42 protein-coding genes and 1 tRNA gene (1 of these 43 running past the window's edge) are annotated in these 57,671 nt (G+C 67.1%); 37 read left to right on the top strand and 6 right to left on the bottom strand.

What is annotated here, in order from left to right; all coding sequences use genetic code 11:
• Positions 1–87 carry the start of an outer membrane protein assembly factor BamD gene (locus ACYX7E_RS18180; RefSeq protein WP_462082019.1) on the bottom strand. The gene continues 774 nt to the left of window position 1, outside the view, so 87 of the gene's 861 nt are visible here — the first part of the coding sequence; the start codon lies at positions 85–87; the stop codon falls past the left edge of the window.
• 89 nt (positions 88–176) lie between these two features.
• On the opposite strand from ACYX7E_RS18180, the gene rluD reads away from it, so the two are divergent.
• Together rluD and pgeF are read left to right on the top strand one after the other, a co-directional pair.
• Positions 177–1,175, top strand: coding sequence for a 23S rRNA pseudouridine(1911/1915/1917) synthase RluD (gene rluD, locus ACYX7E_RS18175; protein ID WP_462082018.1), 999 nt, complete (start codon positions 177–179; stop codon positions 1,173–1,175).
• Positions 1,172–1,987 carry a peptidoglycan editing factor PgeF gene (gene pgeF, locus ACYX7E_RS18170; RefSeq protein ID WP_462082017.1) on the top strand — a complete coding sequence of 272 codons (816 nt, stop codon included), beginning with the start codon at positions 1,172–1,174 and terminating at the stop codon, positions 1,985–1,987. The genes rluD and pgeF overlap by 4 nt, the downstream gene beginning before the upstream one ends.
• A gap of 136 nt (positions 1,988–2,123) precedes the next feature.
• Here the strand turns inward: pgeF and ACYX7E_RS18165 are convergent, their stop codons facing one another.
• On the bottom strand, positions 2,124–2,624 hold the full coding sequence (locus tag ACYX7E_RS18165; RefSeq protein WP_462082016.1) for a DUF3574 domain-containing protein: 501 nt from the start codon (positions 2,622–2,624) through the stop codon (positions 2,124–2,126).
• Positions 2,614–5,055, bottom strand: a complete 2,442-nt coding sequence (locus tag ACYX7E_RS18160) for a TonB-dependent receptor plug domain-containing protein (RefSeq protein ID WP_462082015.1) — start codon at positions 5,053–5,055, stop codon at positions 2,614–2,616. The genes ACYX7E_RS18165 and ACYX7E_RS18160 overlap by 11 nt, the downstream gene beginning before the upstream one ends.
• A gap of 465 nt (positions 5,056–5,520) precedes the next feature.
• Between ACYX7E_RS18160 and ACYX7E_RS18155 the strand changes: the two genes are divergently transcribed.
• The 9 genes from ACYX7E_RS18155 to ACYX7E_RS18115 all read left to right on the top strand — a co-directional run bounded on the left by ACYX7E_RS18155 (position 5,521) and on the right by ACYX7E_RS18115 (position 20,438).
• Positions 5,521–5,967 (top strand): DUF3574 domain-containing protein, encoded by a 447-nt coding sequence (locus tag ACYX7E_RS18155; RefSeq protein ID WP_462082028.1) that lies wholly within the window; start codon positions 5,521–5,523, stop codon positions 5,965–5,967.
• A gap of 374 nt (positions 5,968–6,341) precedes the next feature.
• Complete coding sequence (locus ACYX7E_RS18150; protein ID WP_462082027.1) at positions 6,342–8,594, top strand: TonB-dependent receptor; 2,253 nt, start codon at positions 6,342–6,344, stop codon at positions 8,592–8,594.
• A gap of 111 nt (positions 8,595–8,705) precedes the next feature.
• The gene (locus tag ACYX7E_RS18145) at positions 8,706–10,295 is read left to right on the top strand and encodes a SulP family inorganic anion transporter (RefSeq protein ID WP_462082014.1); all 1,590 of its coding nucleotides are present in this window, start codon (positions 8,706–8,708) and stop codon (positions 10,293–10,295) included.
• Between the two features lie 103 nt (positions 10,296–10,398).
• Positions 10,399–10,929 carry a DUF4166 domain-containing protein gene (locus ACYX7E_RS18140; RefSeq protein ID WP_462082013.1) on the top strand — a complete coding sequence of 177 codons (531 nt, stop codon included), beginning with the start codon at positions 10,399–10,401 and terminating at the stop codon, positions 10,927–10,929.
• Between the two features lie 44 nt (positions 10,930–10,973).
• Positions 10,974–11,195 (top strand): hypothetical protein, encoded by a 222-nt coding sequence (locus ACYX7E_RS18135; protein WP_462082012.1) that lies wholly within the window; start codon positions 10,974–10,976, stop codon positions 11,193–11,195.
• Between the two features lie 201 nt (positions 11,196–11,396).
• Positions 11,397–13,577, top strand: a complete 2,181-nt coding sequence (locus ACYX7E_RS18130; protein ID WP_462082011.1) for a TonB-dependent receptor — start codon at positions 11,397–11,399, stop codon at positions 13,575–13,577.
• Between the two features lie 184 nt (positions 13,578–13,761).
• Positions 13,762–16,350: an ATP-dependent chaperone ClpB gene (clpB, locus tag ACYX7E_RS18125; protein ID WP_462082010.1), complete on the top strand. Its 2,589-nt coding sequence runs from the start codon at positions 13,762–13,764 to the stop codon at positions 16,348–16,350.
• A 311-nt stretch (positions 16,351–16,661) separates the two neighbouring features.
• Entirely contained in the window at positions 16,662–18,962 is a 2,301-nt protein-coding gene (locus ACYX7E_RS18120) for an EAL domain-containing protein (RefSeq protein ID WP_462082009.1), read from the top strand.
• Positions 18,963–19,151: 189 nt separating this feature from the next.
• Positions 19,152–20,438: an O-acetylhomoserine aminocarboxypropyltransferase/cysteine synthase family protein gene (locus ACYX7E_RS18115; RefSeq protein ID WP_462082008.1), complete on the top strand. Its 1,287-nt coding sequence runs from the start codon at positions 19,152–19,154 to the stop codon at positions 20,436–20,438.
• Between the two features lie 120 nt (positions 20,439–20,558).
• Here the strand turns inward: ACYX7E_RS18115 and ybaL are convergent, their stop codons facing one another.
• Complete coding sequence (gene ybaL, locus ACYX7E_RS18110; protein WP_462082007.1) at positions 20,559–22,301, bottom strand: YbaL family putative K(+) efflux transporter; 1,743 nt, start codon at positions 22,299–22,301, stop codon at positions 20,559–20,561.
• A gap of 1,370 nt (positions 22,302–23,671) precedes the next feature.
• Positions 23,672–26,074 (bottom strand): TonB-dependent receptor plug domain-containing protein, encoded by a 2,403-nt coding sequence (locus ACYX7E_RS18105; RefSeq protein ID WP_462082006.1) that lies wholly within the window; start codon positions 26,072–26,074, stop codon positions 23,672–23,674.
• 460 nt (positions 26,075–26,534) lie between these two features.
• Here ACYX7E_RS18105 and ACYX7E_RS18100 point away from each other — a divergent pair, with 460 nt between their 5' ends.
• The 5 genes from ACYX7E_RS18100 to ACYX7E_RS18080 all read left to right on the top strand — a co-directional run bounded on the left by ACYX7E_RS18100 (position 26,535) and on the right by ACYX7E_RS18080 (position 32,341).
• Positions 26,535–28,412, top strand: a complete 1,878-nt coding sequence (locus ACYX7E_RS18100; protein ID WP_462082005.1) for an ABC-F family ATP-binding cassette domain-containing protein — start codon at positions 26,535–26,537, stop codon at positions 28,410–28,412.
• Positions 28,413–28,534: 122 nt separating this feature from the next.
• A complete protein-coding gene (locus tag ACYX7E_RS18095; RefSeq protein WP_462082004.1) occupies positions 28,535–29,206 on the top strand; it encodes a hypothetical protein in 672 nt (223 codons plus the stop codon).
• Between the two features lie 138 nt (positions 29,207–29,344).
• Entirely contained in the window at positions 29,345–29,665 is a 321-nt protein-coding gene (locus ACYX7E_RS18090; protein ID WP_462082003.1) for an FmdB family zinc ribbon protein, read from the top strand.
• A 225-nt stretch (positions 29,666–29,890) separates the two neighbouring features.
• Complete coding sequence (gene aspS / locus ACYX7E_RS18085; RefSeq protein ID WP_462082002.1) at positions 29,891–31,669, top strand: aspartate--tRNA ligase; 1,779 nt, start codon at positions 29,891–29,893, stop codon at positions 31,667–31,669.
• Between the two features lie 153 nt (positions 31,670–31,822).
• On the top strand, positions 31,823–32,341 hold the full coding sequence (locus tag ACYX7E_RS18080; protein ID WP_462082026.1) for an N-acetyltransferase family protein: 519 nt from the start codon (positions 31,823–31,825) through the stop codon (positions 32,339–32,341).
• A 9-nt stretch (positions 32,342–32,350) separates the two neighbouring features.
• Here the strand turns inward: ACYX7E_RS18080 and ACYX7E_RS18075 are convergent, their stop codons facing one another.
• Entirely contained in the window at positions 32,351–33,280 is a 930-nt protein-coding gene (locus ACYX7E_RS18075) for an AraC family transcriptional regulator (protein ID WP_462082001.1), read from the bottom strand.
• Positions 33,281–33,572: 292 nt separating this feature from the next.
• Here ACYX7E_RS18075 and ACYX7E_RS18070 point away from each other — a divergent pair, with 292 nt between their 5' ends.
• From ACYX7E_RS18070 to ACYX7E_RS17970, 21 genes are all read left to right on the top strand, one after another.
• Positions 33,573–36,773, top strand: a complete 3,201-nt coding sequence (locus tag ACYX7E_RS18070) for an efflux RND transporter permease subunit (protein WP_462082000.1) — start codon at positions 33,573–33,575, stop codon at positions 36,771–36,773.
• Complete coding sequence (locus ACYX7E_RS18065; RefSeq protein ID WP_462081999.1) at positions 36,770–37,945, top strand: efflux RND transporter periplasmic adaptor subunit; 1,176 nt, start codon at positions 36,770–36,772, stop codon at positions 37,943–37,945. The genes ACYX7E_RS18070 and ACYX7E_RS18065 overlap by 4 nt, the downstream gene beginning before the upstream one ends.
• Positions 37,946–38,019: 74 nt before the next feature.
• Positions 38,020–38,640, top strand: a complete 621-nt coding sequence (locus tag ACYX7E_RS18060) for an alpha/beta fold hydrolase (RefSeq protein ID WP_462081998.1) — start codon at positions 38,020–38,022, stop codon at positions 38,638–38,640.
• 183 nt (positions 38,641–38,823) lie between these two features.
• The gene (locus ACYX7E_RS18055; protein ID WP_462081997.1) at positions 38,824–39,543 is read left to right on the top strand and encodes a YebC/PmpR family DNA-binding transcriptional regulator; all 720 of its coding nucleotides are present in this window, start codon (positions 38,824–38,826) and stop codon (positions 39,541–39,543) included.
• A 39-nt stretch (positions 39,544–39,582) separates the two neighbouring features.
• Entirely contained in the window at positions 39,583–40,104 is a 522-nt protein-coding gene (ruvC, locus tag ACYX7E_RS18050) for a crossover junction endodeoxyribonuclease RuvC (protein ID WP_462081996.1), read from the top strand.
• Positions 40,105–40,213: 109 nt separating this feature from the next.
• Positions 40,214–40,804 carry a Holliday junction branch migration protein RuvA gene (gene ruvA / locus ACYX7E_RS18045; RefSeq protein ID WP_462081995.1) on the top strand — a complete coding sequence of 197 codons (591 nt, stop codon included), beginning with the start codon at positions 40,214–40,216 and terminating at the stop codon, positions 40,802–40,804.
• A 29-nt stretch (positions 40,805–40,833) separates the two neighbouring features.
• Positions 40,834–42,798 (top strand): potassium transporter Kup, encoded by a 1,965-nt coding sequence (locus ACYX7E_RS18040; RefSeq protein ID WP_462081994.1) that lies wholly within the window; start codon positions 40,834–40,836, stop codon positions 42,796–42,798.
• Between the two features lie 686 nt (positions 42,799–43,484).
• Positions 43,485–46,604, top strand: a complete 3,120-nt coding sequence (locus ACYX7E_RS18035; RefSeq protein ID WP_462081993.1) for a YadA-like family protein — start codon at positions 43,485–43,487, stop codon at positions 46,602–46,604.
• A 256-nt stretch (positions 46,605–46,860) separates the two neighbouring features.
• On the top strand, positions 46,861–47,550 hold the full coding sequence (locus ACYX7E_RS18030) for an OmpA family protein (RefSeq protein ID WP_462081992.1): 690 nt from the start codon (positions 46,861–46,863) through the stop codon (positions 47,548–47,550).
• Positions 47,551–47,740: 190 nt separating this feature from the next.
• The gene (locus ACYX7E_RS18025) at positions 47,741–48,748 is read left to right on the top strand and encodes an LLM class flavin-dependent oxidoreductase (protein ID WP_462081991.1); all 1,008 of its coding nucleotides are present in this window, start codon (positions 47,741–47,743) and stop codon (positions 48,746–48,748) included.
• Positions 48,749–48,863: 115 nt separating this feature from the next.
• Entirely contained in the window at positions 48,864–49,907 is a 1,044-nt protein-coding gene (ruvB, locus tag ACYX7E_RS18020; protein ID WP_462081990.1) for a Holliday junction branch migration DNA helicase RuvB, read from the top strand.
• A 42-nt stretch (positions 49,908–49,949) separates the two neighbouring features.
• The gene (gene ybgC / locus ACYX7E_RS18015; RefSeq protein ID WP_462081989.1) at positions 49,950–50,408 is read left to right on the top strand and encodes a tol-pal system-associated acyl-CoA thioesterase; all 459 of its coding nucleotides are present in this window, start codon (positions 49,950–49,952) and stop codon (positions 50,406–50,408) included.
• Positions 50,408–51,199 (top strand): protein TolQ, encoded by a 792-nt coding sequence (gene tolQ, locus ACYX7E_RS18010; protein WP_462082025.1) that lies wholly within the window; start codon positions 50,408–50,410, stop codon positions 51,197–51,199. Before ybgC ends, tolQ begins: the two co-directional genes overlap by 1 nt.
• 12 nt (positions 51,200–51,211) lie before the next feature.
• The gene (locus ACYX7E_RS18005) at positions 51,212–51,655 is read left to right on the top strand and encodes an ExbD/TolR family protein (RefSeq protein ID WP_462081988.1); all 444 of its coding nucleotides are present in this window, start codon (positions 51,212–51,214) and stop codon (positions 51,653–51,655) included.
• On the top strand, positions 51,645–52,628 hold the full coding sequence (locus tag ACYX7E_RS18000; RefSeq protein WP_462081987.1) for a cell envelope integrity TolA family protein: 984 nt from the start codon (positions 51,645–51,647) through the stop codon (positions 52,626–52,628). Before ACYX7E_RS18005 ends, ACYX7E_RS18000 begins: the two co-directional genes overlap by 11 nt.
• 134 nt (positions 52,629–52,762) lie before the next feature.
• Complete coding sequence (gene tolB / locus ACYX7E_RS17995) at positions 52,763–54,082, top strand: Tol-Pal system beta propeller repeat protein TolB (RefSeq protein ID WP_462081986.1); 1,320 nt, start codon at positions 52,763–52,765, stop codon at positions 54,080–54,082.
• Between the two features lie 72 nt (positions 54,083–54,154).
• The gene (pal, locus tag ACYX7E_RS17990; RefSeq protein ID WP_462081985.1) at positions 54,155–54,670 is read left to right on the top strand and encodes a peptidoglycan-associated lipoprotein Pal; all 516 of its coding nucleotides are present in this window, start codon (positions 54,155–54,157) and stop codon (positions 54,668–54,670) included.
• A gap of 6 nt (positions 54,671–54,676) precedes the next feature.
• On the top strand, positions 54,677–55,489 hold the full coding sequence (ybgF, locus tag ACYX7E_RS17985) for a tol-pal system protein YbgF (protein WP_462082024.1): 813 nt from the start codon (positions 54,677–54,679) through the stop codon (positions 55,487–55,489).
• Positions 55,490–55,497: 8 nt separating this feature from the next.
• Positions 55,498–56,181: a 7-carboxy-7-deazaguanine synthase QueE gene (gene queE / locus ACYX7E_RS17980; RefSeq protein ID WP_462081984.1), complete on the top strand. Its 684-nt coding sequence runs from the start codon at positions 55,498–55,500 to the stop codon at positions 56,179–56,181.
• A gap of 89 nt (positions 56,182–56,270) precedes the next feature.
• Complete coding sequence (gene queC / locus ACYX7E_RS17975; RefSeq protein ID WP_462081983.1) at positions 56,271–56,939, top strand: 7-cyano-7-deazaguanine synthase QueC; 669 nt, start codon at positions 56,271–56,273, stop codon at positions 56,937–56,939.
• 54 nt (positions 56,940–56,993) lie between these two features.
• A tRNA-Lys gene (locus ACYX7E_RS17970) sits at positions 56,994–57,069 on the top strand.
• Positions 57,070–57,671: the final 602 nt, after the last annotated feature.

Here is a 57,671-nt window from a genome sequence, read left to right as displayed (position 1 = left end):
CTTGATGCGTGCACAGCCCGACGTGGTCAGCACGGCGACAATCAGGATCAACGCCACGCGGAAAGGGAAGGATGAACGTCGGGTCATGGGCGGTCGGGGCATCAGAGGCGCGAAGCGACGATAATAGCAGTCCGGGCCATGCCCCCGGCCCCCTCTCCTGAACCGAAGCCGTCCATATGCCATCACCAGGGCAAGATCCCGCCGCCAGCCGCACCGCCACCGTGCCCGACTCCGCCGCGGGGCGCCGTTTCGACGCTGTGCTGGCCGAGCTGTTCCCGGAATTCTCCCGGGCCCGCCTGTCGGGCTGGATCAAGAGCGGCGACGTCCTGCTCGACGGCAAGGAGGTGCGGCCGCGCGAGCCGGTGCGCGGCGGCGAGGCGGTCAGCCTGAACATCATCCTGGACATGCAGACCGAGGCCGTGCCGCAGGACATCCCGCTGCAGGTCCTGTACGAGGACAGCGAGGTCTTCGTCATCGACAAGCCGGCTGGGCTGGTCGTCCATCCGGGCGCCGGCAACCCCGACGGCACCCTGGTCAATGCGCTGCTGTACCGCGATGCCTCGCTGGCGGCCCTGCCGCGTGCCGGCATCGTCCACCGCCTCGACAAGGACACCTCCGGGGTCATGGTCGTCGCGCGCACCGTACAGGCCCAGACGGCCCTGGTGTCGCAGCTGTCGTCGCGCGAGGTGCATCGCCAGTACCTGGCCGTGGTCGTGGGCGCGCTGGTCTCTGGCGGCACCGCCGATGCCCCGATCGACCGCCATCCGCGCGATCGCCTGCGCATGGCCGTGCGCGAGGACGGCCGCGATGCGGTCACCCACTACCGGCTGCGCGAGCGCTTCCGTGCCCATACTGCGCTGGAGTGCCGTCTGGAAACCGGCCGCACCCACCAGATCCGCGTGCACATGTCGCACCTGAAGCATCCGATCCTCGGCGACCCGCTGTACGGCGGCCCGGTCAAGTTGCCCAAGGGCGCGGACGAGACCGTGGTGCAGACGCTGCGTCAGTTCCGTCGCCAGGCGCTGCATGCCGAGACCCTGGAGTTCGTGCACCCGGCCAGCGGCGAGACGATCCGCTGCACCGCGCCGTTGCCCGAAGACATGCAGCGCCTGCTGAAGGTGCTGCGCGACGATGCCCGCCAGCATGTCGATACCGACGGGGATCGTCGCCGGTGATCGATGCGTCGACGGCGTTGCTGGCGGCGCACGCGCCGTTCCCGGCCAACGTGCGGGCGTTCACCACGCTGCGGCATGGCGCCGGGGTGTCCAGTGCGCCGTTCGACCATTTCAACCTGGGCAATTTCAAGGCGGCAGACGGGGATTCGGCCGAGGCCGTCGCGCGCAACCGCGCGCAGCTGGCGCGCGACTTCGGCCTGCCGTCGCCGCCGCACTGGCTGAGCCAGGTGCATGGCACCCAGGTCGTGCGGTTCGACACACCCAATGAGGGACGGTCCGATGCGGCGCTGTCCGCTACGGGACCGTCCGCTACGGAACAGCCTGAGCCCGAGGCCGATGCCGCGGTGACGTCGACCCCGGGCGTGGTGCTGGCGATCCTGACCGCCGATTGCCTGCCGGTCGTGTTTGCCGCGCGCGATGGCGGCGAAGTCGCGGCGGCGCATGCCGGATGGAAAGGCCTGGCCAACGGCATGCTCGAGGCCACCGTGGCCGCGATGCGGACGCCGGCCTCCGAGGTCGTCGCCTGGCTGGGACCGGCGGCAGGGCCGCAGGTCTATGAGATCGGCCTCGAGGTCTACGAGGCCTTCGTGCAGCGCGATGCCGCCGCGACAGCGGCCTTCGTCGAGACACGTCCGGGCCACTGGCGGGTCGATCTGTATGCGCTGGCGCGGATGCGGCTGCAGGCGGCAGGCCTCGCGGCCGATGAGATCCATGGCGGCGATCTGTGCACGATCTCCGATCCGCAGCGCTTCTTCTCGCATCGCCGCGACCGCCGCAGCGGCCGCATGGCGACGGTGGTCTGGCGGGTCTGACGGCAGCGTGGCGGGGCGTCCCCAGGACGCGTCAGGACAGACGGTGATGCGTGCCGATGGCGCTCCTTCAGGAGCGCCTGTCTTCAGGTGTTGCGCGGCTACATAGAAGCAGGCGGTCATGCCCGCGCGTGGAACCTCAGTCCGGCTTTGGCGACAGTTGCGGGTTGCCCTGGATCCGCTGTTCGGTCCAGTCGGCATCGCGGGCGCGAACCGGTTGCGAGGCCACCAGCACGTGGGTGCCGAAACGCGCATGGAACTGGCGGGCGATGTCCTGCAGGGCCTGTTCGTTGTGCGGGTTGTCGGCATGCAGCACGATCAGCAACCGCGACGGCATCGGTTCCGGGCCGCCGCTGGGACCACGCCATTGGCCGTTGACGTCCAGCCAGGTCAGCCCGTCGGGAAAGCGCGGCGTGACCTCCTTGTCCAGGAAGTCGGCCCAGGCCGTTGCATCGACACGCTCGAAGAACAGCTCGGTGCGCAGCAAGGTCTGTGCAGCCGGGGCGGCTGCCTGCGGCCCGTCCGCAACGCCGGCGGCCGCCGGCGTCGCAGCCCATGACGCCGGCCAGGCGGCGGTGGCCGCCAGCAGCGAGGCCAGCACGAGGCTGCGCTGCCGGCGGCGCGTCCGATCAGAACGCATAGCGGACGCGGGTGTAGTAGTACGCGCCGTTGCTGCCGATCGGGGACAGCACGTCGTAGGGCAGGTTGCCGAAGTAATAGATGTCTTCGTTCGACAGGTCCGCGTACTCGTCGGTCAGGTTCAGGCCGCCCAGTGCCACGGTCCAGCGCTGGCTGATGCGGTATTCCACTTCCGCATCCAGCTGCCACTTGGTGCTGTAGACCTGTTCGGGCTCGAAGCCGCCGCCGAAGTTGAACACGCGCTTGGCGCTGCCGTGGCGGCTGACGCGCCCGAGCAGGTTCCAGCTGTCGTTGTTCCAGTTGGCGCTGAACTGCGCGCGGGTGCGCGGCGCCGCTTCGGTCAGCGTGTTGCTTTCCTCGACGCCGAACAGCACGTAGCTCGCATCCAGCGCGGTCAGCTGCGACGGGGTGGCGACGATGTTCTTCAGCTCGGTCTTGGCGTAGCTGTAGGTGCCGGTCAGCAACAGGTTGCCGCCTGCCAGTTCATCGCGCCAGTTGGCGACGATCTCGGCGCCCTGGGTGCGGGTGTCGGCGGCGTTGACGAAGAAGCTGGCGCTCTCGATCCGGGCGACATCGAAGTTGGCGTCGACGAAATCGGTCAGGGCATCGCCGGTGATGGCTTCCGACAACGCGACGCGATCGTCGATGTCGATGTGGAACAGGTCCAGCGACAGGTCGAAGTGGTCGCCGATGCGGCTGGTGAAACCGAGGCTGGCGTTGATCGACTTCTCCGGCTTCAGGTCGGTGGCGCCGAGGGCATGCGCGATCGGGTTGTTGACCGACAGCAGGCGGCCCTGGACGATCTGGCCGGCGGCGTTGTAGCCGGTGCTGGTCGACTCGTAGCCGATCTGCGCCAGAGACGGCGCGCGGAAGTTGTTGGACACCGCGCCGCGCAGTGCGAACGCAGGCGTGAACTCGTAGCGCGCGGCCAGCTTGCCGGTCAGCTCGCCGCCGAAGTCGCTGTAGTGCTCGTAACGCACGGCGGCATCGGTGCTGAACTTCTCGCCGAAGCTGCTGGACACGCTGGCGAACACGCTGGAGACATCGCGGTCGAGGTCGGCCTGGTCCTGCGGTGTCAGGCCGCCACCGGACTGCGAGCCGGCCGGGCGATCGGTGAACGGCCCGGTGGCGTAGCTGGCCGGATCGCCGGCACCCGTCTCGTAGTTCTCGACGCGGAACTCGATGCCGGTGGCGAAGGTGTGGACGTTGTTGCCCTGCTCGAAGCTGCGGCTGAGGTCGAAGTTGGCGAGCGTCTGCGAGGACTCGTAGTCGCCGGTCTTGAAGCGGGTCGGGCTGGTCGGGCCGAGCGAGCTGTTGATCGAATCGCGCAGGCGGTAGGTGAACTCGTTGCGGCCATGGTTGAGGCTGGCATCGAAGTCCCATTCGCCCAGGCGTCCACGCACGCCGCCGACGGCGGCGACATCGAGGTTCTCGCCCAGTGACACCGGACGGAAGCCATTGGGATAGACCTCGGGCCAGTTGGCGGCGCCATCGGGATAGCGGAAGTAGTTCGCGCCCTGCGTGTCGCGCTGGTTGTAGGTACCGAATGCGTACAGCGTGGTGTTCTCGCCGATCGGCAGTTCGCTGTTGAGCCAGGCGTTGAGGTCCTTGGACTTGCCATCGCCAAGGTGGTAGTTGCGCTGGCCCTGTACGGTCAGGTTGGTTGGCGTCTGGTCCCACGGCGGGATCTGGTCGAAGCCGGCGCGGTTGGTCGCTTCGCGGTTCTTGAGTTCGAAACCGACGCGGAAGAAGCCGCCATCGCCGATGCCGGTGCCGACCTTGCCGCTGAGGAACGAGGTCTGGCCGTCGGTCACGGTCTGGTTGATCGGCTCGACGTCGGTGTGGTGCAGGCCGTAGCTGGCTTCCCAGGCGCCGCCCTCGGGGGCGTCGTCGAGGATGATGTTGACCACGCCGGCCACCGCGTCGGAGCCGTACTGCGCACCGGCGCCGTCACGCAGCACTTCGATGCGCTTGACCGCACTGACCGGGATCGCATTGAAGTCGACCGGAGTGGTGCCGCGGCCGATTTTCGAGCCGGTGCTGACCAGGGCCGAGGTGTGGCGACGCTTGCCGTTGATCAGCACCAGTACCTGGTCGGGCGCCAGGCCGCGCAGCTGCGCCGCGCGGACATGGTCGGCGCCGCCGGAGTTGGACTGTCGCGGGAAGTTGAACGACGGCAGCAGGGCCTGCAGGGCGCTGCCGAGCTCACCGTTGAGCACGCCGGCCTTGCGGATGTCCTCGGCGCTGAGCACGTCGACCGGGACGGTGGATTCGAGCACGGTCCGATCGCGCGCCCGGGTGCCGGTGACGATGACCGCATCCAGCGAAGTGGGCGCGCTGCCGGCGGGCGTCGTGGTCGACTGGGCAGAAGCGGCGGCGGGGAGGGCGAGGGCGATCGCCAGGGCAATCGGCGTCACGCGGTAACCGTGCATGGGGAATATCCGTTCAGGGAGGAAGATGGGTCACTGCGGGGATCCGCAGCGGCTCGGGGTCGGGTTTGTGGCTGGGGCAAAGCGGGTGAATCTGGTCTGGAATCCGGGCTGTCGGGTCGATCGGTCGGGAGCTGGCCGCTCAGGCACGTCAGGTCGGGCATGCCAGTTCAGGGGTGGTCTCGACCATGCTGGACCGGCGGTGCATCCGGGGCACTCCAGACGCGGCCGCCGTCATGAAGACGGCGGCCGGGATGAAGACGCCTGCATTACTTCATGTGCGCCCGGCGCCGTCGAGTCGGCGGATCGCGTTACAGTGTTGTACGCATGGCAACAATGCCGCTCGCGTCTACCCGTATCGTGCCTGCAGCGACTGCTGGCGCGCGCTTCGGTGGCGTTGGTCATTTCAACATTCGATACGGGAATAAGTGGATGAAGATGTTTCGTGGCGCATTGCCGCTGCTGTTGATGCTGCAGGTGGCCTGCGCGAGCCATGCCATCCAGGGCAATGAGGCCGCACGCCCGGCCGCGGTCACCGCCACGTTCCAGGGCGATGCTGCCAGACCGGAACAGGCGCAGGGCTGGGTCCGCAGTGAATTGTACTTCGGCGTCGGCAAGGACGCGGGCGAAACGCCCGCCAATCCCGTTGTTGGCGAGACCCAGTGGCGCACGTTCCTGGACAAGGAGGTCACGCCGCGCTTCCCCGATGGCTTGACCGTGTTCGATGCCTACGGCCAATGGCTGTTCCGCGGCAACCCGGAACCCAACCGGTTGCAGTCGAAAGTATTGGTGATCCTGCACGAGGACACGCCGCAGCGCACCGCCGATATCGAGGCGATCCGGCTGGCGTGGAAGCAGGCAACCGGCCACCAGTCGGTGCTGTGGTCGCGGCAACCGGTCGAAGTGTCGTTCTGATCGCGTATCGAGCGTGCGGCCGCGCAGGCGCACGCTCGCGGCGCGTCTGTCGCAAGCCCCCGCAAAGCTGCAAATAAGTACGGACAAGGTTCGACAGGTTCCAACGGCACCGCCGCACCGTCTTTCTGCGGCAGGCTGTCGCCCGGCCGACGCGCAGGACATCGCGGTGTCGGCCTGTTCCGATCCGATGCCCGGCTCGCGTGCCGAGCGCGGGCGTCGTGCTCCAGTGTTGCACTCCCGCATGTTCCGTCGCTCGTTCACCGTGTTGCTCCATGCAGGCGATGCAGGTCCGGTGCGACGTGTGCTCCCTTTCTTGCTCTCCCGATCATCAGGAAACCATGATGTCCAGGCCAACCTCTCCCCGCGTTGCACCGGTGCTGTTCCGCCGCTCCCTGCTGGCCGCTGCACTGTCACTACCGATGCTGGCGATGGCGCAGCAGGCCCCGCCGAGCGAAGGTGCCGTCACCCTCGACACTCTGCAGGTCACCGCGCAGCGGCGCGTGGAAAACGTCAAGGACGTGCCGGTGTCGATCACGACGCTGTCGGGCGAACCGCTCGACGTGCTGGGGTCGGGCGGCGGCGACGTCCGCTTCCTGTCGGGTCGCGTGCCGAGCCTCAACATCGAGTCTTCGTACGGTCGCGCGTTCCCCCGCTTCTACATCCGTGGGCTGGGCAATACCGATTTCGATCTCAATGCCTCGCAGCCGGTGTCGCTGGTCTATGACGAAGTGGTGCAGGAAAGCCCGCTGCTGAAGGGCTTCCCGGTGTTCGACCTGGAGCGCATCGAAGTCCTGCGTGGTCCGCAGGGCACCTTGTTCGGCCGTAATACGCCGGCCGGCGTGGTCAAGTTCGAGTCGGCCAAGCCGACGCAGGCGTTCGGCGGCTATGCGCAGGTCGGCTATGGCACCGACAACCTGTTCAACGTCGAGGCCGCGGTGGGCGGTGCGCTGTCGCCGCGCTGGTCGGCGCGCGTGTCGGCGCTGTACCAGCATCGCGACGACACCGTGCGCAACACCTACACCGCCGGGCCGAGCGATGGCCTGGAGGGCTACGACGAATCCGCCGTGCGGCTGCAGTTCCTCTACGAAGGCGATGCCTTCCAGGGCCTGTTCAACCTGCATCGTCGCGACCTCGACGGCACCGCGCGCGTGTTCCGCGCCAACATCATCCAGCCCGGCACCAACAATCTGGTGCCCGGTTTCGACCGCACGCGCGTGGCGATCGATGCGGTCAACCGTTCGGAGCTCGAGACATGGGGCGGCAGTGCGCGCCTGCGCTGGGACTTCGGCAACCTGAGTTTGCACTCGATTACCGGCTACGAAACCGCCGAGTCCTTCAATCGCGGCGACATCGATGGTGGTTATGGCGCGGCCTTCCTGCCGACGGGTGGGGGACCGGGCTTCATTCCGTTCCCGTCCGAGTCCGCCGACGGCTTGCCGGACCATCGCCAGATCACCCAGGAACTGCGCCTGGAATCGGACTACGACGGGCGCTTCAACTGGCAGGCCGGCCTGTTCTGGTTCGACGAAGACATCACCATCGACAGCTTCAACTACAACTCGCTGGCACCGGGCAACCCGCAACGCGGCCATGCCGTGCAACAGCAGCGCAACGAGGCCTGGGCGGTGTTCGCATCGACCGAGTTCGACGTCACCGACAAGCTCAAGCTGCGCGGCGGCCTGCGCTATACCCAGGACCAGAAGGACTTCAGCGCCAGCGTGCTCGAGGCCGCTGGCGACCCCGGCAGCGGCGCGACCCAGGTCTCCGGCCCCTACGTGACCAGCACCGATGTCGACGACGTCAGCTGGGACCTCAGCGCGGTCTATGCGGCCACCGACAACATCAATGTCTACGGACGCGTCGCCAAGGGCTTTCGCGCGCCGTCGATCCAGGGCCGCCTGGCGTTCGGCGGTGTGTCGACGGCCGATTCCGAGGAAGTGATCTCCTACGAGATCGGCGTCAAGGCCGACCTGTTCGACCGGCGTGCGCGCCTGGGCTTCAACCTGTTCCGCTACAACGTCGACGGCCAGCAGTTGATCGCGGTCGGTGGCGCGACCAACCAGGCCAATCTGCTCAATGCCGACAAGAGCGTCGGCCAGGGCTTCGAACTCGACCTCGAGGCCTACCTGACCGATCGCCTGCGCGTGACCCTGGGCAGCAGCTACAACGACACCGAGATCAAGGACGGCAACCTGGCGGTCGCCGGTTGCGGTGGCGGCTGCACGGTCACCAACGCGCCGGTGCTCGATGGCCTAGGCAATCCGACCGGGTTCTTCTACATCGGCGGCAACCCGCTGCCGCAGGCGCCCAAGTGGGTGCACGCGGTGACCGCGCGCTACGGCATCCCGCTCGGCGACGGTGGCGAGTTCTTCGTGTTCACAGACTGGGCCTACCGCAGCGAGGTCAACTTCTTCCTGTACGAGTCGGTGGAATTCACCGGCAAGTCCTCGCTGGAAGGAGGCCTGCGTGCGGGCTACAACTGGAACCAGGGCGATTACGAAATCGCGATCTTCGGCCGCAACATCACCGACACCACGCGCGTGGTCGGCGGCATCGATTTCAACAACCTGACCGGCTTCCTCAACGAGCCGCGCACGTTCGGACTCGAGTTCACCGCACGGTTCTGAGGTCCGGAGGCGGTCTCAGCCGTCTCCCACCGCCTCCCGGCCTTGGCCGCGTCCTGATTCCAGGTCGTGGCCAAGGCCGCATCCATCCCTCCTGATCCTGGTTCGCATGTCATGACCGCATCGCCCCCACACGCCCCGCGCTGGTTCGTCGCCGGCGACCTCAACGGCTTCTTCGGCCTGGTCGTCGACAACCTGTCGATCCTGGGTTTCATCGCGATGGCCTTGATCGGGATCTTCGGATTCCCGGCCGACGTGGTGTTCACGCGGATGTTTCCCGGCACTGCGCTGGGCGTGCTGGTCGGCAACCTGATCTACACCTGGATGGGACGACGGCTGGCGATCCGCACCGGTCGAGACGATGTCACCGCGATGCCGCTCGGCCTGGATGCGCCGACCAGCATCGGCATGGCCCTGCTGGTGCTCGGTCCGGCCTTTGTCGGTTTCAGGCAGCAGGGGCTCGACGACCAGTCCGCCGCGATCGCGACCTGGCAGCTCGGCATGGCCTCGCTGGTGGTCATGGGCCTGTTGAAACTGGTGCTGTCGTTCGCTGGCGACTGGGTGACGCGGGTGCTGCCGCGCGCCGCACTGCTCGGATCGATCGGTGGCGCCGCGCTGATCCTGCTCGGCTTCCTGCCGCTGATCGAAACGCTGCGCAATCCGGTGGTTGGGCTGGCCACGCTGGGCCTCCTGGTTTACATCCTGATCGCGAAGGGACGCCTGCCGATCCGGATTCCCGGCGTGCTGCTGGCCTTCATCGTCGGCACGTCGCTGTACTACGGGCTCGGCCTGTCGGGCTGGGGCACCCCCGGCTTCGCATTGCCGGATGCACTGCCGATGGCGTTGGTGCTGCCGTGGCCGAACCTCGGCTTTGTCGAGGGCCTGCCGGCGACCGTGCCGTACCTGCCGCTGCTGTTGCCGTTCGGCCTGCTGATGGTCATCGGCGGCATCAACGTCAGCGAAAGCGCTCGCGCCGCAGGCGACGACTACCGCACCCGCGACGTGCTGCTGGCCGAGGCGGTGTCGACGCTGGTGGCCGGCTTTTGCGGCGGCGTCGCGCAGACCACGCCCTACATCGGCCAGCCGGCGTACAAGCACATGGGCGCGCGCACCGGCTACACGCTGCTGACGGGGCTGTTCATCGGCATCGGCGGCATGCTCGGCGTGGTCGCCGGACTGGTGCAGTGGCTGCCGCTGGCGGTGCTGGCGCCGATCATCGTCTATGTCGGCATCGACATCACGATCCAGGCATTCCACAGCACGCCGCGCCAGCATGCGCCGGCCGTCGTGCTGGCGTTCCTGCCGTCGGTCGCCTACCTGCTGGCGATCAAGCTGCCGGGCTGGCTGCCCCCGGAACGCATCGCCGAACTGTATGCCGATGTCGGCAGCCACGGCCTGCCGGAGCTGGCGACGATCATCACGCTGGGTAACGGCTTCATCATCACTGCGATGCTGTGGGCCGCCGCCGTGGTCGCGGTCATCGAGCATCGCCTGCGGTTGGCGTCGGTGTTGCTGCTGGTGTCGGCTGGATTGACGCTGTTCGGGCTGATCCATTCGGTCGATCCGGCCGGCGGCATCTACCTGCCGTGGACGCTGACCGGGCTGCGGCAGACGATCGCCTGGCAGTTCGCCGGCGCCTACGTGGTGCTGGCCGCATTGCTGACCTTGCTGTCGCTGCAGCGGCAGACGCGGCAGGCCGACTGACGGCGTCGCCCCGAAGGCTGCGCGATCGGCGATCGATGGATCGTGCCGGCGGTCGGCTGCGGCGCTATGCTTTGCGCCGCTTCCGCCGCCATTGTCGCCGTCCATGACTCCCACGTTGTTCCAGCAGGTGCTGGGTGCGCCTTTCTTCACGATGCCCGAGGCGTTGCGGCGGCTGCATGCCAACCGGGGGCAGGTGCGTTATGGCGGGCGCGCGACGATCACCCGCGGACGCAACCCGCTGGCGCGGCTGTGCGCCCGCATCGCCGGGCTGCCGCGTGCGGCCGCCGACGTGCCGACCACGGTCGACTTCATCAGCGACGGCAAGGGCGAGACCTGGAAGCGCATGTTCGGCAGCGTCCGCATGGATTCCCGGCTGTGGTGCCGCGACGGCGATCTGTACGAACGCCTGGGACCGCTGCGCCTGCGCTACGAACTGCATATCAACGAGGGCGCGCTGTACTGGAACGTGGCCTCGGTGCGCCTGCTGCGCGTGCTGCCGTTGCCGGCCGGCTTGTTCTCCGAGGTCCGTTGCCGCGAACGCGAGCACGAAGGCCGCTACGAATTCCTGGTCGAGGCAGCGCTGCCGCTGGTCGGCCCGGTGATCCGCTACGAGGGCTGGCTCGAGCCCGCCTGAGCCCGCCTGGGCTCGGACACCGCAGCGGGCTGCGATGGTGCCTCATGACGGCTGCATGGTTCGAAGGCGGGCTGCTGTTCTGCTCTGCGCCGTGCCATACCGAGTTCTCGCTGGCAGGACGACTGCACCCTCTCGAAAACCCGACCGACCGGCGCATGTTCAACACCAGTGACTGCAGCAACTCGCTGTTCGGCCACGACGGTACCTGGCATGCCGGCGTCAACGCGCTGCGGATGGCCGGCGTGGAGGCGTGCTGGCGCCGCTAGCGCACAGGCGCAGGCGTGGCGGCGGGGCAGGTCAGCAGGCGTAGGGCAGGAGCTGGCGTGGGCGGCTCCCGGGTGGGGCACGGCGGAGTAGGGGTGCTTCGGACGGCGCAAATGCAAATGATTCTATCTTCCAAATGGTAATGCGTTTCATTAATATCCACGCACGGCACTCGCCGCCTCCACCATTCCGGGAAGAATCACGTGTCCATCCTTCACTCCAGGATGCCTGCCAGCAGGCGTCTGTCCCTGTGTGTCGGCGTCATCTGCGCCACGCTTTCCGCCGCTCCGGCGCTGGCCCAGCAGGACCCGCAGTCCCCGCGCGACGCGCGCACGCTCGATACCATCCTCGTCACGGCCGATGCCCTCGACCGCGACGACAGCCGCCAGAAGACGGTGTCGACCGCGACCAAGATGGACATGGCCCAGCGCGATATTCCCCAGACCATCAACACGCTGGAGATGAGCAAGTCCAAGGTCTACGGCCTCAACGACCTGAGCGTGCTGCTCGACGGCACGCCGGGCATCGACACCGCCTACGACACCCGTGGCGATGGCATCACCATCCGAGGTTTCGCCGCCGACTCCAACGACATCTATCGCGACGGCATCCGCAATGCCGGACAGATCCGCCGCAGCACCGCCAACGTCGACAGGATCGAGATCGTCAAGGGACCGGCCTCGGTGCTGTATGGCCGCGGCCTGGGCGGCGGCGTCGTCAACCTGATCAGCAAGCAGGCCAGCTTCGATGCCGTCAGCAGCGTCAACCTGCGTGCCGGTTCCTGGGGAACCCAGGGCAGCACCGTCGATGTCAACCGGATCCTGAACCCGAACGTGGTCGTGCGCCTGACCGCAGACTACGAGCAGGCCGACAGCTTCCGCAGCGGGATTTCCAACCGCAACAGGATGCTGTCGCCCAGCATCCTGTTCGACAATGGCAATGGCCTGAGCTGGCTCGCGCAGTACACCTACGACCACATCCGCCGTCGCCCCGACCGTGCGCCCGCGTTCAACGCGCTGCCCGAGGGCATGTCGATCCGCACCGCCTACGCGCATCCGGACGACTTCATTGAGGACGAGATGGAGTCGTTCCGTTCGGTACTCGACTACCGCATCTCCGACGACTGGGCGGTCAAGTGGACGGCGGCCTGGAACAAGTCCAGCCAGGACTTCGATCATCTCTATGCCGGCACCTACTGCCGTCCCGACGGCACCCTGCTGACCACCGGTCGCCCGTGCACGGCGCGTGGACTGATGACGTTCACCCGCGCCTGGCAGGAAACCAGCAACCAGACGATCAGCAACACGGTCGATCTCAGCGGTCGTTTCATGACCGGACGCATCACCCACGACGTCCTTTTGGGCGTCGAGAACAGCCGTGAGCAGCGCAACCCGGACCTGTCGACGTCGGCCGCAAGTTCCGACCCGGGACTGCTCTATCCCTATGGCGTCGATCCCTACGATCCGGTCTGGACCCAGCCCAAGACGCCGCGCGGCGACGCCAAGACCTCCAACCGCCACAGCGCCGACGCGCAGGCGTTGTACGTGCAGGACCTGATCGGTGTCTCCGAGCAGTGGAAGGTGCTGGCTGGCGCGCGTTTCGACCGCTTCGAGTTCACCTCGCTCAACCGCATCACCGGGCAGCGCCGCAGCTATGACGGTTCGACGCTGAGCCCGCGCCTGGGCGTGGTCTGGCAGCCGACGCAGACGCAGAGCGTCTACGCCTCCTACAGCAAGAACTTCGCGCCCTACGGCGGACGCGGGCTGATGAGCGTGGCGGTGGCCGAAGACGCGGTGTTCGATGCCGAGCCGCAGTATTCGCGCCAGTACGAAACCGGCCTGAAGAGCGATTGGCTGGACGGGCGGTTGTCGTCGCAGCTGTCGGTCTACGAACTGGAGCTCTACAACATCCGCTACCGCCCGGATCCGGAGAACGATCCGTTCACCTGGGCGGTGCGTGGACGCGAGCGCTCGCGTGGCATCGAGGCCAGCCTCGCGGGTCGGCTGGCGTCGGGTTGGTACCTGCGCGGCGGCGTCGGCCTGCAGGAAGCCAAGGTCACCGAGGACACGGTGACACCGGCCAACGAGGACAAGTACAAGCTCGGTGTCGCCCGCAAGACCGGCAACCTGTTCGTACGCTATGCGCCCGAAGGCCCCTGGTACGGCGAGCTCGGCGTGACCTACCGTGGCCCGATCTACAACGATGCCGCCAACACCAGCGAACGCGCGGGATACACCCGCTGGGATGCCTCGGTGGGCTGGCGCCTGTTGCCGTGGACGCTGACGGTCGCGGTGACCAACCTGACCGATACCCGCTACTGGCGGTCGACCAGCATGCCCGGCGCACCCCGTGGTCTGTTGCTGAGCGCGAACTACATTTTCTGACGGAAAGGCGTTGCCGGCGTCGCTCCCGTGGGCGCTGCGCCGGTGGCTGGCGGGCGCGATCCCGTTGCGTGTCCCCATGGACGCGCAACGGGCAGCGGCCGGCCGGCTTGAATCGAAGGGCGGAGGCCGCATCTGAGGAGGCATGGGTTGCGATCGCGACCCCCGACCTGACGAGGACCTCCCGATGCGGATGGACAAACTGACCTCGCGCTTCCAGCAGGCCATTGCCGACGCACAGTCGCTGGCCGTGGGACGCGACCACAACATGATCGAACCCGTGCACTTGCTGCTGGCGCTGCTGGAGCAGAAGGGCGGCGGCACGCGTCCATTGCTGGCCCAGGCCGGCATCAACGTACCGGTACTGCGCGAGCGCGTCACCGAAGCGCTCGACCGCCTGCCCAACGTCTCCGGCCAGGAAGGCCAGCTCTCGGTCGGCAACGACCTTGCACGACTGTTCAACGTCACCGACAAGCTGGCCCAGCAACGCGGCGACGATTTCATCGCGTCCGAGCTGTTCGTGCTGGCTGCGCTCGACGACAAGGGCGACGCCGGCAAGGCGCTGAAGGCGGCCGGTGCCGACAAGGCGCGGCTGGAGGCGGCCATCGACAAGATGCGCGGCGGTGAGCGCGTCAAGGACGAGAATGCCGAGGAGTCGCGCCAGGCGCTGGAGAAATACACCATCGACCTGACCGCGCGCGCCGAGTCCGGCAAGCTCGATCCCGTGGTTGGCCGCGATGAGGAAATCCGCCGCACGATCCAGGTCCTGCAGCGCCGCACCAAGAACAACCCGGTACTGATCGGAGAGCCCGGCGTCGGCAAGACCGCCATCGTCGAAGGCCTCGCACAGCGGATCATCAACAACGAAGTGCCCGAAGGCCTGCGCGGCAAGCGCGTGCTGTCGCTCGACATGGGCGCGCTGATCGCCGGCGCCAAGTTCCGCGGCGAATTCGAGGAGCGCCTGAAGGCGGTGCTGAACGATCTGTCCAAGAACGAAGGCCAGATCATCCTGTTCATCGACGAGCTGCACACGATGGTCGGCGCCGGCAAGGCCGAGGGCTCGATGGATGCGGGCAACATGCTCAAGCCCGCGCTCGCGCGCGGCGAGCTGCACTGCATCGGCGCGACCACGCTCGACGAATACCGCAAGTACGTCGAGAAGGACGCCGCGCTGGAGCGTCGCTTCCAGAAGGTCTTCGTCGGCGAGCCCAGCGTCGAGGACACCATCGCGATCCTGCGTGGCCTGAAGGAGCGTTACGCGGTGCACCACGGCGTCGAGATCACCGACCCGGCGATCGTCGCCGCGGCGACACTGTCGCACCGGTACATCGCCGACCGCCAGTTGCCGGACAAGGCCATCGACCTGATGGACGAGGCCGCCAGCCGCATCCGCATGGAGATCGACTCCAAGCCCGAGGAAATGGACCGCAAGGAACGCCGGCTGATCCAGCTCAAGATCCAGCGCGAGGCGCTGAAGAAGGAGAAGGACGACGCGTCCCGTCAGCGCTTGGCCGATCTTGAGGCCGAGATCGCCGTGCTCGAGCGCGACTACAACGATCTGGAGGAAATCTGGAAGGCCGAGAAGGCCACGCTGCAGGGCGCCACCCGCGTCAAGGAACAGATCGAACAGGCGCGGCTGGAGCTGGAGTCCGCCCAGCGCCGGCAGGACTATGCGCGCATGAGCGAGATCCAGTACGGCACGCTGCCGGAGCTGGAGAAGCAGCTCAAGGTTGCGCAGGAAGCGGAGACCCAGGACTTCAAGCTGCTGCAGGACAAGGTCACCGCCGAGGAGATCGCCGAGGTCGTCGCGCGCTGGACCGGTATCCCGGTCAGCAAGATGCTCGAAGGCGAGCGCGAGAAGCTGTTGAAGATGGAAGACGCGCTGCATGCGCGCGTGGTCGGCCAGGACGAGGCGATCAAGGTCGTGTCCGATGCGGTGCGGCGTTCGCGCGCAGGCCTGTCGGATCCGGACAAGCCCAGCGGCTCGTTCCTGTTCCTCGGGCCGACCGGTGTCGGCAAGACCGAGCTGTGCAAGGCGTTGGCCGAGTTCCTGTTCGACAGCAGCGACGCGATGGTCCGCATCGACATGAGCGAGTTCATGGAGAAGCACGCCGTCAGCCGCCTGGTCGGCGCACCTCCGGGTTACGTGGGCTATGAAGAAGGCGGTTACCTGACCGAGGCCGTGCGTCGACGTCCCTACAGCGTGATCCTGCTCGACGAGGTCGAGAAGGCGCATCCAGATGTGTTCAACATCCTGCTGCAGGTGCTCGACGATGGCCGCCTGACCGATGGCCAGGGGCGCACCGTGGATTTCCGCAACAGCGTCATCGTGATGACGTCGAACCTGGGCAGCCAGATGATCCAGGAGATGGACAGCGACGACAGCGCGGAGAGCTACACGCAGATGAAGGCGGCGGTGATGGGCGTGGTGCAGGCGCACTTCCGGCCGGAGTTCATCAACCGGCTCGACGACATCGTCGTGTTCCATCCGCTCGACAAGGCGCAGATCAAGTCGATCGCGCGGATCCAGTTGCGTGGGCTCGAGAAGCGCTTGGCCGAACGCGGCCTGCGCATCGAGGTCAGCGACAAGGCCTTCGACCTGTTGGGCAACGTCGGCTTCGACCCGGTCTATGGCGCCCGTCCGCTGAAACGGGCGATCCAGCAGCAATTGGAGAACCCGCTGGCGCAACGCATCCTGTCGGGCGCGTTCAACAGTGGCGACACCATCGCCATCGACGCCGAGGGCGGCCGCCTGGTCTTCCACACGCCGGCCTGAGACCACCTTCATCGGGGGGCACGCAGGGCCGGGGCTGCGCCACGGCAGTCCAGGCCCGGCCGCTGTCCGGGTCCGACCCCGACGTCGCCCCGGCCCCGACCCGATCCGGCCTTGGGGTAACTGCATGGAGCCCCCCGCCTTGATAGGGCGGACGCTCCAGCCGCTTGCCTGAGGCCGCCGCCAGCGGCGGCGGGCGGCCAACTGTGTCAGGATGTCGCCTCGTCGCTTTGGCCGTGCACTGGAACCTGCGAATGGGGATCGATCGCAGCATCTTGACCTGGGCGGCCAGTCGGCCGGGTAGGGTCTTGCTGTTGGGGATCTGCTGCCTGCTGCTGCAGCAGGTGGCCGTCGCCTATTCGTTCACTGCCGGCGATGTCCCGACCAGCCATGCCTCCCTGGTCCATCTGCATGCGGGCCTGCTGCTGGCGATCGCAATGCTGGAGCGCGACCTGCGTGTCGTCGCCGCGGTCTGGGGCGTGACCTGGCTCGGCTGGGCGATGCGAGCGCTGGCATTCGGCTACTCCGGCCCGACGATCGCGGTCGGCACGGCGGCCTCGGTGTTGATGCTCGGCTGCACGCTGCTGTGCGCGCACTGGATGGGATGGCCGCGCGCGCGCAAACGCATGCGCGTCGAGACCGACGACGTCTTCCGTTTCGTGTTGATCGGGCTGCTGCTGTATCCGGCGCTGCTGACGCTGGCCGGTTCGGGCCTGCTGTCGTTGAGCATGACCCGGTCCAGCACGGAGGGGCTGGTCGGAAGCGCGGTGATGACATATTTCGCCAAGTACTTCGGCGTCGCCATCATCACCCTGCCGCTGGTGGTCGGCTGGACCGAACGCAAGCGGATCGCGGCATGGGCGCGTCCGGCCAATTACCTGTGGCTGCCGGTGTTCGCCGCCGGTCTGCTGCTCAGTGTCTGGCTGGGCCGCATCACCCGCGCCGATCTTGCACAGATGCCGGGCGATGCCGGGCTTGTGCTGATGGACTACCGCATCATCCTGCTGGCGATCACCGGCTGGTGGATGCTGCACCTGAGGCCGGCGCTGTCGATGGCCCTGTTGTCGCTGGTGCTGCTGGTCATGGCCTATGCGCTGACCGGGACGGCCGGCTACAACGGCAGCGCACTGGGCGTGCTGAACCTGTTCCACCTGGGCCTTGAGCTCGGCATCCTGCTGACGGCGATCGTGTATTTCATGCTGGTCGGTCGCGATCGCCTCGAGTTGTCCGAACGCCTGCATGACCAGGCCAACCGCGACTCGCTGACCGGCCTTCCCAATATCAATGCCCTGCGCGAGCGCGTCGGTTCCGCGCCCACAGTCGGCGGCGAGATGGGCTACCTGTTGCTGGACCAGGTCGATTCGCTGGCCACCGGTTTCGGCCTGCGCGCGCAGGCGGCGGTGATGAACGCCGTCGCAGCGCGGATCGCGCTGCAGGCGCAGCCCTATTACCTGGGCACCGGGCAGTTCGCCCTGGTGCTCGGCGACGCCGACAACAGTGCGCAATGGGACGCGATGCTGACCTCGATCGCGCAGGGCGATTTCAGTGTCGACGGCCAACGCCTGCAGGTGCTGCCCTACCTCGGTGTCGCCCGGTTTGGTCCGTCCCCGGGAGGCGGTGGCGCATCGGTGGCCACGGCTTCCGTGGCGACCACCTCGCCGGAGACGGCCTTGTTGACCGCCTCCAATCTGGCGTTCGAGGCGCGGCGCACCAATGCGACGCGCCCCTTGCTGGCGGTCGGTGCCGGCATGCTGCTGCAACAGACCCAGCGACAGCGCCTGTTCGACGCCTCCAAGGTGCTGGAGTCGCTGCTGCGTGGCCGCATCGAGCTGCATTTCCAGCCCATCGTCCGCCTGCGTGGCGGGCACGGGAGCGACACGATCGCGCAGCCGGTCAATGGCGAGATCCTGTGCCGGCTGCGCGACGATGAGGGCCGCCTGGTCCTTCCCGCCGATTTCGTCAGCGTCATCGAAGCCGCGCGTCGCGGACCGGAGCTCGACCTTGCCGTGATCGAAGCCCTGTTCCGGCAGTTGCGCGCAATGCCGGCGATGCTGCCTCGTTGCGAGCGCATCTCGGTCAACCTGACCGGACAGAGCCTGGCCTCCGACAGTTTCGAACTGCGGCTGCGGACGTTGCTCGAGCGCTGCCCCCTGCCGTTGTCGAGCCTGTGCCTGGAGATCACCGAGACCGCGGCGATCTCCAGCATCTCCGGTGCGCGCAACCTGCTCGAAGGCCTGCGTGCGCAGGGCTGCCGGATCGCGATCGACGATTTCGGCGTCGGCATGCAGAGCTTTGCCCGGCTCAAGCAGTTGCCGGTCGACATCATCAAGATCGACGGCTCGTTCGTACGCAACGTCACCCGCGAACATGGCGACTACGCGATGGTGCAGGCATCGGTCGCGGTGGCCCGCGCGATCGGCGCTGAGGTCGTTGCGGAGTTCGTCGAGGACGAGGACACGGCCGCCTGCCTGCGCAAGCTCGGCGTGCACTGGGCGCAGGGCTACCTGTACAGCCGGCCGATGCCGCTGGCGCAAGGCCTCGCTTGGGAAGCCCCGGCGATGCCGCAGGCCCGTGGCGACAACGGCGACGGACACCCCGAGCCCGCATCGGCGTGATCGCGGCCGGGGCGTGGCGTCAGCGCCCGCCTACCGGCATGCCGCCTCCGCGCAGGTGATAACCACCCCTTCTGAGCTGATGACCGATCGGCACGAACAGGTGTTTGCCGGGATGGCTCAAGACCGGCGACTGCGGGTATGGTCTGTGCTCGCCAGATGCCACCACACGCAAACGCACAGGACTTGCCGATGACCGCTCCACAGTGGAAACCCGAAACCATCGCCGTACATGGCGGCTACACGCCCGACCCGACCACGCGTGCGGTCGCGGTGCCGATCTACCAGACCGTCGCCTATGCCTTCGACAACACCCAGCATGGCGCCGACCTGTTCGACCTGAAGGTGCCGGGCAACATCTACACGCGGATCATGAACCCCACGACCGACGTGCTGGAGCAGCGCATCGCCGCGCTCGAAGGCGGCATCGCGGCGCTCGCGCTGGCCTCGGGGCAGGCGGCCGTGACCTATGCGATCCAGACCATCGCCGAGGCTGGCGACAACATCGTGTCGTCGAGTGCGCTCTACGGTGGTACCTACAACCTGTTCGCGCATACCTTCCCGCAGTTCGGCATCCAGACGCGGTTTGCCGACTACCGCGAGCCGGACGCGTTCGCGTCGCTGATCGACGAGAGCACCAAGGCGATCTTCGTCGAGTCGATCGGCAACCCGCGCGGTAACATCACCGACATCGAGGCGGTGGCGAAGATCGCCCACGCCCACGGCATTCCACTGATCGTCGACAACACCGTGGCGTCGCCGTACCTGCTGCGGCCGATCGACTTCGGCGCCGACATCGTCGTGCAGTCGCTGACCAAGTACCTGGGCGGGCACGGCAACAGCATCGGCGGCGCGATCATCGACTCCGGCAAGTTCCCGTGGGCCGAGCACAAGCAGCGCTTCCGTCGCCTCAACGAACCCGATGTCAGCTATCACGGCGTGGTCTACACCGAGGCGCTCGGACCGGCGGCCTACATCGGCCGGGCGCGCGTGGTGCCGTTGCGCAATACCGGTGCGGCGTTGTCGCCGTTCAATGCCTTCCTGATCCTGCAGGGCATCGAAACCCTGCCACTGCGCATGGACCGGATCAACCAGAACACGCTGGCGATCACCCGCTACCTGCAGCAGCACCCGAAGGTCGCGTGGGTCAACTACGCCGGCCTGCCCGACCATCCCGAACATGCATTGGCGCAGAAGTACCTGCGCGGGCAGGGCTCGGGTCTGTTCACCTTCGGCCTGCCCGGCGGGCGCGAGGCGGGGGCGACGTTCCTCGATGCGCTGAAGCTGTTCACGCGCCTGGTCAACATCGGCGATGCCAAGTCGCTGGCGACGCACCCGGCCTCGACGACGCATCGCCAGCTGTCGCCGGAAGAACTGGAGAAGACCGGCGTCAGCATCGACACCGTGCGCCTGTCGATCGGCATCGAGCATATCGACGACCTGATCGCCGATCTCGAACAGGCGCTGGCGCAGGTCTGATCGTCGGCGTCCGCGTGCCATCCCACGGGCTGGCACGCCCATGCGATGCGATTCGATGCGATTCGATTCAATGGGCAGGACGCGATCGCATTCTGCCTGTGTCCAGCGATTGCGGCGTTGTCAGGCGGCGTTCGACGGCGCGGGATCGGCCTCGGTGGCCGGCGGCGGCGGATTGCGCAGGCCGCGGTAGGGTGGGGTGGACATCACCATCTCCGCCAGCGAGAACGCCAGTTCGCGTTCGGCCAGCACCGCACCATCGGCACCGTGCTGCAGCAGGTGGCGGACCTCGCCCTCGCTGTGCGCCCGCGCCAGGACCGAGAGCATCGGATTGATCGCCTTCATGCGTTCGATGGTCTCGCCGGCCTCCAGGGCACGAGGGATCGCGAACACCGCGAGCTTGGCGCGTTCTGGCAGTGCCTCGCGCATCACCGGGCCGGAAGCGACGTTGCCGCGGACTGCCAGCAGGCCTTCCTTGCGTGCCTTGTCGACCAGCTCGCCTTCTTCCTCGACCACGACCACCGGTACGCCGCGTTCCTTCAACAGCAGGGCCAGCTGCCGGCCGACGCGGCCATAGCCGACGATGATGGTGTGGCCATCGACGTCCAGCGGCGGGATTTCCTCGGGCTCCGGGCTTGGCGTCAGCGCGGCTTCGGCGTCGCGTGCGGCTTTCTGTTTGGCCTGCCAACGGTCGAGCAGTCCGAAGATCAACGGGTTGAGCATGATCGAGATCAGCGCGCCGGCCAGCACCAGGTCCTGCTCGTTGGGCGACAGCAGCTTCAACGACACGCCCAGGCCGGCGATGATGAAGGCGAACTCGCCGATCTGCGCCAGGCTGGCCGAGATGGTCAGCGCGGTGGACTTGGAATGACCGAACGCCCGCACGATCAGGAACGCGGCCGCGGACTTGCCGAAGATGATGATGAAGGCGGTCGCGGCCACTTGCAGCGGGCTTTCGACCAGGATGCGCGGGTCGAACAGCATGCCCACCGAGACGAAGAACAGCACGGCGAACGCATCGCGCAGCGGCAGGGAGTCGTTGGCGGCCTTGTGGCTGAATTCCGATTCGTTGAGCAGCATGCCGGCGAAGAAGGCGCCCAGTGCGAAGGAGACGCCGAACAGCATCGCCGAGCCGAATGCGACGCCCAGTGCGATCGCCAGCACCGACAGGGTGAACAGCTCGCGCTGGCCGGTACCTGCGATCGACTCGAGGATCCAGGGGATCACCCGGCGGCCGACCACCAGCATGACGGCGACGAAGGCGCTGACTTTGACCAGGGTCCAGAAGATCGTCAGCGACACCGAGCCGAACGTGGGCGGTTCGGCGCCGGCGTCGTTGATGAAGACTTCGGCCATCACCGGCATCATCACCAGGGCCAGGACGCAGGCCAGGTCTTCGACGATCAGCCAGCCGACCGCGATCTTGCCGCGGGTGGTGTCGAGCAGTCTTCGTTCTTCCATGGCCCGCAGCAGCACGACGGTACTGGCGGTGGCCAGTGAGAAGCCGAAAATGATGCCGTGCAGTGTCGGCCAGCCCATGATCGCGGCCAGTCCCCAGCCCAGGAACGTGGCGACGCCGATCTGCACGATCGCGCCGGGGATGGCGATCGCCTTGACCTCCATGAGGTCGCGCAGCGAGAAGTGGAGGCCGACGCCGAACATCAGCAGCATCACGCCGATCTCGGCGAGCTGGTTGGCGAGCTCCTGGTCGGCGACGAAGCCGGGGGTAAAGGGGCCGACGCAGATGCCTGCGATGAGGTAACCGACCAGCGGTGACAGGCGCAGCCTGTTGGCCAGCGCGCCGAGGACGAAGGCAACGGCAAGGCCAACCGCGATGATGTTGATCAGGTCGGTGTCATGATGCATCGAGGCTCGGAATCTCCGCTTCTGGGGTTGCAGTGTGGCGGATGCGGGAATTCCGGGCAAATCCGATGGGCATGGCGGTCGCCAATGTGCGCGCTCGCACAGAAAATCGCCTTCGCCGGATGTCGTGGATCGCAGGCCTTTCTGTCCGCTGAGACCGACTCACTGGCTTCGGATCCGCAGCGGTGGGTCGGGCTGCGGCTGCTCTTCCCTCCTCGCCGTCGAAGACATCGGCCCATCCGCCATCAGTGCGTCGCCTCGGCCGGGGATTGCGGAGAGCGGGCCATGGATGGCCCGCGGCGGCGAGTCAGCCATGGGTGAGCAGGGCTTGCTTGCGCGGCACTGCCGCGCAGCCCGTGCGAACGCCCGGCGTGCTGCGCCGGGCAGGACCGGGCCGCACAGCGGTACGGGCTGACCGAGCCGAGGAGTAATCCTTGGACGGGGCGATGCAGTTTCCGAAGCCGACCAAGCCAAAAGCCGTTGCCCTTCACTGCGGGAAAAACAGAACTTCAGAGCAGAGAAGCAGGTCCGCTGAACCGGGACTTGCAGCAGCTCGCCGGACTGCGGCTGCTTTTCCCTCGGTCAGGGCATCCTGCCCTGACTCGGGCGCACGCCATCCATGGCGTGCTCGGCGCAGCCTCCGCCCAACCCGCCACTGCCGCGAGCGTTAGGAGTTCGGCGTCGGTAGGCGCTCGACGCATGCCTCGCCGTCGAGGACATCGGCCCATTCGCCATCAGTGCGTCGCCTCGGCCGGGGATTGCGGAAAGCGGTCCATCGGTGGCCCGCGGCGGCGAGTCAGCCATGGGTGAGCATGTGCTGCTTGCGCGGCACCGCCGCGCTGCCCATGCGCGAACGCCCGGCGTGCTTCGTCGGGCCGGACCGGGCCGCACAGCGGCACGGGCTGACCGAGCCGAGGAGTAATCCCTGGACGGGGCGATGCGGCTTCCGAAGCCGAGCAAGCCAAGCCCTTGCCATCAACTCCGGGAAAAGCAGAGCTCAAAAGCAGCAGAAGAGCAGACTCACTGACCCCGGGCTTGCAGCGACGGGTCGGGCTGCGGCTGCTCCTCGCTCGGTCAGGGCATCCTGCCTTGGCTCGGTCGCACGCCATCCATGGCGTGCTTGGCGCAGCATCTGCCCGGCCCGCCACTGCCGCGAGCGTCAGGATCGTGGCATCGAAGGCTATCCATGCAAACCCTGCGGCCGACAAGCGCTTCCGAAGCCGATAACGCCTGTGCATGGCACGACACCAAGACACCAATGGCGGCCCTTTTCTTCCCTTCGGAGAAGAGCAAAAAAAAGCCCCGGTATCGACCGGGGCTTTGGGGATCACTGGCGGCCATTCAGGCCCGCGATGCGGACGCTACCGTGCGCATTACCACTTGTAGTTGATGCGACCGTAGACGAACGCACCGTTGAAGCCGAACGGCGACTGGCTGTTGTACGGGAACTGGTTGCTGTTGGCCAACGCCGGGATCGCGCGCTCCGGATACTCGTTGAGGATGTTGTCCGCGCCCAGCGTCAGCGTCCAGTTCTCGCTGGGACGGAAGCTGGCCGAAGCATCGAGCAGCCACTTCGCGTCGAAGGTCTGATCGTTGGCCGGGTTGGTCAGGTGGCGTGAGGTGTAGGCGCCGTAGCGGGTCGTACCGAGATTGAAGTCCCAGTGTGCCAGGTTCCAGTTGGCGCTCAGGTTGCCCTTCGTGCGCGGGTAACCTTCCTGGATGCGTCCCTGCTCATCGCGGCCGAGGATCGTCTGCGACGAACCGATCGCCGCCAGCTCGGACGGCTGCGGGGCGACGCGGGTGATCTCGGTCTTGTTGTAGTTGTAACCCGCCGTCAGGTTCAGCGTACTGTTGGCCAGCGGGATCGCGTAGCTGCCCACCACATCGATACCGCGGGTGCGGGTATCGATGGCATTGGTGAAGTAACGCACGCTGGTGACGTTGGGATAACCCAGGCGCTGCAGCTCACCGAGCACGGCAGCGTCGTTGAGGTTGGACGACAGCACGATGCGGTCATCGATGCTGATCTGGTAGGCATCGACCGTCACGTACAGGCGGTCGAGCGGCTGCAGCACCAGGCCTAGGCTGTAGGACAGCGAGGTCTCCGGCTTCAACGCTTCCGAACCCAGCGCCTGCGCCACGGCACTGTTGACCGGGAACGTGCCCGACTCGAAGAACGCACCGTTGCTGAAGTTGCTGGTCACGGCCTGGTAGAACTGCTGCGACAGCGCCGGAGCGCGGAAGCCCGTTGCGATGGTGCCGCGCAGGGCCACTTCCGGCGTGAACGCATAACGTGCCGACAGCTTGCCCGAGGTCTCGCTGCCGAAGTCGTCGTAGTCCTCATAACGCACGGCCAGGCCGCCCGAGAACTTGTCCGTGAAGTCGGCTTCCAGGCCCGTGTACACCGCGTAGTTGCTGCGCGAATAGGCGCCGGCATTGATCGGCGCGAAGCCGCCGAAGCCCTGCGCGCCGCCGGGACGGGTGGTGTCGGGCTGCGCGTAGGAGTTGTACTCGCCGGGCGACTGGTTCCACTTCTCTTCGCGGTACTCGGCACCGAACGACCAGGTCACCGGATACGCCAGGCCCCATTCCAGCGCCTTGTTGAAGTCCAGGTTCACCACGTTGTGGGTGTACTCCAGCGCACCGTCATAGAACTGCGTCGGGCTGTTCGCGCCGAGGCTGTAGTTGACCGAGTTGCGGGTGTAGAACTCCAGGTGGTTGTAGCCGTAGTTGTAGCTGACGTCCCAGTTCAGGCCGCCCTCGGTGTTGCCCTTCAGGCCGGCGACCGCGGAACGGTCCTTCGAGATCTGGTTGATCTCGGGCACGTAGCCATTGGGATAGAACTGGCTGATCAGCGCCGCCTGGCTGCTGTGGTTGCGCGAGCGGTAGAACGCGAACGAGGTGATGTCGCGGTTGCTGGCGATCGTGCTGGCGTAGGCCGTGATCTTGTCGGTGAACTGGAATTCGCCGTTGAGCGAGACCGCCCGCGCGTCGACTTCCGGATCGCCGTAGACGAAGGCCACTTCGCCGACGCCGGGATTGTTGCCGCTGTTCGGGCTGGTGCCCTGGTACGGACCGGCGCGGTTGGTCGCGTCCTGGTGGCCGATCTGGCCGGCGACATGCAGGGTGCCGCGGCCGTCGGCGAAGGACACGCCGGTGTCGCCGGAGATCTGGTGCTGCCTGCCGTCGCCGGCGGAGTACTGGCCGAGGTCGACGCTGAGGCTGCCGCCCTGCTCGGAACCCTTCAGCACGACGTTGACAACGCCGGCGATGGCATCGGAACCGTACTGCGCGGACGCGCCGTCACGCAGCACTTCGACGCGCGCGATGGCCGCGATCGGAATGGTGTTGAGGTCGACGGCCGAGGAACCACGGCCGATCGAGCCGTTGACGTTGACCAGCGCCGAAATGTGGCGGCGCTTGCCGTTGACCAGGACCAGCACCTGGTCCGGGGACAGGCCGCGCAGCTGCGCAGGGCGCACGCCGCTGGTGCCGTCGGTCACGGCCGGGCGCGGGAAGTTCAGCGAGGGCAGGGCGCGCGACAGCGCCGTCGCCAGCTCGGTGGAGCCCGTGGCGGTCAGCAGTTCGGGCGTGATGATGTCGATCGGGGACTGCGACTCTGCGACGGTGCGGTCGCTGACGCGGGTGCCGGTGACGATCAGCGTGTCCAGCGTGCGGGTCGAGGCCGGAGACTGGGCCGCGTCCTGCGGCTGGGCGTAGGCGGCGCTGCTGGCGATGACGGCCGCCAGGGCGAGCGAGAGGCGATGGTGCTGCATGGGGACGATCCTTGGAGGGGCTGAAATTTGTTAAGCGCGATTTAACAACTATGTTCTGATCGCGTCAATAAACTTTCTGGCATATCGAAATAATCCCAAAAACAGAACAATTGCTGAACGCTGGGTTTCGCCGCTGGAATGGTCCGGCGCTTGCGGCCCGCCTTGGGCTGGGCCAGCCGACATCCCGCCGCCGCATTGCACGCTTATGGATGGAGGGATCAAGCGCGGGCGGCCGGAGGGCATTCGCGGGTGCCGGCCGCGGACGGGAAAGCGCGGACGACACAACAAGAGCAGGCGATGACTGGCCGTCGCGGGTATCATTCCGGCACCTTGGCGCGGCGCAGTCCGGCTGCTGGCCGAGGTCGCAGGGCCCGCCAAGGCGCTGCCCGCACCCCGAGTTCCTCCTTCCGATATGACCCGTGCCGACCCCGGTGCGGGCCCTGGCTAGAATGCGCACCCGATGATCTCGTTCAAGAATTTCGCCCTCCGTCGCGGCGAACGCCTGCTGCTGTCCGATGTCGACCTGGCTCTGCATGCCGGCATGCGGCTGGGGGTGGTCGGCCGCAACGGCACCGGCAAGTCCAGCCTGTTCGCGGCCGTGCGCGGTGAAGTCGAAGCCGACCGTGGCGACCTCGATATCCCCAATCGCGTGCGCATCGCCAGCATCGCGCAGGAGATGCCGTCCTTGCCGGACCCGGCGATCGAGTTCGTGCTGGGCGGCGACGCCCGCGTCGCGGCCGCGCTGAAGGCCGAGGCCGACGCACTGGCGGCCGAGGACTGGGAAGCGGTCGCCGAAGCCCATCACCTGCTCGAGGAAGTGGGCGGCTACGACGGTACCGCGCGTGCCGGCAAGCTGCTGCATGGCCTGGGCTTCCCGGCCGACACCCACCAGCGTGCGGTGGCGAAGTTCTCCGGTGGCTGGCGCGTGCGCCTGAACCTGGCGCGCGCACTGATGACGCCATCGGACCTTCTGCTGCTCGACGAGCCGACCAACCATCTCGACCTCGACGCTGTACTGTGGCTCGAGCAATGGCTGTTGAAGTACCCAGGCACGCTGCTGCTGATCTCGCATGACCGCGAGTTCCTCGACAACGTCTGCACGCACACCCTGCACCTGCATGGCGGCAAGGCCAAGCTCTACACCGGCGACTACACCTCGTTCGAGCGTCAGCGCTCCGAGCAGTTGCGCCTGCAGCAGATCACCCACGAAAAGTCGCAGGCCGAACGCGCGCACCTGCAGAGCTTCATCGACCGCTTCAAGGCCAGCGCGGCCAAGGCCAAGCAGGCACAGTCGCGCGTCAAGCGGCTGGCCAAGATGGCCGATACCGAAGCCGTCCGCGCCGAGCGCGAGGTGCAGATCGATTTCCCGCAGCCGACCAAGCTGCCGCACGCGCTGCTGCGCATCAATCATGGCACCTGCGGCTATCCGACCCAGGAGGGCGCCGTGGTGATCCTCGACGAGGTCGGTTTCGGGCTCGAGGCCGGCGATCGCATCGGCTTGCTCGGCCCCAACGGCGCCGGCAAGTCGACCCTGGTCAAGACACTGGTCGGCGAACTGCCGCTGCTGTCGGGCGAGCGCTATGCGCATACCGACCTGCGCATCGGCTACTTCGCCCAGCACACCGTCGAGGCGCTGGTGGCCGGCACGTCGCCGATCGACCATCTGCGCGAGATCTCGCCGAATGTCGCGATCCAGGAGTTCCGCAACTTCCTCGGCAAGTGGAGCTTCCCCGGCGACCGCGCATTCGAAAGCATCGATGGCTTCAGCGGTGGCGAGCGCGCGCGCCTGGCCTTGTCGCTGATCGCGTGGCGCCAGCCGAACGTGCTGCTGCTCGACGAACCGACCAACCATCTCGATCTTGAGATGCGCGAGGCCCTGGCCGAAGCGCTCAGCGATTTCCCCGGCGCCATCGTCCTGGTCTCGCACGATCGCCACTTGATCGGCCTGGTCAGCGATACCTTCTGGCGCGTCTCCGACGGCGTGGTCAAGCCCTTCGATGGCGACCTCGACGAATACGCCGCATGGTTGCGCGCACGCGGCAATGCCGGCGAATTGCGCACGCCGCCGGCAAAGCCCATCGCGGCCGCCGTTGCCGTCGACGCTGCACCGGCGCCGGTGCCGTCGAAGGCCGCCAAGATCAATCCGCACAAACTGGGCAAGGCCGAGGCGCGCGTGGCCGAGATCGAACAGGAGCTTGCGGACCTGCTGGCCAAGCTGGCCGATCCTTCGAGCTACCAGGGCGATGCGGGCAAGGTCGCCGCGTTGCAGCGCCAGGAAGCGGCATTGCGCGAGGCGCTGGAAAGCGCCGAGTCGGAACTGCTCGCACTGTACGGCTGAGGTCGACGCGCGCGATCTGTCGACGCAGCCGACATGTCGCGCTGCGTCGCGAGCCGCCTGCGTCCGCGTGCAAGTCCCGTGTCCGGCTTGCAGGGGCATGCCCCCGCGGTTACGGTTGGGGCATGACCTTTCCTCTCCGCCCCCTGCCGTTCGCCGTGCTCGCGTTGACGCTGTCTGCCTGCACGCCCTCCAACGACACCGCAGCCGCGACCGCCACGCCCGCCGTTGCAGATCCGGAAGCCAAGGTGGCCGATGCCGCCGAGGCCGCGCCTGCCGATGCCTTCCTGGCCGCGCTGGCGCAGTATTGCGGACAGGCGTTCGCAGGCCGCATCGTCACCAATGAGCCCGCGTCTCCGGAACCCGACGCCTTCGATGGCAAGCCCCTGCTGATGCATATCCGCGGTTGCGACGACCCGACCCGCGAACTGCGCGTGCCGTTCCACGTCGGCGACAACCATTCGCGGACCTGGATCCTGACCCGTACCGACCATGGCCTGCGGCTCAAGCACGACCACCGTCTCGAAGACGGCAGCGACGATCCGGTGACGATGTACGGCGGCGATACCACCACTGAAGGCACCGCGATCCGCCAGAGCTTCCCGGTCGACGCAGAGTCCATCGCGATGTTCGAGAAGGAAGGCCTCACCGCCTCGGTGAGCAATACCTGGGCGATGGAAGTCGAGCCCGGCAAGCGCTTCCTGTACGAGCTGGCCCGGCCGGGCGGCCGCCTGTTCCAGGTCGAATTCGACCTGACCAGGCCGGTGGACCTGCCGCCGACGCCCTGGGGCTACTGACACCCTGAAGACGCGCCGGTCCGCGCCAGCGCGCCGCGATGGGCCGGGACGTGGGCGCCCCAGAAGGCAAACACTTGATTCATTTCGCCGCAGCCCCACACTGTCGGGCTGAGTCCATCTGATCGTGTCGCCGTCCCCATGCCTATCTATGCCTTCCAGTGTGCCGATTGCGGCCATGCCTTCGACAAGCTGCAGAAGCTGTCCGATCCCGATCCGGCGGCCTGCCCGGCCTGTGGTGCCGCGGCGGTCAAGCGCCAGCTGACCGCGCCGTCGTTCCGGCTGGCCGGCAGCGGCTGGTACGAGACCGATTTCAAGAAGGACGGCGACAAGAAGCGCAACCTGGTCGAGGGCAGCAGCGGCGCCACGGCGACCGATGCCAAGCCTGCGGCCGCCGCCGAGCCGAGCAAGCCGGCCGCTGCGCCTGCCGCCACGCCTGCACCGGCCGCCAGCGCCGACTGAGCGCGCTGACGGGCCACTGGCCCGCCATGCCGTCCTGGCTGGCGCGTCCGCGCGACCAGGTTTGCTCGCGCGTCCCCTGATCCAAGGGGCGCCACTGACGCCGGGCGTGCGCCATCGCAGGACCTGCGCGAGGCCGTTGGCGCCATTGCTTTAAACTACGGCGTTGCCACGCCACCCATGCCATTACCGGCGCCCCGGCCAAGCCGAGCGCCTTGCGGAGTTTCCATGCGTACCCATTTCTGCGGCCGGATCGAAGAATCGATGATCGGCCAGACCGTGACCCTGTGTGGTTGGGCGGATGTCGCCCGTGACCTGGGCGGCCTGTGCTTCATCGACCTGCGCGACCATGAGGGCATCGTCCAGGTCGTGGCCGAACCGTCGTCCGCAGAAGGCAACGCCGCCGTGGTCGCCGCTGCCAGTGCGGTCGGCTACGAGGACTGCCTGCGCGTGACCGGCGAGGTGCGCCGTCGCGAATCGCCGAACGCGAAGATCCCGACGGGCCAGGTCGAAATCGTGGCGACGCGCATCGAAGTGCTCAACAAGGCCGAGCCGCTGCCGTTCCACCACCATGAGAATCCGGGCGAAGAAACCCGCCTGACCTATCGCTACCTCGACCTGCGCAGCCCCGACATGCAGCGCAAGATGCGCACGCGCACCCGGCTGGTCAGTGCGATCCGGCGCTGGCTCGACGCGCGCGATTTCCAGGATATCGAGACCCCGATCCTGACCAAGGCCACGCCCGAGGGCGCGCGCGACTTCCTGGTGCCTGCACGCATGCATCCGGGCGAGTTCTACGCGCTGCCGCAGTCGCCGCAACTGTTCAAGCAGATCCTGATGATGGCGGGCTTCGACCGCTACTACCAGATCGCGCGCTGCTTCCGCGACGAAGCCCTGCGTGCCGACCGCCAGCTCGAGTTCACCCAGCTCGACATGGAGTTCGCCTGGGTGTCGGAGCGCGATGTGCAGGATACCGTCGAGGTCATGATCCGCGATGTCTTCCGCGAAGTCGTCGATGTCGAACTGGCCGCCGAGTTCCCGCGTTTGACCTGGGCCGAGGCGATGCGCCGCTATGGTTCCGACAAGCCCGACCTGCGCATCGCGCTGGAGCTGGTCGACGTCGACGCGCAGGTCAAGGCGTCGGAGTTCAAGGTGTTCACCGACTGGGCCGGTGTCGACGGCGGTCGCGTCTGCGCGCTGACCGTGCCCGGCGGCGCCGCGCTGTCGCGCAAGCAGATCGATGACTACGCCGCGCATGCCGCCAAGTACGGCGCCAAGGGCCTGGCCTACATCAAGCTGTCGGAGACCGGCGACGTCACCTCGCCGATCGCCAAGTTCTTCAGCGATGAGGCTTTCCAGGCGCTGGTCGCGCACGTCGGCGCCAAGCATGGCGATATCGTGTTCTTCGGTGCCGGCAAGTACGCCACCGTCAGCGACTTCATGGGCGCGCTGCGCCTGAAGGCCGGTCGCGACTTCAACCTGGTCGCCGATGCCTGGGCGCCGCTGTGGGTCACCGATTTCCCGATGTTCGAATGGGACGACGAAGGCCAGCGCTACGTGGCCCTGCATCACCCGTTCACCGCGCCCGCGGTCGACGACGAGGGCGACCTGCGCGCCAACGCCGCCACCGCGGTCTCGCGCGGCTATGACATGGTGCTCAACGGCAACGAGATCGGCGGTGGTTCGATCCGCATCCATCGCTCGTCGATGCAGTCGGCGGTGTTCGACCTGCTCGGTATCGGCCGTGAAGAGGCCGAACTGAAGTTCGGCTTCCTGCTCGACGCGCTGAAGTACGGCGCGCCGCCGCACGGTGGCATCGCCTTCGGCATCGACCGCATCGCGGCGCTGATGGCCGGCACGGACTCGATCCGCGACGTCATCGCGTTCCCCAAGACCACTTCGGCGCAGTGCCTGATGACCGGCGCACCGTCGCCGATCCCGGACGCGCAGCTGGCGGAAGTGCATATCCAGGTCCGCCCGAAGCCTGCCTCATCTGCTGCGCAGTGAGTCCCCCACGATTCCGCTGAGCGGAATCGCGGGCCCAGGCGCAGTCCTCCAGATCCCCCGCGGCTCTCGCCGCGCCCCCTTGACTCAAAGGGGGGCTCCACGCCGGAGAGTTCTCGTATGACCGGACAATCCGCTGACGCTGCGTCCAACGTCGTGCCGACGCTCCGCCGCGCCACCGTCGACGATGCGGCCACGCTGTCGCGCCTGGCCGCACAGACGTTCACCGAGACCTTCGGTCACCTGTATCCGCGCGAGGACTTGCAGGCCTTCCTCGACGAGGCCTACGCCATCGACCGGCAGCGTACGATCCTCGCCCATCCCGATTACGCGGTCTGGCTGTTGGAAGCCGACGGTGAGGCGATCGGCCATGCTGCTGCCGGGCCCTGCGGCCTGCCGCATCCCGACGTGGCCGCTGGCGATGGCGAGCTCAAGCGGCTGTATCTGGTGCAGGGCCAGCAGGGCGGTGGCCATGGCAGCCTGCTGATGCAGACGGCGATGGACTGGCTGTTGCGCGATGGCCCGCGCACCTTGTGGGTCGGGGTCTGGTCGGAGAATCTCGGCGCGCAGCGTTTCTACGGACGGTATGGCTTCGACAAGGTCGGCGACTACCTGTTCCCGGTCGGAAGCGTCCGCGATCGCGAGTTCATCCTCAGGCGCGGCGCGCAGGCCTGAGGCCGGGACTCAAGCCGGCACGGCACGCATGCGGACGATCTCGCGGCGTGGCGGCGCACCGAACAGGCGCTTGTATTCGCGGCTGAACTGCGATGGGCTCTCGTAACCGACGCGATGCGCGGCCGTCGTCGCCTCCAGGCCTTCGGCCAGCATCAGCCGGCGCGCCTCGTGCAGGCGCAACTGCTTCTGGAACTGCAGTGGCGACATCGCGGTGACGGCCTTGAACTGGTGGTGCAGCGAGGACGGGCTCATGTGCAGCGACTGCGCCAGCTCCTCGATGCTCAGTGGTCGCGGATAGTCGCGCTTGAGCGCTTCCACCGCGCGCACGATGCGCTGTGAGCGGCTGTCGATCGATGCGACCTCGCGCAGCCGGTGCCCGAGTTGGCCGGTCAGCACCCGGTAGTGGATCTCGCGCAGGGCCATGGGTGCCAGCACCGGAATGTCCTGCGGCGTGTCCAGCAGCCGCAACAGCCGCAGCACCGCATCGAGCAGGGATTCGGTGACGCGGGCGCAGTAGAGGCCGCGGTCGACGCCGTCGCTGGCGATGCCCTCGCAGCCCTCCAGCAACAGTTCCGCGATCTCGCGCGGGTCGACGTCGATGCGCAGTCCGAGGTAGGGCTTCTCGGGGGTGGCCTCGATCACCTGGCTGGCCATCGGCAGGGTCACCGAGATCACCAGGTAGTTCAGCGGGTCGTAGACGTAACTGTCGCCGCCGAGCAGGGTGATCTTGCTGCCCTGCGCCACGAAGCCCAGCCCGGGCTCGTAGATGCCGGGCGAGCACGAGGTCGGAGCACTGGCACGGATCAGCCACAGCGGTCCGATCGCCGTGGCCTGCCGGCCTTCGGCAGGTGCGAATCGGTCAATGCGCTCGACCAGCTCGGCCTGCCGGGCCGCCATCGCAGCGTGGAGGTCGGAGGGGCCTGGAGCGGGGTGCGACATGGGGATCCGTGGGGTCGGGGCAGCCTCGACACTATGCTCGCGGGCTGCCTCATGCAACCATGTTGCAGTGCATGAATTGCAGGATCGGGCAATTTTTGGCTAGCAATGGTCTAGCCGCTCATGGCACCGGCAGCCTAACGTCTGCAGAGCCCCTGACGGTGGCGCGACGCGATCGACCCGAGGGATCCCACCCATGCCCTGCGGGACGCGCCTGCGCTCCAGCGGGGCCGTCGGCGTCCCGGTCTTGCGATGGGGCGTTCCCTGTCTTCCCCCCACCGGGATCCTGCCGTCGATGTGGATCGTCCAGTACGCCCTTTCGCGCCGCTACACCGTCGGCGTGCTCGCCATCCTGATCCTGCTGTTCGGCCTGCAGTCCGCGCGACGGATGCCCACCGACATCCTGCCGGATGTCGGTATCCCCTCGGTCAACCTGATCTGGACCTACAACGGCCTGCCGGCCGCCGAGATGGCGGCCAAGCTGACGTCCTTCTCCGAGATCTCGGTGCTCAACAATGTCGACGACCTGAAAGAGGTGCGTTCGGAAAGCCTCAACGGCATCGGCATCGTGCGTGCCGACTTCCAGCCAGGCGTCAACCTGGAGCGGGCGCTGGCGCAGATGACGGCGGTGTCGCAGACCATCCTGCGGCGCATGCCGCCGGGCAGCTCGCCGCCGCTGGTGGTCCGCAACAACGTCTCCAGCACGCCGGTGCTGCAACTGGTGCTGTCGTCGGACTCGCTCAGCGAAGCCCAGTTGCACGACTACGCGCGCCTGCAGCTGCGTTCGCAGATCCAGTCGATCCCCGGCATCCGCATGAGCCTGCCCTACGGCGGCGCGGCGCGGCAGATCATGGTCGACCTGGATCCGCGCGCGCTGCAGACCTACGGAATCACCCCGGCCCAGGTCACCGGCGCGCTGGAACGCGGCAGTGCGACGCTGCCGTCGGGCACCATCCGCGAGGGCGAGCGCGAAATGCAGATCGCGCTGGAGACCAGTCCTGAAACCGCGAGCGGCTTCCTCGACCTGCCGATCGTGACCCGCGGCAGCAACGTCATCTACGTGCGCGACGTCGCCAGCGTGCGCGATGGCGGTGCGCTGCAGTCCAACATCGCGCGCATGGACGGCGCCAGCGCGGTGTCGGTGGCATTGATCAAGATGGGTGGCGCCTCGGCGGTGGAGATCGTGCGCTCGGTGCGCGAGCGCCTGCCGGAAATCACCGCGTCGGCACCGGCGGGCATGCGCATCGAACCGATCTTCGACCAGTCGGTGTTCGTCGACAACGCCATCGCCTCGATCCGCCACGAGGCGATCCTGGTCGGCCTGCTGGTGGCGCTGGTGGTGCTGGTGTTCATCGGCTCCTGGCGCTCCAGCCTGATCGTGCTGTCGGCGATCCCGCTGGCGCTGCTGGCCTCGGTGGCGATGCTGTACCTGCTGGGCTATACATTCAACGTCATGACGCTGGGCGGACTGGCGCTGGCGATCGGCATCCTGGTCGACAACGCCGTGGTGGACGTGGAAAACACCAATCGCCACATTGCCGAGGGCAAGGACGTGCGTACGGCGATCGTCGACAGCGCACGCGAGGTGGTATTTCCCGAGTTCGTCTCCACGATCTCGATCTGCATCGTGCTGACGCCGATCCTGCTGATGACCGGCCTGTCGGCCTGGGTGTTCACGCCGCTGGCGCTGGCGGTGATCTTCGCGATGGCGACGTCGTTCCTGCTGTCGCGCACCCTGATCCCGGTGCTGTGCTATCTGATGCTGCCGGCCGACATCCGCAGCCGCGAGCAGCCGCGCTGGGCCGCCGAACGTTGGCTGCTGGCGGCCAATCACAAGGTCGAACACACGCTCGAATCGGTGCGCGAGCGTCACCATGCGCTGCTGGTCAGGCTGGGCCACCACGGCGGCGTGCTGACGCTGGCCGCGCTGCTGCTGGTCGGCGTCGGCGCGCTGGCGGCGGTATCGCTGGGGCGCGAGTACTTCCCGCATGTCGATGCCGGCCAGATCCGCCTGCAGGTCCGCCTGCCGACCGGCACCCGGCTGGAGCAGACCGCGGACAAGCTCGCCGAGATCCAGCGCGAGATCCGCAGCATCATTCCCGCCGACGAACTGCAGACGATCTACGAACAGATCGGCATTCCCGATGCCGTCAACCTGGCCTGGGTGGACAGCGCGGTGGTCGGCTCGTTCGAGGCCGAGGTGATGGTGCAACTGCGCACGCCGCACGCGTCCAGCGCCGGCTACCTGGCGACGATCCGCGAACGCGTGGCCGAGAAGTTCCCGGACGTGAAACTGTTCGAGCGACCGCCTGATGCCACCAGCCGCACCCTGGCCGGATCGGCGGTCGGCGCGCTGGAAGTGCGCATCAACGGCCGTGATGCCGTCGGCAATCTCGCCATCGCGCGCCAGATCGAGACCCGCCTGCGCGACGTGCACGGCGCAGTCGACGTGATGCTGCGCCAGGTGCTGGACCTGCCCGAGTACCGCATTTCGATCGACCGCACGCGTGCCGCGCAATTGGGCATCAGCGCGCAGGACGCCAGCCGCGCGGTGTTGGCGGTGCTGGGTTCGTCGGGAACGGTCACACCGGTGTTCTGGGTCGAGCAGGCCACCGCCAACGCCTACACCGTGCAGGTGCAGGCCTTGCCGAACGATCTGTCCGGCATCGATACCCTGCTCAATACGCCGCTGCGGGTCGGCGAGGACGGTCGCACGGTGTTGTTGCGCAATATCGCCGTGGCCACGCCGCGCAGCGTGCCGGCCAGCGTCGGCCGCACCATGATGGCGCCCACGGTCAGCGTGCTGGCGAACGTGCAGGGCACCGACCTCGGCTCGGTATACGCCGATCTCAATACCATCGTCGCCGACCTGCAGCCGCAGTTGAAACCGGCCAACCGCATCGAAGTGGTCGGCCAGGCCGGCGAGATGCAGAGCGCCTACGGGGAGCTGGCGGGCGGCCTGCTGATGTCGGCGGTGCTGGTGTTCCTGGTGCTGGTGATCAACTTCCAGTCGTGGGTACAGCCGCTGGTGGCGATGGCAGGCTTGCCGATCGCGATCGCCGGCGCGGCGGTCGGCCTGTTCGTCACCGGGACGCCGCTCAGCGTGCCAGCTCTGATGGGCGTGATGATGGTGATCGGCGTGTCCACCGCCAACAGCGTGCTGGTGACCAGCTTCGCCCGCAACCTGATCGCCGAAGGCCACGACCCGGAACTGGCGGCCTATGAAGCCGCCGCCGTGCGCCTGCGCCCGGTGCTGATGACCGCCAGCGCGATGGTGCTGGGCATCGTGCCGATGGCGCTGGGGCTGGGCGAAGGTGGCGAACAGAACGCACCGCTGGGCCGTGCGGTGATCGGCGGCCTGCTGTTCGGCACGCCGGCGACGCTGGTGCTGGTGCCTTCGGTCCTTGCCGTGCTCGGGCGTCGCGACAAGCGCCATGTCGAGGCTGCCGTTCCTTCCGTCTTTGCCGAGACCGACCGTCCTGGAGCCGCGCCATGAACACACACGCCATCCACCGCCCGCACGGGCGCCTGGTTCACTCTCCTTCTTGCTCTTCTTCTTCCATACGCATGCAGGTCCTGCTGTCGTCGATGGTGCTGGCCGGCCTGTTGGCCGCTTGCAGCCGCGCGCCGGCAGAGCAGCACGACGAGGCCTTGCCGGAAGTCCGCACCGCGCAGGCGAAGGCTGCCGGGGACGCGTTCGAGCTGAGGCTGCCGGCGCGGGCGCTACCCGGCGAGAGCGTGCGCCTGTACGCGCGCACGACCGGCTTCATTTCCGAACGTCGCGTCGATATCGGCGACCGGGTCGAGGCCGGGCAGGTGCTCGCGGTGATCTCGGCACCGGAGACCGACCAGTCGGTGCGCGAGCTGGAAGCCGACGCGACCCAGGCGCGCGCGGAACTCGAACTCGCGCGTGGCAACCACGAACGTGCCTCGACGCTGGTCGCATCGAACCTGATCTCTCGCGAGACCTTCAGCGATCGCGTCGCCGCGCGCGACGCCGCGCAGGCCGCCCTGGGCGCGGCCCAGGCGAGGCTGGCCAGTGCGCGCGACCGCAAGGGCTTCGCCGTCGTGCGCGCACCGTTTGCCGGCGTGATCTCGGCACGCAACATCGAACGCGGCGATCGCGTCGTCGGCGATTCGGCGTCCGCCGCCGAACCCATGTTCGAACTCAACGCGCTGGATCCGCTGCGTATCGTGGTCGACGTGCCGCAGAGCGCGGCGATGCAGGTCCAGCCGGGACTGCGCGCGCAGGTCGGCTTCGCCGAGATCCCCGACCAGTCCTTCGAGGCCGAGGTGGTGCGTTCGGCGCGCAGCATTTCCGGCGATGCCGGCGGCATGCGGGTGGAACTGCAACTGCCCAATCCGGGCGAGCGGATCCCGGCCGGCATGGTCGGCGAAGTGCGCCTGGACGTGCCGCGCGGCGCCGCAGTGGTGACCGTGCCGATCAGCGCCGTGCTGCAGGGGGCCGAGGGCGCCCGGGTCATGCGCTTGGGCGCCGGGACCGTCGTCGAGTACCTGCCGGTCAGGCTGGGCCGCAACCTGGGACAGGAGATGGAGATCCTCGGCGGCCTGAGCGCGGGCGAGACCGTCGTGCTTGCCCCCAATGCCCTGCTGGCGTCCGGCAGCAAGGTCAGGCTCGCGCCGGAAAAAAAGCCGGCCGGGGCCTGAGCCCCTTCCCGCGTTCCCCCCAATGACGCTGGTTTCGACGATCATGGCGGGATGAGACCACCCCGTTTTTTTCGATGACCCGTCGGGTGATCCTGCTGCATGGCATCTGGATGGTGGGCGCGACGATGCGCTGGCTGGCCGAGCGCCTGCGCGAACAGGGCTTCGCGCCCGAGATCTTCGGCTATCACAGCATCCTGGGCGGTCCGCAGGCGGCGATTCCCGATCTGGTCAAGCTGCTGGGGGAGGGCGGACCGGCGCATCTGGTTGGGCACAGCCTCGGCGGCCTGATCGCGGTGCGCGCGCTGGCCGAGCATGCCGACCTGCCGGTGGAGCGCACCGTCTGCCTGGGCTCGCCGCTGTGCGGCAGTGGGGCGGCGGCCAGCCTGGCGCGTTTCTCGCTGTTGCCGCTGTACATGGGACGCAGCGCCGGTGCACTGCTCGACGGCTGCGCTGCCTGGCCGGACCGTTTCGACGTCGGCATGATCGCCGGCCGCGTGCCGCGCGGCCTGGGGGGGCTGCTGGCCCATTTCGAGGAGGAGCACGACGGCACGGTCGCGATCTCCGAGACCCGCCCGCCGGGCCTGCGCGACCACCTGGTCGTCGATGCCAGCCACACCGGGCTGCTGTTCTCCCGCGAAGTGTCCGACCAGACGCTTGCCTTCCTGCGCACGGGCCGTTTCGAACACCAGGACTGAGCGTCAGCGACCAGGCCCGCCCGGCCCATCCGGATCCGTCCGGTCCGCGCCATCCGGCAGGGCGGAGGTCAGTAAGATCGCGGCGCCCCCTCCCCGCGTCGCCGGCCAGCCGTAGCCGTCGCGCTCGGCCCACGGCGGCGAACGCTATAATTGGCGTCCTGTTTCCGGCAAGACGATAGACGCATGGGTCGCGGTCCCTCCATCGAAGCACGCAAGAACGCCACCGACGCCAAGCGCGGCAAGATCTTCACCAAGATCATCCGCGAGATCGGCGTGGCCGCCCGCGCCGGCGGCGGCGACCCCGGCAACAACCCGCGCCTGCGTGCGGCGATCGACAAGGGCCTGGCGTCCAACATGTCCAAGGACGTATTCGAGCGCGCGATCAAGAAGGCGACCGGCGAACTCGAGGGCGTCGAGTACGAAGAGATCCGTTACGAAGGCTACGCGCCCGGCGGCGTCGCGGTGATCGTCGACTGCCTGACCGACAACAAGGTGCGCACCGTGGCCGATGTCCGCCACGCGTTCGGCAAATGCGGCGGCAACCTCGGCACCGATGGCTCGGTCGCCTTCATGTTCAAGCGGCTCGGCGTGCTGAGCTTCGAAGGCGTCGACGAAGACAAGGTCACCGATGCCGCGATCGAGGCCGGTGCGGACGACGTCGTCGTCTATGCCGGGCACAACGCGATCGACGTGCTGACCTCGCCGGATACCTTCGAGGACGTCAAGGCCTCGATGGCCGCGGCCGGCATCCATCCGGGCCATGCCGAAATCACCTTGCGCGCCGACAACGACATCGCGGTCCAAGGCGACACCGCGCTGCAGGTGCGCAAGCTGCTCGACCTGCTGGAAGACCTGGACGACGTGCAGAGCGTGTATTCCAACGCGGACCTGGACGGCGCCTGAGGTGCCGGCAGCCGGGAATCGGCAAGACCCGCCGTCTCCATGACCCGTATCCTCGGCATCGACCCGGGTTCGCAGCGCACGGGCGTCGGCATCATCGATGTCGATGGCGCCGGACGCACGACGCATGTGTTTTCCGCGCCGCTGAACCTGCTGGCCGCGGATTCGTTCGCGCAGCGGCTGAAGCTGCTGCTGGTCGGGCTGGGCGAGATCATCGACGCGCACCGTCCCGATGAAGTCGCGATCGAACAGGTGTTCATGGCGCGCAATCCCGATTCTGCGCTGAAACTCGGCCATGCCCGCGGCGCCGCGATCTGCGCGGTGGTCATGCGCGACATCCCGGTCCACGAATACGCGGCCACCGAAGTGAAACTCGCCGTCGTCGGCAAGGGCAGCGCCGACAAGGTGCAGATCCAGCACATGGTCGGGATGATGTTGAACCTCAAAGGCAAGCTGCAGGCGGATGCCGCCGATGCGCTGGCAGTGGCGATCACGCATGCGCATGTCAGGGCGAGCGCCCATCGCATGGGCGTCAGCGTCCGCCAGGCCTGGAGCCGGAAATGAAGGCCGGGAATGGGGAATGCGGAGCAGGGGATGCACGGGGCCGGCTTTGCCGGGGTCCGCGTGATACCCGGTTCTGCATTCCCGATTTCCGTTTCCCGAGGCAGCAGCCATGATCGGTCGATTGCGCGGTACCGTGATCCACAAGTCGCCGCCATGGCTGGTGGTCGACGTGCATGGCGTGGGCTATGAGCTGGAGGCCCCGATGAGCACGTTCTACGACCTGCCCGAGGTCGGCCGCGAGGTCGTGCTGTTCACCCACTACGCGCAGAAGGAAGACAGCGTCTCGCTGTACGGCTTCCTGACCGATGCCGAGCGCAGGTTGTTCCGCGACGTCCAGAAGGTCACCGGCATCGGCGCGAAGATCGCGCTGGCGGTGTTGTCCGGGGTCTCGGTGAACCAGTTCGCCCTGACCGTCCAGGCCGGCGACGTCACCGCGCTGACCCGGATCCCCGGCATTGGCAAGAAGACCGCCGAGCGGATGGTGGTGGAACTGCGCGACCGCGCCGCCGACCTGGTGACCGCGGGCGGCGCCGCATCCAGCGTGCGGGGCCCGGCCGAGCCGCTGTCGGAGGCGGTCATCGCGCTCCAGCAACTGGGCTACAAGCCGGCCGAGGCCCAGCGGATGGCCAGCCAGGCCGCCAGTGAAGGCGACACTGCAGAAATCATCATCCGAAAAGCGCTACAGTCCGCGCTTCGCTGACAGCCCCACCTGTCCCCAGGTCCATTCAGATGTCACAAGTTGCGAGTCAAACCTCCCCGGGCAAGCCTGCCCAGGCGGGCAGTCATGCGTCCGGCGGTCACGCCAAGGGGCATGGCTCCGGCGGGCATGGCCAGATCGGCCTGACCGGCCTGATCGTCGGTGCGATCGGCGTGGTGTTCGGCGACATCGGCACCAGCCCGCTGTACACGATTCGCGAGGCCTTCTCGCCGCACTACGGACTGATCGCCAACCACGACACCGTGCTCGGCCTGCTGTCGCTGGTGTTCTGGTCGCTGATGATCGTGGTCACGCTGAAGTACGTGACCATCATCATGCGTGCCGACAACGACGGCGAGGGCGGCATCATGGCGCTGATGGCGCTGGCCCAGCGCACCTTGTCGCCGAGTTCGCGCAGCGCCTACCTGCTCGGCATCCTGGGCGTGTTCGGTGCCTCGCTGTTTTTCGGCGATGGCGTGCTGACGCCGGCGGTGACCGTGTTGTCGGCGGTCGAAGGCCTGGAGGTGGTCGCGCCGGGCATGCACAACTGGATCGTGCCGATCGCGGTACTGGTGCTGATCGTGCTGTTCGCGACGCAGCGCTTCGGCACCGCGAAGGTCGGCAAGGTGTTCGGGCCGATCATGGTGCTGTGGTTCCTGGTGCTGGCAGTGCTTGGCGTCATGAACATCCTGCATGAGCCCGAAGTACTGCATGCGATCAATCCCTGGTGGGCCGCACGTTTCTTCATGGAGCACAGCTGGCACGGCGTGTTCATTCTTGGCGCAGTGGTGCTGGCCGTCACCGGTGGCGAAGCGATCTACACCGACATGGGCCATTTCGGCGCCCGGCCGATCCGCTTCGCCTGGTATTTCTTCGTCCTGCCGGCATTGATGCTCAACTACCTGGGGCAGGGCGCGCTGGTGCTGGAGAATCCGGCCGCGATCCGCAACCCGTTCTACTTCGGCGTGCCGGACTGGGCGCGCTGGCCGATGATCGGCCTGGCGACGATGGCGGCGGTGATCGCGTCGCAGGCGGTGATCACCGGTGGTTATTCGGTCGCGCGCCAGGCGATGCAGCTGGGCTACATCCCGCGCATGCGCATCAAGCACACGTCCAGCGACACCATCGGCCAGATCTACATCCCCGGTATCAACTGGACGATGATGGTCATCGTCATCGGCCTGGTGCTGTCGTTCCGCAGCTCGTCGGCGTTGGCGACCGCGTATGGCATCTCGGTGTCGGGCACGATGCTGATCGACACCCTGCTGCTGGCGGTCGTCGCGCGCGCACTCTGGCCGGGCTGGCGGCGCTGGGTGTTGCCGCTGTGCGGCGCCTTCCTGGTCATCGATCTCGCTTTCCTGGTCGCCAACGGCGCCAAGATCCTGCAGGGCGGCTGGTTCCCGGTGGTGCTGGGCTCGCTGCTGTTCACGCTGTTGCGGACCTGGCGTCGCGGGCGCCAGCTGCTGCATGACGAAGTCCAGAAGGAGGGCATCCGCCTCGATGCCTTCATTCCCGGCCTGATGCTGGCCCCGCCGGTGCGCGTACCAGGCACGGCGGTGTTCCTGACCAGCGACAAGGGCGTGGTCCCGCATGCGTTGATGCACAACCTCAAGCACAACAAGGTGCTGCACGAGCGCAACGTGTTCCTGACCGCGGAAACGCTGGCGGTGCCGTATGCGCCGAAGGAAGGGCGGCTGAAGATGGAATCGATCGGCGACGAGTTCTATCGCGTCGTCGTGCGTTTCGGCTTCATGGAAATGCCGGACGTGCCGCTGGCGCTGATGCGTTCCTGCGACCAGGGCGGCATCCATTTCGATCCGATGGACACCACCTATTTCGTCAGTCGCGAAACCATCGTCGCCAGCGCCCGTCGCGGCATGCCGATCTGGCGCGACAAGCTGTTCGCGCTGATGCATCGCAATGCGGCGCCCGCCAACCAGTTCTTCCGGATCCCGGGCAACCGCCTGGTCGAACTCGGCGCGCAGGTGGAGATCTAGCCGTCTGGTCACCGGTTTGCTGCGCCCGCGCTCCCGTGCGGGCATGAGGCTCGAAAGAACCGCTGTTTGAAAGCGCCGCGGCTTGAAAAAACCTGCACTTGAAAGCGCCGCGGCTTGAAGCGGTTCCCGCCGGCGCCTTGCGCTGGCCCGGCGAGCGCTCGGCTTTCAGGGGCCGAGGGTGGCGATCCGGGCCCATGAGCCCTCGCGCTGCCCCGATGCCGATCAGCACGCCCCGTCGTAGCACGCCACGCGTAGCGCGCTCATAGCGCGCCCATCTGTGGACGCATGCCTGTCGTCGGCCCCGCGCCTCGCGCGACCCGCCTGTGCGCCGGCATCCGTGCCGCCAACCGCCCTAATGCGTATTCATTTTGGCGCGCCGGGGCAAATTGTGACCCAGATCAACATCTTGTCGCGCATCCGTCCCGAACAGCCTCCGGGGCGGTGACCGGCTGGACGATTCCTTTTTCCATATGGCTGGATTTAGCTCAACTAATTGAAATGAAAGGATTTAATGGCAAATTTGCGCCTGTTTTGTGATGGGCATCATTGTTTGGCATCGATTGTGCTGTCGGTCTTGTCAGGGGAATGCATGTGCCGTGGCGCGGAGGGTCTTCGTCCGCGCGGCATGTCGCCGAGCCCCCTTCCAGCATCAAGCCCGTCCACATATATGAAGCGCCAGGAGCCATATGAACAGGATCTACAGCAACGTCTGGAACCACACCCTTGGCCGGCTCGTCGTGGCCTCCGAACTAGCACGTCATCGTGCGGGTAGCCGGCGGGTTGTATCGCGCGTGGGACTCCAGACGAAGGCATTGGCCGCGCTGGTGCTTGCCGCCTGCACGGGCGGCGCCATGGCGGTCGACGCGGTGTGCGTGGACCCTGCCAATCCTGGGACGCCGGTCGGTCAGGCCTCCGGCGTCGGCGACAACGTTGCCTGCGGGCAAGGCGCCGTGGCCAGCGGTGGCGAGGCCATCGCCATCGGCGCACGCGCACTGGGGTCCGGCACCAGCGCGGTCGCCGTCGGTCCCGACGCACAGGCCACGACAAGTTCCGCCGTGGCGGTGGGTGACGATGCCCGGGCGACAGGACTGACCGCGACGGCCATCGGTTTCGGGACGCGGGCGGCGGGTGAGTACAGCGTCGCCCTCGGTTCGGGCGCGCAGGCGCTGGGGAACCTCAGCTATGCGTTGGGCAACGACGCGCAGGCGCGGGAAGGCGACGTCGCCGTCGGTGCGGGTGCGTTGACCGGCTCCACCGGGTCGACCCAGACCACGGCGATCGGTTTCAACTCCGGCTTCGAGTCGCTCAACGCCGCGGAGTCGACCTTCATCGGCGCGACGGCGGGCAACCACAGCAACGGCCAGCAGAACAGCTACATAGGCTTCGGCACCGGCTCTGCGGCCAATGGCAATCGCAATGTGTATTCCGGTTTCTATACCGGCGTGCAGGCGGTGGGGAACTTCAATATAGCCAGTGGCGACTATGCGCTCGCGGGCGCCAGCGGCAACCACAACGTAGTCCAGGGCACCGCTGCCGGCGCCCTGGTGTCGGGCGAAGGCAACGTCGCCATCGGTTATCTCGCCGGTACCATGGTCGAGGTCGATGCCAATGGCGATCCCGATCCAACGACCCTTGCCCCGGTGCTCTACAACAATGCCGTCAACATCGGCAGCAGGACGCGGGCACTGGCTGACGGTGCGATTGCGATCGGTTCAGGGGCGGAATCGAGTCACGCCGGTTCGGTTGCGCTGGGTTCGGGCAGCCTTGCCAATGGCAGTACGCTGGGCAACCAGGCTTACGCGCCGTTGGACGAAAATGGGGCTCCAGTGGTGGTTGCGGGTCTGAATCCAGTGGGTGAAGTCTCGGTGGGCTCAACGGGCAACGAGCGTAGGGTCACTAACGTGGCCGCAGGTGCGAACGCCACCGATGCGGTCAACGTCTCGCAGCTACGTGCCGTCGAAGGGGTGGCAAGCGCCGGCTGGAACGTGACCGATGTCGACGGCAATGAAGTCAACATTGGTCCCAACGGCAAGGTGACGTTCGAGAGCGGGAACGACAATATTGCGGTGAGTCAGACGGGTGCGGATGACGACGGTGTGGTGGACATCACGCTCAGCAATGATCTTGACCTGACAGCAGCGGGCAGCCTGACGATCGGTGACACGCTGGTGAACGGTACGGGAGTGGTTATCGGCGCGGACGTGACCTTGGGCAACACCGGCCTGGTGATCAATGGTGGCCCCAGCGTGACCGTGGCGGGTATTGATGCCGGCAATGCCGTCATCACCAACGTGGCAGCCGGTGTGGATGACACGGATGCGGTGAACGTGAGCCAGCTGAGCGATGCCATCGACGCAAACCGCAGCCGCTACTACAGCGTGAACAGCTCTGGTGGAGGCAACCAGGACAACGACGGTGCGACCGGTGCGAATGCGATTGCAGCGGGTCGGGATACCTTGGCCCAGGGGGACGAAGCGGTCGCACTTGGCTTCGCCGCAAGTGCTAGCGGCGAGGGTAGTGTCGCGGTCGGATCCTCGGCCCAGGCTTCGTTGCTCAACACCATTGCGATCGGCTCCGGCGCAACGGCTATGCATGCCAACAGCATCGCGTTCGGCGCCGGCTCGGTGACCACCGTCGGGGCGCAGGCCAGCTACCAGGGCGCGTATGTCGGCACCAGCAGTTCGACGGGCGAGATGAACATCGGTGGTCGCCAGGTGACCGGCGTTGCCGCCGGTTCGGCGGATACGGATGCGGTGAATGTCAGCCAGTTGCAGGGTGGCGTGACCCAGGCGGTCACCACCGCCAATGCCTATACCGATACCCAGATCGGCAATGTCAACGTTGCGATCGGCAATCTCGACAACCGGGTGACCGCCATCGAGGGCGATCTGGTCGACATTCGTGGCGACATCACCGACATCCGCGGAGACATCGTCGACATCCAGGGCGACGTCAACGACCTGGGTGATCGCGTGACCACGGTCGAAGGCGATGTCGCCGGCCTGACCACGACGGTCGACGCGTTCGACAACCGCATCGTCACGGTCGAAGGCGATGTCAGTAATGTCCAGAATGGCGCGGACGGCATGTTCCAGATCAGCCAGGAAGGCCCGGTCGTCAAGCCGGTGCCGACCGGAACCAATGCGGCGGCGGGTGGCAACGGCGCGGTGGCCAGTGGCAATCATGCGCTTGCGGTGGGCAACCAGAGCACGGCCGGCGGCGCCAACAGCACGGCGCTGGGAACCGGCGCCTCGGCGTCCGCAACCGGCAGCACCGCAGTGGGGCAAGGGGCCAGTGCGACCCATGGCAACAGCGTGGCCCTTGGCGCGGGTTCGGCCACGACCGTCGGCGCCCAGGCCAACTACAACGCGGCCTACGTGGGCGACAGTACGTCCACGGGTGAAGTGAACGTGGGAGGCCGCACCATCAGCGGCGTTGCTCCGGGCATCGCGGGCACCGATGCGGTCAACGTCAACCAGCTCAGTGCCGGCGTCAACCGCGCGGTCGGCATGGCAAACCAGTACACCGACCAGCGGCTCGGCGAGCTGCAGAACGACATGTGGACGATGAATCGCGGCTACCGCGGGGCGACGGCCTCGGCGATGGCGATGGCGGGCCTGCCGCAGGCCTACCTACCGGGCAAGAACATGCTGGCGGTGGGGATCGGCGGCTACCAGAGCGAGTACGGCATGGCGGTCGGGCTGTCGGGGATCACCGACAACGGGCGCTATGTCTACAAGGCCTCGGCCAGCGGCAATACCTCGCGCGACTGGGGCTTCTCGGTCGGTGCCGGCATCCAGTGGTGAGTGCGCGGGAGGCGGTGATCCATCGCCTCCCGTCCTGGAACGATGGAATTTTCGCGGTGGCAGCGCGACGCCTGCCGCCCGGTCAGTTGAATAACGGGGAAACACAATGAAGATCTTGGTACGGAGCAAGCGCGGACGGATCGCGGGCATGTGTGTTGCGGGTATGTTGGTCGCCCTGCTGGGTGCGTGCGGGACCCGCCACGTCAGTCGGGATATCTCGCCGAACGGGCAGGCGGGCGAGGTGGTGTTCCCTGACGTGTCCGGCATTGTCCTGAAGGAAGGAACGTTCCCGAACATCGACAACCTGCGCGCGATCGGTCCGGGCGTGACGAAGGATCAGCTGTACGACCTGCTGGGGCGTCCCCACTTCCGCGAGGGCCTGGTCGGCGTGCGCGAGTGGGACTATCTCTTCCACTTCCGCACCGCTGACGGTGTCGTCACCTGCCAGTACAAGGTGATCTTCGACAAGGACTATCGCGGGCAGGGCTTCCATTGGGCCCCCGAGTCCTGTGCGGAGCGCATCAGACAGCAGGGCGTTGCCGCGCAGGCGTCCGTCGAATCCCGGGTCGACCTGTCGGCCGATGCCCTGTTCGCCTTCGCACGCTCTGGACTCGAGGACATCCTGCCCGGCGGTCGCGAGCAACTGACGGCGCTGGCCGCGCAGCTGTCTTCGCTGCGGGATCCCGAGATCCGCGTGGTGGGGCATACCGACCGCATCGGCAGCGATGTCGATAACCTCGTGTTGTCGCAGCGTCGCGCGGAGACCGTCCGTCGCTTCCTGGTCGACCATGGCGTGCAGGCCCGCGCGATCTCGGCCGAAGGTCGTGGCGAGGTGCAGCCGGTGACCACCGATTGCGATGCGCGCCTGCAGGGGACCGCGCTGGTCAACTGCCTCAAGCCGGATCGTCGCGTTGAATTGTTCGTGCGGGCGCGATCGGCCGATTGACCCGGTGTGCGCGGCGGCGATGGTTCTCATCGCCGCCGCCGGCTCCCTTGTGCAAGTCCGCCTGTGCCGAGCGTCGAGGTGGCTCCCCGGCTCGACGCCGCTGTCGGAGCCGTGATGCGCCTGGCACAACGGGAAACTGTGTTGCTGCAGCCGGCTTGGTAATCGGGGGCAGGCACTCCATGTTGCTGGGATGAATGCTTCTTCCCGTGCTGCCATCTCGTACTCCCTCCTCGACCTCGCGCCTGTCTGTGAAGGCAGTTCGCCCGGCGAGGCCTTCGCCAATGCCCTCGACCTGGCGCGTCATGCCGAGGCGCTCGGCTATCATCGCTACTGGCTGGCCGAGCACCACAACATGCCCGGCATCGCCAGCGCCGCGACCTCGGTGTTGATCGGACATATCGCGGGAGGCACCCGGACGATACGCGTCGGTGCCGGCGGGATCATGCTGCCCAACCATTCGCCGCTGCAGGTCGCCGAGCAGTTCGGCACGCTGGCCGCGCTGTATCCGGGAAGGATCGATCTTGGCCTGGGGCGCGCGCCTGGCACCGACCAGCCGACGATGCGCGCGCTGCGACGTTACCTCGATGGTGCCGATACCTTCCCCCAGGATGTCGGCGAGCTGCTGCGCTACTTCGAGCCGGCGCAGCCGGGCCAACTGGTGCAGGCCGTCCCCGGCGCCGGACTCGACGTGCCGGTGTGGTTGCTGGGCTCCAGCCTGTTCAGTGCGCAGCTGTCGGCGGCGCTCGGCCTGCCGTTCGCGTTCGCCTCGCATTTCGCGCCCGGGTCCATGGACCAGGCGCTGGCGCTGTATCACCGTGATTTCAGGCCGTCCAAGCATCTGCAGCAGCCGTACGCGATGTTGGCCCTGAATGTCGTGGCCGCCGATACCGCCGCGCAGGCCCGCCGCCTGTTCACCACCCAGCAGCAGAGCTTCGTGCGCCTGCGTCGCGGCGCGCCCGGGTTGATCCCCGCGCCGATCGACGACATCGAAGCATTCTGGTCGCCGGCGGAGAAGGCGATGGTCGAACAGGCACTGGCCTGCGCCGTGGTCGGCGATCCGCAGGACGTGCGCGAGGGCATCGCCGCCTTCGTCGCGCGCCATCGCCCCGATGAAATCATGCTGACCGCCAACATCTTCGACCATGCCGCCCGCAAGCACTCGTTCGCGCTGGCGGCCGCGGCCTGCAGCGCCGGCTGAGTCGGCGCCCGCGGTCAGCCCGGGCTGATGGATCGCGGCCGCCGCGGCCGGCATCCGGTGAACCGGAGCCGCCTGTTCCGGTGCGTCGCAACGGTCGCCATGCGAAGATGGCGCGATGACCGACGACCGTATCATTGCTGCCAGCGCGACCCGTGAAGACGATGCCCTCGAAGCCTCGATCCGCCCCAAGCGGCTCGACGACTACCTGGGCCAGCAGCCGGTCCGCGAGCAGTTGGGCATCTACATCGAGGCCGCCAAGCGCCGCAGCGAAGCGCTCGACCATGTCCTGATCTTCGGTCCGCCCGGCCTGGGCAAGACCACGCTGAGCCATGTCATCGCCAACGAGCTCGGGGTCAACCTGCGGGTGACCTCGGGGCCGGTGATCGAGAAGGCCGGCGACCTCGCCGCGCTGCTGACCAACCTGCAGCCGCACGACGTGTTGTTCATCGACGAGATCCATCGCCTGTCCCCGGTCGTCGAGGAAGTGCTGTACCCGGCGATGGAGGATTTCCAGATCGACATCATGATCGGCGACGGCCCGGCCGCGCGTTCGATCAAGCTCGACCTGCCGCCGTTCACCCTGATCGGGGCCACGACCCGCGCCGGCCTGCTGACCGCGCCGCTGCGCGACCGCTTCGGCATCGTCCAGCGGCTGGAGTTCTACAGTGCCGACGAGCTGACCCGCATCGTGCGCCGTTCGGCCCAGATCATGGGCATCGACTGCGTGGCCGAAGGCGCGGGCGAGATCGCGCGTCGTTCGCGCGGGACCCCGCGCATCGCCAACCGCCTGCTGCGCCGGGTGCGCGACTACGCCCAGGTCAAGGCCGACGGCCGCATCGACCATGCCGTCGCGCATGCCGCGATGCAGATGCTCAAGGTCGATCCGGAGGGCTTCGACGATCTCGATCGGCGACTGCTGCTGCTGATCATCGAGAACTTCGATGGCGGTCCCGTAGGCGTCGAGTCGCTGGCGGCGGCGCTCAGTGAAGAGCGCGGCACGCTGGAGGATGTCATCGAACCCTATCTGATCCAGCAGGGCTTCCTGGTCCGCACCGCGCGTGGCCGCATGGCCAGCCACAAGGCCTATCGCCACCTCGGCCTGACCCCGAGGGAGCGCGAGCCCGGCCAGGGATTCGCAGAGCCCGGGACCCTGTTCTGAGATGCGTCATCAAGCCGTTCGCGAGCAGGAGCTCTGTGTCTGATGTCCGATTCCCGTGTGTCCATCGACGATCCATCGCCGTTGTTCAGCTTTCCGACAAGGGTGTACTGGGAAGATACCGATGCTGGTGGGGTGGTCTACCACGCGCAGTATCTGGCGTTTCTCGAGCGGGCCCGCACCGAATGGCTGCGAGCGCGCGGATATGGCCAGGAACAGTTGCGGGGCAGCCACGACCTGGTGTTCGCGGTACGGGCGATGCGGATCGACTTCCGCAAACCGGCACGGCTGGATGATGCGCTGCAGGTCACCGTCGCGCTGCGCCAGTGCCGCCGCGCCAGCCTGGTGCTCGACCAGGCCATCCATCGCGATGGCGTGCTTCTGCTGGATGCGGAAGTCAGGTTGGCGGCGCTGGATGCCGCAGGTTTCAAGCCACGTCCTATTCCCCATGAGCTTCACCAAGACATGACCCAACTCGTCACTGACCCCGGAGCCGACGAATGATGCCGATCGCGATGTTGCTGCAGGCCGCCCAAGTGGAACCCCTGCCGGAAGAGGCCGCGGCCACGGCGACCGCACTGGCCAACGAGGCATCGGTGGCGGCAAGCGCGGCAGCACATGGCGGCATCAACTACTTCGACCTGCTGCTCAAGGCCAGCCTGCCGGTGCAGTTGATCGTGCTGCTGTTGCTGGCCGGTTCGGTGATCAGCTGGGTGATCATTTTCCGCAAGGCGCGCGCCTTCAGCGCCGCCAACCGCGAGGCCGACGAGTTCGAAGACCGGTTCTGGTCGGGCGCTGAGCTCAGCAAGCTGTATTCCTCCGCGACCGATCGCAATCGCGTCGTCACCGGGCTGGAGGCGATCTTCGAAGCAGGTTTCCGCGAGTTCTCGCGCCTGCAGGGCCGCCGCGATCCCGACGGCCGTGCCCAGCTCGAAGGTGCGCAGCGCGCCATGCGTGTCGCAGGTACCCGTGAGGTCGACCGGCTCGAGCGCAACCTGGAGCTGCTGGCCAACATCGGCTCGACCGCGCCCTACGTCGGCCTGGTCGGCACCGTGTTCGGCATCATGGTGACCATGCACGACATGCTCAACAGTGGCGAGCAGGCGGGTATCGCCGCGGTCGCGCCCGGCATCTCGGAAGCCCTGTTCGCGACCGCCATCGGCCTGTTCGTGGCGATCCCGGCGGTCTGGGCCTACAACCGCTTCACCACGCGCGTCGAGCGACTGGCTGTGCGCTATGACAGTTTCGCCGAGGAATTCAGCTCCATCCTGCAGCGCCAGCAGTCGGCCGGCTGAGCGGAGGTACCGATGGCTGCCCCCGTGATCCACCGCAAGCGGCGCAAACTCAAGTCAGAGATCAACGTCGTTCCCTATATCGACGTCATGCTGGTGCTGCTGATCATCTTCATGGTGACCGCGCCGCTGCTGACCCTCAGCGTGGACGTCAAGTTGCCGTCCTCGAACGCACGCGCCACCAGCGACAGCAGCGAGCCGATTGTCGTGGTGGCCTATCCCGATGGCCGGCTCGGCCTGACGCTGCCCGGCAGCGGCCAGCCCGAAGTTCTCAACGAGGCCGCGCTGGAAGCCCGCATCACCGCGATCCGTGGCCAGCAGGGCAATGACCTGCGGATCCTCGTCGCGGCCGACGGCCAGGCGTCCTACCAGCTGGTGCTCGACGCGATGGGCGTGCTGCGGCGCGCCGGCGTCGTCAACGTCGGCCTGATGACCAATGCAGGTGGCAATGCACGCTGACGCTGCTCGCCATCCGGTGCACGAAGAGGAAGGACTGGGTCGCGCCATCGTCCTGGCCATCGGCGTGCATCTGCTGCTGGCGTTCGTGCTGTGGCTGGGCACCGTGATCACCTGGGATCGCAAGCCGCTCAGCGTGGCCGGTGCGCCCTCGATGGAGGCCACGCTGGATGCGTCGAGCGCCGACCGTCAGGCGGTTGCGCGCGCGCTCGATTTCAAGCCAGAACCCTTGCCCGAACCTCCGGTCCCCCAGCCGTTGCCCGAGCCGGCCGAGGAGGTGGTTCCGCCGCCACCGCAGCCGCTGCCCGAGCCCCGGCCGGAGCCCATCGTGGAGACGCCCAAGCCGCTGCCGCAGGAGCGCGTGCCCGATCCGGAACCGATCAATCAGGAAGAAGTGCGGCGCGACGCCGAGCGCGAGCGCGCACGCATCGATCGCGAACAGGAAGCCAAGCGCCGCCAGGAGCAGATCGACCTGACCGAACGCCAGCGCCAGGAGGAAGCCGAGCAGAAGCGTCGCCAACTGGCGCAGCAGCAGCTCGAGAAGATCCGCGCCGATCGCGCCAAGGCCGAACGCGAGGAGCGTCTGGCGCAGGAGCGCCTGAAGCAGATCGCCGATCGCAGCACGCCACCGGCCGCGCAGGCCGGGCCGACATCGTCCGCGCCGCCCCCCCCGGGCAATGCCGGCGTCGATGCCGGGCTGGCCGCACGCTACGCGGCCGCGCTGCAGGAAGCGATCCTGCGCAACTGGACCCGTCCGGACAATATTCCGCCGGGACAGCGCTGTCGGATCAACATCCGCCAGACCGTCGGCGGGCAGGTGGTATCGGCCCAGGTCGACCCGTCGTGCCCCTACGACGAGTTGGGCCGACGCTCGGTCGAGGCCGCCGTGCTCAAGGCCGAACCGCTGCCCTATGCCGGGTTCGAGTCCGTGTTCCAGCGCAACCTGATCCTCAATTTCCAGGCCCAGGATCGCTGATCGGCGGCGATCACCCGCTGATCACGCGCAATCGGTCCTGATCTGCGCCATCCGCCCGCGAGTCCGAAGGCGTTCATCTTCCGGCCCGTGTTCACCGCCAAGCTGTTGCCCATTCGATGCCGCTGGAATCCATCATGAAATCACCTGTCCGCTGGTTGCTGGTCCTGCTCGTCCTGCTGCTCCCCCATATAGCGTCCGCGCAGCAGCAAGGGCTCGAGATCGACATCATCGGCGGCAACCCCTCCGCGCTGCCGATCGCGATCGTGCCGATGCCCTACCAGGGCACGGGCGCTGCGCCGACGACCGACGTCTCGGCGGTGATCCGCGCCGACCTCGAGCGTTCCGGCCAGTTCCGCTCGCTGCCCGAGCGCGACATCACCGAGCGCCCGACCCGCGGCGCCGAGGTCCAGTACCCGACGTGGCGCGCGCTGCGCCAGGACTTCCTGGTCGTCGGCCGCGTGGCCGATGCCGGTGACGGCAGCTATCGCGTCGAGTACGAACTGTTCGACGTCGCCAAGCAGCAGCGCCTGCTCGGCCAGGCGATGACCGCGCGCTCCAACGCCATGCGCGACGTCGCCCACCAGATGGCCGATGCCATCTACGAGAAGATCCTCGGCGTGCGCGGCGCGTTCTGGACCCGGGTCGCCTACGTCACCGCGACCGGCACCGGCAAGGGCAGCCGGTATGCGCTGATGGTCGCCGATGCCGACGGCTACAACCCGCAGACCGTGGTCCGCTCCAACGAGCCGCTGCTGTCGCCGGCCTGGAGCCCGGATGGTCGCAAGCTGGCCTACGTCAGCTTCGAGCGCGGCAACTCGGCGATCTACATCCAGGACATCGTGACCGGCGGCCGTGAGCTGGTGTCGAGCTTCCGCGGCATCAACAGCGGACCGGCGTTCTCCCCGGATGGCCGCAAGCTGGCGCTGACGCTGTCGCGCAGCGGCAATCCCGAGATCTACGTCATGGACCTGGGCAGCAAGGCGCTGACCCAGATCACCAACCAGTTCGGCATCGATACCTCGCCGGTCTGGAGTCCGGATGGCGCCAGCCTCTATTTCACCTCCGACCGGGGTGGCCGACCGCAGGTCTATCAGGCGTCGGCAAGTGGCGGTGGCGCGACCAGGGTCTCGTTTGAGGGGACCTACAACGCCGATCCGAGCATTTCTTTCGATGGCAAGAAGATTGCCGTGGCGCAGGGCGCGGGCAACGTGTACCGTATTGCAGTGCTGGATCGTAGCCTTGGCTCGCCACGTTGGTCCACGCTGTCACCCGGTTCGCTCGATGAATCACCGAGTTTTGCACCGAATGCCAGCATGGTCCTGTATGCGGCGCGTGAAGGGCGGCGGGGGGTGTTGTATGCCGTGTCGGCCGATGGTCGGGTACGCCAGCGACTCGTGCTTGCGGATGGAGATGTCCGTGAGCCGGCTTGGGGTCCGTATCGGGCGCAGCGGTGACGCGGCCCTGCACGTCCCGTCCATCAATCTGCTACACGCGCTATTTCTGACCATACGCTGAGGATCGACGAGATGAATACCACTACACGTGTCGCGCTGGCGATCATGCTTTGCGCTTCGATTGTTGCCTGCAAAAAGGATGTCAAGCCGACGCCGCCGACCGATACCGGCCCGTCGACCGGCACCGTGACCCAGCCGGGTCCGACCACACCGGGTGCCTATGGTCCGAGCGACCTGGATACCGATGCGTGCCTGCGCCAGCGCGTGGTGTACTTCGATCTCGACCAGGACGCGCTGCGTCCGGAATTCCAGGCTGCGATGGCCTGCCACGCCAAGTACCTGCGTGACCGTCCGACCTCGCGCATCACGCTGGAAGGCAATGCCGACGAGCGCGGCAGCCGCGAGTACAACCTGGGCCTGGGCGAGCGTCGCGGCAACGCGGTCTCCTCCGCGCTGCAGTCCAACGGTGGTTCGGCCGGCCAGCAGACCGTCGTCAGCTATGGCGAAGAGCGTCCGACCTGCACCGAGTCGAGCGAAGACTGCTGGGCGCGCAACCGTCGCGTCGAAATCGTCTACACCGCGAAGTAAGTGTTGATGGGACTGACCAGGTCACTGGCAACATGCGTCCTGGCGGCGGCGGTCCTCGTGACCGCCGCACCCGCCATGGCCCAGCGCGCCAGCCTGGCGGACCGGGTGGCGTCGCTTGAACAGCGCGCCGCCGACACCAGCGTCAATGTCGACCTGCTCAACCAGGTCACGCAGCTGCGGACCGAGCTGCAGACCCTGCGTTCGCAGATTGAGGAGCTCCAGCAGCAGAACGAGCAGCTGAAGTCGATCAACCGGACCCAGTACATCGATCTTGATGATCGTTTGAACAGGATCGAAGCTGCGGGCGCTGTGCCGCCTGCAGCCGTTGGTGTGGTACCGCCCCCGGCGGCGACAGGAAAAGGCAACGCGGGCGCGGCCCGCGGTACCGCCCCGGCGACACCCGCCAATCCGGCCGTGGGCGCCAATACCGCCGATGAGCGCAGTGCCTACGAGACAGCATTCGATGCGCTCAAGGCAGGTCGTTACTCCGAGTCGTCGCGGTTGTTCCAGGGGTTCCTGCAATCCTTCCCGGCGGGCAGCTACGCGGCCAATGCGCGTTACTGGCTCGGCGAAAGCTATTACGTGACCGAGAACTATGCGCTTGCGCAGGAACAGTTCCAGGCACTGGTGGATCAGTTTCCCACCCATGACAAGACGCCCGGCGCCTTGTTGAAGATCGGCCTGTCCCAGTATGGGCAGAAGAATTTCGACGCCGCGGAAACCACGCTGGCGGCCGTTGGCACCAAGTATCCCGGCACCGATGCCGCACGCACCGCGGAAGACCGGCTGCGCGCCATCCAGGTCTCGCGCCTGCGCTGACCGACGCCATGGACGCCGCCGTCATGCCTGATGCGGCCGCCGCGTCGCAGGCGGACCGTCTCAAGATCACCGAGATCTTCCTGTCCCTGCAGGGCGAGGCCCGCGATGCCGGATGGCCGACCGTCTTCGTGCGGCTGACCGGCTGCCCGCTGCGTTGCCAGTATTGCGATACCGCCTACGCCTTCCATGGTGGCCAATGGCACGACATCGCGGCGATCGTCGATGAAGTGGCCAGTCATGGTGTGCGACATGTCTGCGTGACCGGTGGCGAACCCCTGGCGCAGAAGCGTTGCATCGGCCTGCTGAAGCGGCTTTGTGATGCCGGGTATGTGGTGTCGCTGGAAACGTCCGGCGCGATCGACATTTCCGATGTCGATCCCAGGGTCTCGCGCGTGCTCGACATCAAGACGCCGGACTCGATGGAAGTCGCGCGCAATCGCTGGGAAAACCTGCCCCTGCTGACCGCGCACGACCAGATCAAATTCGTGATCTGCAGCCGGGCCGACTACGAATGGGCACGCGAGATCCTGCAGCGCCATGCGCTGGCCGAGCGCTGCGACGTGATGTTCTCGCCCAGCAAGTCCGAGATCTCATCGCGGGACCTGGCGGACTGGATCGTCGCCGACCGCCTGCCGGTCAAGTTCCAGCTCCAGTTGCACAAACTGCTCTGGAACGATGAGCCCGGACGCTGAGGTTCCATCCGCGCCGCCGTGCGCGCGTGTGTCGCGTTCCCGTTGCCCAGCGCGGCCCCCCCCTCTTTCCGTCGTTACGGATCTACCCCATGAAGAAAGCCGTCGTCCTCGTTTCCGGTGGCATGGACTCTGCCGTCGTCATTGCCATGGCCCGCGAGCAGGGCTTTGCGGTCCACGCCTTGAGCGTGCGCTATGGCCAGCGGCACACCGCCGAGCTGGAGGCCGCCGCCGAGGTCGCAGTGGCCTTAGGTGCCATCGAGCACAAGACCGTGCATGTGGATCTGCGGAGCATCGGCGGCTCGGCATTGACCGCCGATATCGAAGTGCCCGAAGCGGGCGGGGCAGGGATCCCGGTGACCTACGTGCCGGCGCGCAACACCATCATGCTGTCCATTGCCCTGGGCTGGGCCGAGGTGCTGGAGGCGGCGGACTTGTTCTGCGGCGTCAATGCGGTGGACTATTCGGGCTATCCCGACTGCCGTCCCGAGTTCATCCAGGCCTTCGAGCAACTGGCCAACATCGCCACCAAGGCCGGCGTCGAAGGTGCCGGCCTGCGCCTGCATGCCCCGTTGCTGCGGATGAGCAAGGCCGACATCGTCCGTGAGGGCCAGCGGCTGGGCGTGGACTTCGCGATGACCGTCTCGTGCTACCGGGCCGATGCGCAGGGCCGGGCCTGTGGTCGCTGCGATGCCTGCCAGCTGCGGGCAGAAGGCTTCGCCGCTGCGGGCCTGCCGGACGTGACACGTTACGTCGCCTGAGCGCATGCGCTAGAATGTCGGCCGCCCGGTGCAATGCCGGGCCTGATGTCATGTGGGTCGTTAGCTCAGTCGGTAGAGCATCGGACTTTTAATCCGCTGGTCGATGGTTCGAATCCATCACGACCCACCATCTTTTTCCATCCCGATGCGGGATGTCAGACAACAAGCCCACACGTATCGCCTTGACGATGTCCATGTCGCGGTGCGTGACCCCGCATGTGTTGATCTCGCGTGGCATGGGCATGCAAGGGATAGACATGCGTTGCATGCCGAAAACGTAAACGGAAATCCCGCGCGCACCATCAGGTGCACAGCAATGCATGCGCGGTGGATGTGCGATGTCGCATTGGAGCAGTGTTGCGTTGGCGTGGACTGCAACAGTGTGCTTGTGGCGTGCCGCGATTGCGGTGCGCGTTGTGGAAAGTCATTGCGATGATTGCTGAAAAGCGCTCATTGCAGGAAAAGCGCTGATTTACAGCATCTTGCGCGCTCTATTCGGAATGACGTGTCGTCTATCGCGTTGCGTCATCGATGATGCTTGTGTCTGGCTTGAACGCATGCAATGCGATCCATTGCGACGCGAGTGCCAAGTCTTCTGTTCAATCGTCTGCGGGAATTCGCGATCCCATTGCGCAGATGTTTCATGTGATGCGGCCACGTGCGGTGTTTTCAGGCGCGTGACTCAGCGCTGACACCGCGTGGTTGCGCGCTTGCTGGAAATTTTTCACATTG

Source organism: Luteimonas sp. RIT-PG2_3 (genome assembly GCF_054902115.1).
Note: the sequence above shows the minus strand (reverse complement) of the source record. Positions and strands in the feature narration are given on the sequence as shown.

Bases quoted from the DNA above. Each gene is read 5' to 3' on its own strand.
- rluD (WP_462082018.1), top strand. From the start codon at position 177: ATGCCATCACCAGGGCAAGATCCCGCCGCCAGCCGCACCGCCACCGTG.
- ACYX7E_RS18165 (WP_462082016.1), bottom strand. From the start codon at position 2,624: ATGCGTTCTGATCGGACGCGCCGCCGGCAGCGCAGCCTCGTGCTGGCC.
- ACYX7E_RS18160 (WP_462082015.1), bottom strand. From the start codon at position 5,055: ATGCACGGTTACCGCGTGACGCCGATTGCCCTGGCGATCGCCCTCGCC.
- ACYX7E_RS18155 (WP_462082028.1), top strand. From the start codon at position 5,521: ATGCTGCAGGTGGCCTGCGCGAGCCATGCCATCCAGGGCAATGAGGCC.
- ACYX7E_RS18145 (WP_462082014.1), top strand. From the start codon at position 8,706: ATGACCGCATCGCCCCCACACGCCCCGCGCTGGTTCGTCGCCGGCGAC.
- ACYX7E_RS18140 (WP_462082013.1), top strand. From the start codon at position 10,399: ATGACTCCCACGTTGTTCCAGCAGGTGCTGGGTGCGCCTTTCTTCACG.
- ACYX7E_RS18135 (WP_462082012.1), top strand. From the start codon at position 10,974: ATGACGGCTGCATGGTTCGAAGGCGGGCTGCTGTTCTGCTCTGCGCCG.
- clpB (WP_462082010.1), top strand. From the start codon at position 13,762: ATGCGGATGGACAAACTGACCTCGCGCTTCCAGCAGGCCATTGCCGAC.
- ACYX7E_RS18115 (WP_462082008.1), top strand. From the start codon at position 19,152: ATGACCGCTCCACAGTGGAAACCCGAAACCATCGCCGTACATGGCGGC.
- ybaL (WP_462082007.1), bottom strand. From the start codon at position 22,301: ATGCATCATGACACCGACCTGATCAACATCATCGCGGTTGGCCTTGCC.
- ACYX7E_RS18105 (WP_462082006.1), bottom strand. From the start codon at position 26,074: ATGCAGCACCATCGCCTCTCGCTCGCCCTGGCGGCCGTCATCGCCAGC.
- ACYX7E_RS18100 (WP_462082005.1), top strand. From the start codon at position 26,535: ATGATCTCGTTCAAGAATTTCGCCCTCCGTCGCGGCGAACGCCTGCTG.
- ACYX7E_RS18095 (WP_462082004.1), top strand. From the start codon at position 28,535: ATGACCTTTCCTCTCCGCCCCCTGCCGTTCGCCGTGCTCGCGTTGACG.
- ACYX7E_RS18090 (WP_462082003.1), top strand. From the start codon at position 29,345: ATGCCTATCTATGCCTTCCAGTGTGCCGATTGCGGCCATGCCTTCGAC.
- aspS (WP_462082002.1), top strand. From the start codon at position 29,891: ATGCGTACCCATTTCTGCGGCCGGATCGAAGAATCGATGATCGGCCAG.
- ACYX7E_RS18075 (WP_462082001.1), bottom strand. From the start codon at position 33,280: ATGTCGCACCCCGCTCCAGGCCCCTCCGACCTCCACGCTGCGATGGCG.
- ACYX7E_RS18070 (WP_462082000.1), top strand. From the start codon at position 33,573: ATGTGGATCGTCCAGTACGCCCTTTCGCGCCGCTACACCGTCGGCGTG.
- ACYX7E_RS18065 (WP_462081999.1), top strand. From the start codon at position 36,770: ATGAACACACACGCCATCCACCGCCCGCACGGGCGCCTGGTTCACTCT.
- ACYX7E_RS18060 (WP_462081998.1), top strand. From the start codon at position 38,020: ATGACCCGTCGGGTGATCCTGCTGCATGGCATCTGGATGGTGGGCGCG.
- ACYX7E_RS18055 (WP_462081997.1), top strand. From the start codon at position 38,824: ATGGGTCGCGGTCCCTCCATCGAAGCACGCAAGAACGCCACCGACGCC.
- ruvC (WP_462081996.1), top strand. From the start codon at position 39,583: ATGACCCGTATCCTCGGCATCGACCCGGGTTCGCAGCGCACGGGCGTC.
- ruvA (WP_462081995.1), top strand. From the start codon at position 40,214: ATGATCGGTCGATTGCGCGGTACCGTGATCCACAAGTCGCCGCCATGG.
- ACYX7E_RS18040 (WP_462081994.1), top strand. From the start codon at position 40,834: ATGTCACAAGTTGCGAGTCAAACCTCCCCGGGCAAGCCTGCCCAGGCG.
- ACYX7E_RS18035 (WP_462081993.1), top strand. From the start codon at position 43,485: ATGAACAGGATCTACAGCAACGTCTGGAACCACACCCTTGGCCGGCTC.
- ACYX7E_RS18025 (WP_462081991.1), top strand. From the start codon at position 47,741: ATGAATGCTTCTTCCCGTGCTGCCATCTCGTACTCCCTCCTCGACCTC.
- ruvB (WP_462081990.1), top strand. From the start codon at position 48,864: ATGACCGACGACCGTATCATTGCTGCCAGCGCGACCCGTGAAGACGAT.
- ybgC (WP_462081989.1), top strand. From the start codon at position 49,950: ATGTCCGATTCCCGTGTGTCCATCGACGATCCATCGCCGTTGTTCAGC.
- tolQ (WP_462082025.1), top strand. From the start codon at position 50,408: ATGCCGATCGCGATGTTGCTGCAGGCCGCCCAAGTGGAACCCCTGCCG.
- ACYX7E_RS18005 (WP_462081988.1), top strand. From the start codon at position 51,212: ATGGCTGCCCCCGTGATCCACCGCAAGCGGCGCAAACTCAAGTCAGAG.
- ACYX7E_RS18000 (WP_462081987.1), top strand. From the start codon at position 51,645: ATGCACGCTGACGCTGCTCGCCATCCGGTGCACGAAGAGGAAGGACTG.
- tolB (WP_462081986.1), top strand. From the start codon at position 52,763: ATGAAATCACCTGTCCGCTGGTTGCTGGTCCTGCTCGTCCTGCTGCTC.
- pal (WP_462081985.1), top strand. From the start codon at position 54,155: ATGAATACCACTACACGTGTCGCGCTGGCGATCATGCTTTGCGCTTCG.
- ybgF (WP_462082024.1), top strand. From the start codon at position 54,677: ATGGGACTGACCAGGTCACTGGCAACATGCGTCCTGGCGGCGGCGGTC.
- queE (WP_462081984.1), top strand. From the start codon at position 55,498: ATGGACGCCGCCGTCATGCCTGATGCGGCCGCCGCGTCGCAGGCGGAC.
- queC (WP_462081983.1), top strand. From the start codon at position 56,271: ATGAAGAAAGCCGTCGTCCTCGTTTCCGGTGGCATGGACTCTGCCGTC.